Annotated in this window: 64 protein-coding genes and 1 pseudogene; 45 read left to right on the forward strand and 20 right to left on the reverse strand. The window is 40.5% G+C overall.

What is annotated here, in order from left to right; all coding sequences use genetic code 11:
- A partial coding sequence (locus tag PVK62_RS13525; protein ID WP_274449413.1) for a competence protein CoiA family protein occupies positions 1-902 on the reverse strand: 902 nt, incomplete at its 3' end.
- A 211-nt stretch (positions 903-1,113) separates the two neighbouring features.
- On the opposite strand from PVK62_RS13525, the gene PVK62_RS13530 reads away from it, so the two are divergent.
- Entirely contained in the window at positions 1,114-1,743 is a 630-nt protein-coding gene (locus PVK62_RS13530; RefSeq protein ID WP_274449414.1) for a recombinase family protein, read from the forward strand.
- A 48-nt stretch (positions 1,744-1,791) separates the two neighbouring features.
- Here the strand turns inward: PVK62_RS13530 and PVK62_RS13535 are convergent, their stop codons facing one another.
- From PVK62_RS13535 to PVK62_RS13560, 6 genes are all read right to left on the reverse strand, one after another.
- A complete protein-coding gene (locus tag PVK62_RS13535; protein ID WP_274449415.1) occupies positions 1,792-2,094 on the reverse strand; it encodes a hypothetical protein in 303 nt (100 codons plus the stop codon).
- A gap of 5 nt (positions 2,095-2,099) precedes the next feature.
- Positions 2,100-2,876: a ParA family protein gene (locus PVK62_RS13540; RefSeq protein WP_274449416.1), complete on the reverse strand. Its 777-nt coding sequence runs from the start codon at positions 2,874-2,876 to the stop codon at positions 2,100-2,102.
- A 135-nt stretch (positions 2,877-3,011) separates the two neighbouring features.
- Positions 3,012-3,761, reverse strand: coding sequence for a nuclease-related domain-containing protein (locus PVK62_RS13545; protein ID WP_274449417.1), 750 nt, complete (start codon positions 3,759-3,761; stop codon positions 3,012-3,014).
- A gap of 23 nt (positions 3,762-3,784) precedes the next feature.
- Positions 3,785-4,114, reverse strand: a complete 330-nt coding sequence (locus PVK62_RS13550) for a hypothetical protein (RefSeq protein ID WP_274449418.1) — start codon at positions 4,112-4,114, stop codon at positions 3,785-3,787.
- 55 nt (positions 4,115-4,169) lie between these two features.
- Positions 4,170-4,781: a DUF2913 family protein gene (locus PVK62_RS13555; protein WP_274449419.1), complete on the reverse strand. Its 612-nt coding sequence runs from the start codon at positions 4,779-4,781 to the stop codon at positions 4,170-4,172.
- A 777-nt stretch (positions 4,782-5,558) separates the two neighbouring features.
- On the reverse strand, positions 5,559-6,488 hold the full coding sequence (locus tag PVK62_RS13560; protein WP_274449420.1) for a replication initiation protein: 930 nt from the start codon (positions 6,486-6,488) through the stop codon (positions 5,559-5,561).
- A gap of 709 nt (positions 6,489-7,197) precedes the next feature.
- Between PVK62_RS13560 and PVK62_RS13565 the strand changes: the two genes are divergently transcribed.
- From PVK62_RS13565 to PVK62_RS13720, 32 genes are all read left to right on the forward strand, one after another.
- On the forward strand, positions 7,198-7,365 hold the full coding sequence (locus tag PVK62_RS13565; RefSeq protein WP_274449421.1) for a TraY domain-containing protein: 168 nt from the start codon (positions 7,198-7,200) through the stop codon (positions 7,363-7,365).
- Between the two features lie 283 nt (positions 7,366-7,648).
- The gene (locus PVK62_RS13570; protein WP_274449458.1) at positions 7,649-7,852 is read left to right on the forward strand and encodes a hypothetical protein; all 204 of its coding nucleotides are present in this window, start codon (positions 7,649-7,651) and stop codon (positions 7,850-7,852) included.
- Between the two features lie 292 nt (positions 7,853-8,144).
- Positions 8,145-8,729 carry a hypothetical protein gene (locus tag PVK62_RS13575; RefSeq protein ID WP_274449422.1) on the forward strand — a complete coding sequence of 195 codons (585 nt, stop codon included), beginning with the start codon at positions 8,145-8,147 and terminating at the stop codon, positions 8,727-8,729.
- A gap of 9 nt (positions 8,730-8,738) precedes the next feature.
- On the forward strand, positions 8,739-8,876 hold the full coding sequence (locus tag PVK62_RS13580; protein ID WP_274449423.1) for a hypothetical protein: 138 nt from the start codon (positions 8,739-8,741) through the stop codon (positions 8,874-8,876).
- A gap of 32 nt (positions 8,877-8,908) precedes the next feature.
- A complete protein-coding gene (locus tag PVK62_RS13585; protein WP_274449424.1) occupies positions 8,909-9,259 on the forward strand; it encodes a hypothetical protein in 351 nt (116 codons plus the stop codon).
- Positions 9,256-9,567 carry a hypothetical protein gene (locus tag PVK62_RS13590; protein ID WP_274449425.1) on the forward strand — a complete coding sequence of 104 codons (312 nt, stop codon included), beginning with the start codon at positions 9,256-9,258 and terminating at the stop codon, positions 9,565-9,567. Before PVK62_RS13585 ends, PVK62_RS13590 begins: the two co-directional genes overlap by 4 nt.
- 12 nt (positions 9,568-9,579) lie before the next feature.
- Entirely contained in the window at positions 9,580-12,081 is a 2,502-nt protein-coding gene (locus tag PVK62_RS13595) for a VirB4 family type IV secretion system protein (RefSeq protein WP_274449426.1), read from the forward strand.
- A gap of 1 nt (position 12,082) precedes the next feature.
- Positions 12,083-12,322, forward strand: coding sequence for a hypothetical protein (locus PVK62_RS13600; RefSeq protein WP_274420487.1), 240 nt, complete (start codon positions 12,083-12,085; stop codon positions 12,320-12,322).
- Positions 12,323-12,331: 9 nt separating this feature from the next.
- Positions 12,332-13,132, forward strand: coding sequence for a hypothetical protein (locus PVK62_RS13605; protein WP_274420488.1), 801 nt, complete (start codon positions 12,332-12,334; stop codon positions 13,130-13,132).
- Positions 13,129-14,040, forward strand: a complete 912-nt coding sequence (locus PVK62_RS13610) for a type IV secretion system protein (protein WP_274420489.1) — start codon at positions 13,129-13,131, stop codon at positions 14,038-14,040. Before PVK62_RS13605 ends, PVK62_RS13610 begins: the two co-directional genes overlap by 4 nt.
- 9 nt (positions 14,041-14,049) lie before the next feature.
- Positions 14,050-14,433, forward strand: coding sequence for a hypothetical protein (locus PVK62_RS13615; RefSeq protein WP_274449427.1), 384 nt, complete (start codon positions 14,050-14,052; stop codon positions 14,431-14,433).
- 9 nt (positions 14,434-14,442) lie between these two features.
- A complete protein-coding gene (locus PVK62_RS13620; RefSeq protein ID WP_274449428.1) occupies positions 14,443-15,171 on the forward strand; it encodes a VirB8/TrbF family protein in 729 nt (242 codons plus the stop codon).
- Positions 15,172-15,176: 5 nt separating this feature from the next.
- Positions 15,177-16,028, forward strand: a complete 852-nt coding sequence (locus PVK62_RS13625) for a TrbG/VirB9 family P-type conjugative transfer protein (RefSeq protein WP_274449429.1) — start codon at positions 15,177-15,179, stop codon at positions 16,026-16,028.
- Entirely contained in the window at positions 16,028-17,350 is a 1,323-nt protein-coding gene (locus PVK62_RS13630) for a TrbI/VirB10 family protein (protein WP_274449430.1), read from the forward strand. Before PVK62_RS13625 ends, PVK62_RS13630 begins: the two co-directional genes overlap by 1 nt.
- Positions 17,347-17,709, forward strand: coding sequence for a hypothetical protein (locus PVK62_RS13635; RefSeq protein ID WP_274449431.1), 363 nt, complete (start codon positions 17,347-17,349; stop codon positions 17,707-17,709). Before PVK62_RS13630 ends, PVK62_RS13635 begins: the two co-directional genes overlap by 4 nt.
- The gene (locus tag PVK62_RS13640) at positions 17,709-18,476 is read left to right on the forward strand and encodes a hypothetical protein (RefSeq protein ID WP_274449432.1); all 768 of its coding nucleotides are present in this window, start codon (positions 17,709-17,711) and stop codon (positions 18,474-18,476) included. Before PVK62_RS13635 ends, PVK62_RS13640 begins: the two co-directional genes overlap by 1 nt.
- A gap of 2 nt (positions 18,477-18,478) precedes the next feature.
- Positions 18,479-19,930, forward strand: coding sequence for a hypothetical protein (locus PVK62_RS13645; RefSeq protein WP_274449433.1), 1,452 nt, complete (start codon positions 18,479-18,481; stop codon positions 19,928-19,930).
- Positions 19,931-19,934: 4 nt separating this feature from the next.
- Positions 19,935-21,044 (forward strand): hypothetical protein, encoded by a 1,110-nt coding sequence (locus PVK62_RS13650; protein WP_274449434.1) that lies wholly within the window; start codon positions 19,935-19,937, stop codon positions 21,042-21,044.
- A complete protein-coding gene (locus tag PVK62_RS13655) occupies positions 21,044-21,721 on the forward strand; it encodes a hypothetical protein (RefSeq protein WP_274449435.1) in 678 nt (225 codons plus the stop codon). Before PVK62_RS13650 ends, PVK62_RS13655 begins: the two co-directional genes overlap by 1 nt.
- 111 nt (positions 21,722-21,832) lie before the next feature.
- Positions 21,833-23,383, forward strand: coding sequence for a GspE/PulE family protein (locus PVK62_RS13660; RefSeq protein ID WP_274449436.1), 1,551 nt, complete (start codon positions 21,833-21,835; stop codon positions 23,381-23,383).
- Entirely contained in the window at positions 23,380-24,417 is a 1,038-nt protein-coding gene (locus tag PVK62_RS13665; protein WP_274420501.1) for a hypothetical protein, read from the forward strand. Before PVK62_RS13660 ends, PVK62_RS13665 begins: the two co-directional genes overlap by 4 nt.
- A 26-nt stretch (positions 24,418-24,443) precedes the next feature.
- Complete coding sequence (locus PVK62_RS13670; RefSeq protein ID WP_274449437.1) at positions 24,444-24,935, forward strand: hypothetical protein; 492 nt, start codon at positions 24,444-24,446, stop codon at positions 24,933-24,935.
- A 2-nt stretch (positions 24,936-24,937) separates the two neighbouring features.
- Positions 24,938-25,408, forward strand: a complete 471-nt coding sequence (locus PVK62_RS13675; protein WP_274449438.1) for a hypothetical protein — start codon at positions 24,938-24,940, stop codon at positions 25,406-25,408.
- Between the two features lie 7 nt (positions 25,409-25,415).
- On the forward strand, positions 25,416-26,387 hold the full coding sequence (locus tag PVK62_RS13680) for a type II secretion system protein (RefSeq protein ID WP_274449439.1): 972 nt from the start codon (positions 25,416-25,418) through the stop codon (positions 26,385-26,387).
- Positions 26,388-26,401: 14 nt separating this feature from the next.
- Positions 26,402-26,818, forward strand: coding sequence for a hypothetical protein (locus PVK62_RS13685; protein ID WP_274449440.1), 417 nt, complete (start codon positions 26,402-26,404; stop codon positions 26,816-26,818).
- Between the two features lie 172 nt (positions 26,819-26,990).
- Positions 26,991-28,001 (forward strand): S1 family peptidase, encoded by a 1,011-nt coding sequence (locus PVK62_RS13690; protein WP_274449441.1) that lies wholly within the window; start codon positions 26,991-26,993, stop codon positions 27,999-28,001.
- 483 nt (positions 28,002-28,484) lie between these two features.
- Positions 28,485-28,667: a hypothetical protein gene (locus tag PVK62_RS13695; protein ID WP_274449442.1), complete on the forward strand. Its 183-nt coding sequence runs from the start codon at positions 28,485-28,487 to the stop codon at positions 28,665-28,667.
- A 74-nt stretch (positions 28,668-28,741) separates the two neighbouring features.
- Positions 28,742-29,410: a hypothetical protein gene (locus PVK62_RS13700; RefSeq protein ID WP_274449443.1), complete on the forward strand. Its 669-nt coding sequence runs from the start codon at positions 28,742-28,744 to the stop codon at positions 29,408-29,410.
- 58 nt (positions 29,411-29,468) lie between these two features.
- A complete protein-coding gene (locus tag PVK62_RS13705) occupies positions 29,469-29,996 on the forward strand; it encodes a lytic transglycosylase domain-containing protein (protein WP_274449444.1) in 528 nt (175 codons plus the stop codon).
- The gene (locus PVK62_RS13710; protein ID WP_274449445.1) at positions 29,993-30,466 is read left to right on the forward strand and encodes a hypothetical protein; all 474 of its coding nucleotides are present in this window, start codon (positions 29,993-29,995) and stop codon (positions 30,464-30,466) included. Before PVK62_RS13705 ends, PVK62_RS13710 begins: the two co-directional genes overlap by 4 nt.
- Before the next feature lie 13 nt (positions 30,467-30,479).
- A complete protein-coding gene (locus tag PVK62_RS13715; RefSeq protein WP_274449446.1) occupies positions 30,480-31,502 on the forward strand; it encodes a CpaF family protein in 1,023 nt (340 codons plus the stop codon).
- Entirely contained in the window at positions 31,489-31,887 is a 399-nt protein-coding gene (locus PVK62_RS13720; RefSeq protein WP_274449447.1) for a hypothetical protein, read from the forward strand. The genes PVK62_RS13715 and PVK62_RS13720 overlap by 14 nt, the downstream gene beginning before the upstream one ends.
- Here PVK62_RS13720 and PVK62_RS13725 read toward each other — a convergent pair.
- On the reverse strand, positions 31,842-32,822 hold the full coding sequence (locus tag PVK62_RS13725) for a hypothetical protein (protein ID WP_274449448.1): 981 nt from the start codon (positions 32,820-32,822) through the stop codon (positions 31,842-31,844). The two genes, PVK62_RS13720 and PVK62_RS13725, sit on opposite strands and share 46 nt — an antisense overlap.
- 131 nt (positions 32,823-32,953) lie before the next feature.
- Here PVK62_RS13725 and PVK62_RS13730 point away from each other — a divergent pair, with 131 nt between their 5' ends.
- From PVK62_RS13730 to PVK62_RS13745, 4 genes are read left to right on the forward strand one after another with little or no spacing between them, the layout of a single operon-like run.
- Positions 32,954-33,304, forward strand: a complete 351-nt coding sequence (locus tag PVK62_RS13730) for a hypothetical protein (protein ID WP_274449449.1) — start codon at positions 32,954-32,956, stop codon at positions 33,302-33,304.
- Between the two features lie 27 nt (positions 33,305-33,331).
- Positions 33,332-33,739, forward strand: a complete 408-nt coding sequence (locus PVK62_RS13735; RefSeq protein WP_274449450.1) for a hypothetical protein — start codon at positions 33,332-33,334, stop codon at positions 33,737-33,739.
- Positions 33,736-34,143: a hypothetical protein gene (locus PVK62_RS13740; RefSeq protein WP_274449451.1), complete on the forward strand. Its 408-nt coding sequence runs from the start codon at positions 33,736-33,738 to the stop codon at positions 34,141-34,143. The genes PVK62_RS13735 and PVK62_RS13740 overlap by 4 nt, the downstream gene beginning before the upstream one ends.
- Complete coding sequence (locus tag PVK62_RS13745; protein WP_274449452.1) at positions 34,118-34,468, forward strand: hypothetical protein; 351 nt, start codon at positions 34,118-34,120, stop codon at positions 34,466-34,468. Before PVK62_RS13740 ends, PVK62_RS13745 begins: the two co-directional genes overlap by 26 nt.
- Here the strand turns inward: PVK62_RS13745 and PVK62_RS13750 are convergent.
- The gene (locus PVK62_RS13750; protein ID WP_274449453.1) at positions 34,444-34,872 is read right to left on the reverse strand and encodes a hypothetical protein; all 429 of its coding nucleotides are present in this window, start codon (positions 34,870-34,872) and stop codon (positions 34,444-34,446) included. The two genes, PVK62_RS13745 and PVK62_RS13750, sit on opposite strands and share 25 nt — an antisense overlap.
- A 118-nt stretch (positions 34,873-34,990) precedes the next feature.
- Between PVK62_RS13750 and PVK62_RS13755 the strand changes: the two genes are divergently transcribed.
- The 7 genes from PVK62_RS13755 to topB all read left to right on the forward strand — a co-directional run bounded on the left by PVK62_RS13755 (position 34,991) and on the right by topB (position 42,923).
- The gene (locus PVK62_RS13755; RefSeq protein WP_274449454.1) at positions 34,991-35,689 is read left to right on the forward strand and encodes a hypothetical protein; all 699 of its coding nucleotides are present in this window, start codon (positions 34,991-34,993) and stop codon (positions 35,687-35,689) included.
- Positions 35,690-35,725: 36 nt separating this feature from the next.
- Complete coding sequence (locus PVK62_RS13760) at positions 35,726-36,133, forward strand: H-NS family histone-like protein (protein ID WP_274449455.1); 408 nt, start codon at positions 35,726-35,728, stop codon at positions 36,131-36,133.
- A 15-nt stretch (positions 36,134-36,148) separates the two neighbouring features.
- Entirely contained in the window at positions 36,149-36,382 is a 234-nt protein-coding gene (locus PVK62_RS13765) for a hypothetical protein (protein ID WP_274449456.1), read from the forward strand.
- A gap of 948 nt (positions 36,383-37,330) precedes the next feature.
- Positions 37,331-39,331 (forward strand): TraM recognition domain-containing protein, encoded by a 2,001-nt coding sequence (locus PVK62_RS13770; RefSeq protein WP_274420521.1) that lies wholly within the window; start codon positions 37,331-37,333, stop codon positions 39,329-39,331.
- Positions 39,328-39,861, forward strand: a complete 534-nt coding sequence (locus tag PVK62_RS13775; RefSeq protein WP_274420522.1) for a hypothetical protein — start codon at positions 39,328-39,330, stop codon at positions 39,859-39,861. Before PVK62_RS13770 ends, PVK62_RS13775 begins: the two co-directional genes overlap by 4 nt.
- 3 nt (positions 39,862-39,864) lie before the next feature.
- Positions 39,865-40,602 (forward strand): MobC family replication-relaxation protein, encoded by a 738-nt coding sequence (gene mobC / locus PVK62_RS13780; protein ID WP_274420523.1) that lies wholly within the window; start codon positions 39,865-39,867, stop codon positions 40,600-40,602.
- Positions 40,603-40,679: 77 nt separating this feature from the next.
- Positions 40,680-42,923, forward strand: a complete 2,244-nt coding sequence (gene topB, locus PVK62_RS13785; RefSeq protein WP_274420524.1) for a DNA topoisomerase III — start codon at positions 40,680-40,682, stop codon at positions 42,921-42,923.
- Between the two features lie 408 nt (positions 42,924-43,331).
- Here the strand turns inward: topB and PVK62_RS13790 are convergent, their stop codons facing one another.
- The 3 genes from PVK62_RS13790 to PVK62_RS13800 all read right to left on the reverse strand — a co-directional run bounded on the left by PVK62_RS13790 (position 43,332) and on the right by PVK62_RS13800 (position 45,080).
- A complete protein-coding gene (locus tag PVK62_RS13790) occupies positions 43,332-43,484 on the reverse strand; it encodes a hypothetical protein (protein WP_186809493.1) in 153 nt (50 codons plus the stop codon).
- 75 nt (positions 43,485-43,559) lie between these two features.
- The gene (locus PVK62_RS13795) at positions 43,560-43,973 is read right to left on the reverse strand and encodes an antirestriction protein (RefSeq protein WP_274420525.1); all 414 of its coding nucleotides are present in this window, start codon (positions 43,971-43,973) and stop codon (positions 43,560-43,562) included.
- A gap of 210 nt (positions 43,974-44,183) precedes the next feature.
- On the reverse strand, positions 44,184-45,080 hold the full coding sequence (locus PVK62_RS13800; RefSeq protein WP_274420526.1) for an ArdC family protein: 897 nt from the start codon (positions 45,078-45,080) through the stop codon (positions 44,184-44,186).
- A gap of 1,000 nt (positions 45,081-46,080) precedes the next feature.
- Between PVK62_RS13800 and PVK62_RS13805 the strand changes: the two genes are divergently transcribed.
- Positions 46,081-46,764 (forward strand): hypothetical protein, encoded by a 684-nt coding sequence (locus PVK62_RS13805; protein WP_274420527.1) that lies wholly within the window; start codon positions 46,081-46,083, stop codon positions 46,762-46,764.
- Between the two features lie 155 nt (positions 46,765-46,919).
- On the opposite strand, the gene PVK62_RS13810 is transcribed toward PVK62_RS13805, so the two are convergent.
- From PVK62_RS13810 to PVK62_RS13835, 8 genes and pseudogenes are all read right to left on the reverse strand, one after another.
- A complete protein-coding gene (locus PVK62_RS13810) occupies positions 46,920-47,702 on the reverse strand; it encodes a DUF5677 domain-containing protein (RefSeq protein ID WP_274420528.1) in 783 nt (260 codons plus the stop codon).
- 362 nt (positions 47,703-48,064) lie between these two features.
- Positions 48,065-49,729: a methyl-accepting chemotaxis protein gene (locus PVK62_RS13815; RefSeq protein WP_274449457.1), complete on the reverse strand. Its 1,665-nt coding sequence runs from the start codon at positions 49,727-49,729 to the stop codon at positions 48,065-48,067.
- A 135-nt stretch (positions 49,730-49,864) separates the two neighbouring features.
- Positions 49,865-52,836, reverse strand: a pseudogene (locus tag PVK62_RS13820) (Tn3 family transposase).
- 244 nt (positions 52,837-53,080) lie between these two features.
- Complete coding sequence (locus PVK62_RS13825) at positions 53,081-53,476, reverse strand: ISAs1 family transposase (protein WP_274420529.1); 396 nt, start codon at positions 53,474-53,476, stop codon at positions 53,081-53,083.
- Between the two features lie 119 nt (positions 53,477-53,595).
- Positions 53,596-54,210 carry a transposase gene (locus PVK62_RS17695; protein ID WP_443111733.1) on the reverse strand — a complete coding sequence of 205 codons (615 nt, stop codon included), beginning with the start codon at positions 54,208-54,210 and terminating at the stop codon, positions 53,596-53,598.
- On the reverse strand, positions 54,194-54,598 hold the full coding sequence (locus PVK62_RS17700; protein ID WP_443111734.1) for a transposase: 405 nt from the start codon (positions 54,596-54,598) through the stop codon (positions 54,194-54,196). Before PVK62_RS17700 ends, PVK62_RS17695 begins: the two co-directional genes overlap by 17 nt.
- A gap of 32 nt (positions 54,599-54,630) precedes the next feature.
- Entirely contained in the window at positions 54,631-54,747 is a 117-nt protein-coding gene (locus PVK62_RS17705) for a hypothetical protein (protein WP_443111735.1), read from the reverse strand.
- Between the two features lie 326 nt (positions 54,748-55,073).
- Positions 55,074-55,262, reverse strand: a complete 189-nt coding sequence (locus tag PVK62_RS13835) for a hypothetical protein (RefSeq protein ID WP_274420530.1) — start codon at positions 55,260-55,262, stop codon at positions 55,074-55,076.
- Positions 55,263-55,644 lie beyond the last annotated feature (382 nt).

The following is a 55,644-nucleotide window of genomic DNA, read 5'->3' on the forward strand; positions in this document are numbered from 1 at the left end:
TAATAGTGTTGTAAACACGGTGCACAAATAAGATCGTCGATATAGCCCACTCTACCTTTATGGCAACGGACACATAATCCATCTAAAGATCTCAATATTATGCTTGCTTTTTTATTTGGTATCGTCGTTTTCCTTGATGCTTTATACGATTTAGACCGCTTTTCGATTATGGAAATAGCACTAACTGGTGGTAATGTGTTAGATTTTTCAATCATATCCTTCAACTTAGCTTTCAAGTCTTTCTTTCGTGAAGAATAACGAACATGAGTCAACCAGCGACGAGTACCAAATTTAAACACATAATCCATAACCAACTCTTTGAACGAATTATTATCTTGATTAATAAAGTCATCATAAATACATTTCAGGGATTCTAGGTCAATATCGATTAAGGATAAGTGTTCTTCTTCCTTAGGAAGGAAACTTGGACTTGGGCGGCCGTTATAACTAAAATGAATACCTACCGGATAACCGCTAATATGACAAATAATATCGAGTTCGTTCAATGGTGCTGAAGGTTCGACTTCAAATTTTTCTATAAGTAACTTATGTGACTGTGTTACATAGCCAGTTACCGTATTTTCTCGGTCAAACTTGTCACTTTCTTTAAATTCAATAACCCATTCAGGAAACAACATCTCAAACGATTCTAACTCACGAATACTTTGCTTTATAACCAGCCTTGCTACCACACAAAATGAATATTCACATTCAATTTTTTCGACTGGGTCATCTTTAGCTTTTTTATCATGGGCAAAATGATGTACCTTTTTTTCAGGATCACCTTTCTTTGCGATTAATGCTTGTTTACAGCTCGGGCATATACAGTCACAAGCACGACCACGTACTACTTCGCTAACGTCATAGAACTTATCTTGCTTTAATCCAAAAGGAATTAACATATTAACCTCGGTACATGCTCAATAATATACGGTAATTAATACCGCTAAACCCAACTGTAATGCAAGATGAAAAAACACTTGTTTAGAAAATAGGTGACATTAGGGTCTACCCTAATGTCACAGGGTTAATTTTAGCCCTAAAATCATTTTGTCATCACCTTTTTGTCATGTAATATTAGATCATTACTTTAATGACACCTAGGCTCAATTCATGTACATATTTGGCTATCTAAGAGCATCAACCAAAGAGCAAGATGCAAAAAGAGCACAAGACAGCTTAAAGTCTTTTGCTGAAGATAAAGGTGCTCGTATTGCTGGTTGGTATATTGAGAACGTTTCAGGCGCATCACTACAAAGACCTGAGTTAATGCGATTACTTAAAGATGCAGAAAAAGGCGACGCTATACTTATTGAGCAAGTTGATCGCCTTTCTCGTCTTAATGATGAAGATTGGGAAACACTCAAAGCATTAATCAATAAAAAACAATTAAAAGTGATCAGCTTAGATTTGCCAACCAGCCACACAGTACTAATGAAACATCATAATGATGATTTTACATCAGCCATGTTCAGAGCCATCAATAATATGATGTTAGACATGCTGGCCGCTATTGCACGAAAAGATTACCAAGATAGACGAAGACGTCAGGTTCAAGGTATTGAAAGAGCCAAGATCGAAGGTTTTTACAGAGGCCGAAGACCAGATCTAGATATGCATGAAAAAATAATCCAACTTCGTGTACATAATCAGTTAAGTGTCAATGCAACAGCGAAGTTGGTAGGAGTATCGGCAAGAACTGTGATACGAATAGTTAAATATCATAACGAGAATTTGATATAACTTATTAATAAATATTAAAACTTAATTGTGTATTACACATGTAATACACTAATTCATTAAGTTAATTTGTTCAATTATTTTATTCTCATCTATATCATCTTTAATTGCATAAAGAGCCCTAAATAATTTAGCTGGAGATACCTTTCTTGGAGTATCTTTTTGTAAATCAGCTACCCAATCAGCTATATCTTTTTTATCTGAAATAGACAATCTGAGAGATAAAGGAGGTACTTTATATGTTGTATTAATCTTATCCGAAACGGTAGTTATTTTTTTCTTTGTATCGTTAAATACTTTATCAGCTCGATGACTTAAAGCTGACGACGCTCCTTTTTTTACCAACTTATTCATATGTATTACCTATGTAGTACATTAATTATTTCTTGTGTTAATCGTTTATAGTCATTAACAACCGTAGAACCTGATTTATAAAAACGAACAGGATTAGATAGAGCATTAGCTTGGCTAATATGCTCTGATCTGCGAACAGATGAACTCAACACATTTTCAGCTACATGTTTTAGTTCGGCATCAAGGAAACCATTAATAAGCCCATTTCTAGAATCTACTTCATTCCTAAATATTTTATAATTAGAATCACCTTCTTTTATCTCATCAAGCGCATCTAATAAAGGAGATACCCCATCAATCGAAAAGGCTCCGCTATCTACAGGGATTAATACCAAATCGGAGCACTGTATAGCATTTAAGGTAGTCAAAGATAAATTAGGAGGAGTATCCAATATAACAAAATCAAATAATGTATTTATTTCAGCTAAATGCCTAGATAAAATCCTCTCTCTATTAATTTTTGTTAATGAAGTTTCAATAACCCTAGAAAGCTGAATATCAGCAGGGATTAAATATAAATTTTCAATTTCTTTTTCTCCAGCTAATGCTGGTCGAATCGTATCTTTAATATTCGCAATTTTAGGCTTATCAAATAAATATGCAGAAGATAATTCAAAATCAAACTCCCCAACACCACAAGAAAGAGCTTTTGATGTATTCCCTTGAGGATCTAAATCGATAATTAAGGTTCTTTTTTTTCTAGCTAATTCAGCAGCTACATTAATCACAGTAGTAGTTTTACCTACACCACCTTTTTGATTTGCAACACTAATAATTCTCATACAATCACCTGTAGTACTTATGTACTACATATAATAGCAAGAATAAGACCACAAATAAAGCTGTATTACACATGTAGTACAGCTTTATTTTAGTAACTGATTTGAGGTATGTCAGGAAAATGGAAACTATCGATGTTAATTTTTAGTTCTAGAAAACTCATGCTCATTCGATTTTAATAAATGCCGTATGTTGTTAAAATCATCAGTCGAAAAGCTTATATTGATATTCTGATCTTGTTCACGTAACCAATTTTCAAACATGTTACGTTTAAGTATCTCTGTTTGAGGTTTCTTTTCACCTGTTTGTTTATATATCTTAGCCGTTGGATGCGTAAACACGACAACTGATAATAAGGGCCACTTATCTATATATTTTGATTCTAAAAGTTCTTTTAAAAGTGATGTCGTTCGTAATGATTGAAGAGAAGCATTTTTATAAAATTTTTTACCATTCTGTGAGCTTATTTGATACCACTCTTTATCACTGTTACAGTATACTTCTCCAGCGTAATGTTTTACCTCTACGACAATAAGCCCAACTTTAGGCATGAGAACAAGAAAATCAACCTCGAAATTACGACCTTTAAATATCATATTTTCAGTAGTTATATATCCGTTAATAAGATTTCCCTTTAGTTCTTTCAGTTTGGCTCTCATCAGTTTTTCACCATAATCACCTGCTTCTTTTCTCTTATATGCTGAATAATTAAATGAATTTAAATCAGAAATATCTGGTATGTTCCAATTATCATGGTTTGATTCTCGATATGAACTTTTCTTATTTCTCGTCAAAAATACTGAAATAACGGCAACAATACAGGCGCCTATAGGTCCGACAAGAACAAAACCAACAATTGTAGCAAATACTATTTTCTTAGCTCTCAAGATTAAATCCTAAATTATTTCATTCATCGTATTTTCTGAATGGATGCAGACCAACTAAATGTTTTATCCGTCTCTTTCAAAATCTTAGGGTTATCTATTCTCGCTTTTTTAGCCAAAATGAGTCGCTTACATCTTTCTCTATTGAGTTTGAAAATATTTTGTAAGGCTTGCTCTTTATACTCTTCACCATTACTTTCACACACACTGGCGATAGTAGAAAAATCACTTTGCTTTAACGAATAGATACTGCTGTGTATTTTTGATGTGGCTTTGTCTCGTGTTTCACCATTGTTCATCATTAACTGAATAAGCTCATTATCTTCTCGGGTTAATTCACGATGGGTTTCATTCATTTTTCATTTTCCAATAATCTTTCTATTTTATTATTACATCACGGATAAAATAACATTACTGAGCGGCGGCAGGGGATGAAGTCGCCGTAACTTTATGCAAAAGTAAGGTGGCGCATCTGTCTTCGATAGAGGTCGATACATGCTCTGCAATAAACATTCCTTCCTCGTGGCCATTAATTAATTCCACCAATCGACTTGGCTCATCCATAATAATATAATTTGGTAAGGGCTCAATCAATTCATTATCACTATTAAAACAATGCTCTATCGCCTTTTCACTCGAATAGATAACCCCTTTCTCTCGCGTAATATCAGGATCATCCAATGTGGACTCAAACCCATGATCTTCATAAAGATATGTCAATAAAGCAAAAAGACGATCTGCATCCGTAAATTTATCGGCGTACTGATGATTCATGGCATGAAGTGACCATAATTGAGCTTCAGTCTCTCCATTTTTACGAGCGATAAGCAGTAACGATTTAATGTCTTTTTTTATCATTTCGTTACGTGGTAACTTAATTTGTTTTTTAAAATATTGAATGAGTAACTCATTACGTTTTTCTTTAGGTAGAAATCGACCTGTTACATTAAGGCGGCTGTAAATTAATAATAATGCACTGCTTACAAATTCAGAAAATTGTTGATGGTACTTTAGTTGACTCATGAATATCACTCATGGCTGACGAGACAAGTAGAATACTAAAAAAAGTATGTTTTTTACGGCAAAAAATCATTATTTGATGAATGACTCTCATTTTAAGCGATGTTTTAACGTGTTAAAACTCGTTTAAAATACAAAGCGATGCACAAAAAGAGACCTATAAGGGTCATGACTCGATGATGATCTAGATTAGTAGTCCAGAGTCACCCACAACCACAAGATTGCTTGTAAGCTCATCGGTGGATAAATAACACTTAATTAAAGGTAACCTCAGCCCCTTTCCTGCAAGAATGCTCTTAAGTGTGTTGTTTTGTCAGAGTGCGCTTAATCTTCCTGTCGGATGACAAAAGAAATGTTCAGCGCAGCCAGTAGGGTGATGAATTATTCATGTGTGATGGCATTGAACTGGCTGGGGGCCCGTTAATTTTCTTTTGAAATCTTTTTGTGTATGAAGTGTAAATTGAAAATTAATGGGAGGTACTTAATGTTCTAGTCTTTTATCAACAAAGGATAACTGTTGGAAATAAATAATCTTTTTGAAATATATAAGTAAAGAATATTAGCAAGGATAACAGGGACAATCCTTCGAGTTGATAAAGGGGTCATTCCGACATCTGTGTATAACTAAGTAGTACAACAGAAAAAGAGACCACGTAAAGGGGATAGGAAAGCAAAATAAACATCAAAACAGGGCTAGTTTATCTTATAAAACAACAAAATAAATGAGCAGGCGTGAGTTATCCTACCCAATTAAGAGCATGATCCTATCGCTATTTATCATTAAATAGGTATGGGAGAGAGGGGAGTGATCTGACGAACCGCTAACCCCATACGAGATAACAGGTTATTGGCCATCTTTGTGATGTTCTTTTGCTCTAAGCTAATCTCCCAGCCTTTATCTTTGATGCGCTGCACCAATTTACGGGAAATGTAACTCATGCGCTCAAGAGGCGGCATGTCTGAGAGTTTTATCTTATAGCTTGAGGTGACTTGCGTATGCCTATGCTCCCACACTCGTAAAATATTGTTTTGGCAAAAGGTTTTTAGCGCAAAATCTGCATCATACTGCTCTTGACGTTTCGCCGCTTCAATTTGACGACGTTGGATCTCTATCGATCTCAAACGAGCCAGCTCATCATTATTAATGCCAAGCAATTCATAAAAGAGGGGAGTAGCACATAAGGTTCTTGGTAAATGGCCACCATGCAGAACGTCTTGAACCGATTGGCCGCTATACTCAGGCTCATACAACAAACCCATCACCACCAACTCTTTCATAATAATCGAAATCGTTGAGCTCGATACCTTGATCTCTTTGCCGATCTCAATGCACAAACGAGTGACGTTAATGCAGCCCGTTACTGCATCGGAATGATACGAGATCCAGCGCATCGCATTTTCAAGATTCTGCTTATGATCGACTCTAAAGGACAAGTTACGCTTGCGCATACCCGCTTCGATTAAACGATAAACCAAACAAGGCCACTGCGCATTGAGCCACACACCGTGTTTTTCAACAGTATTAAACAGTTTACGGTTTAACGTGGGTATGGATTTGATTTTACGATGCTCACGCGCAATCAGCTCACGAGCACCATTACTATCAGGCTCACCTAATGCTTCATCAGGATACCAAACAGGGGCAATCGCCCATTTCTTTGAGTGCGTGGTCGAGTTTTGTAACGAAGTGGCTAGGTTAGCTTCTGACATCAGACACACCTTCTAAACACACTCGAACACTCGTCAATATATGAAGAGGGGAGGGGATGCGTCTAAAATTGGGTCTGAGTTTCACAGGCAATATGCCCGCTGGTATTAAATTGGTCATTGTATGATTCCGAAAGATTTTAGGGATGCTTGGTTGCGACGCCAAACATTGAGTAGTTAATGTAGAGGAAAAGATCCAAAAGATCAACCCCTTGAATTTTAGGCACAAAAAAAGCCGTCTACTTTCGGGAAGACGGCTTATTTGCGAATGCTTTTTGGTCAGATTCGCGGTCCGACACACTCTAATTCTTTAGCAAAAATACACCATATATCACACGAGGCATTACATGGTGAGCAGAGCGCTATATGTTGCACTCTCACTTCAAGAACTATGAATAATTATAAAGAGATGCGCTAAAAACATCAAGTAATCACTGATATTTTTTTAAAAATATTTACCATAATATACATAATACGTATTGTTATCAACAGCTTAAGAGTTGCCTATTGCGCTCACTATAATCAGTGATAACTAATCACGGATTATATTCCTATACAACAAATCTATCACGCACTTTTTTTCTAATCTGCTTACACGCGCACATCAAAAAATAACCAAAACAAAATTAATTACTATATATCAATAACTTACACAAGTGCGCAGCATGTATATTATGGTAAATAGCTTTATTCATCGCTAAAAAGGCAATTCATGACAAAAAAAACAGCCACAAAAGCCGTCGGCCTTTGGTTTGAGCTCGATAAAGAGACCAATCGTCTACTCACTCTTCAAGCAGAAAAACACGGCAGAAGTAAGCGAGCAGAAGCCCTTGAAATAGTCAAAAACAATGTTCACAAAAAGAATACTAACAGAATTTAGTGTTCTTTTTTGAATAAAGATCCAACTTTTGGATCTACCGCTCTTTAAGAATTTGGGAACCTGTCCGCTGCTGTGCAGTTAAACATGCTATCGGTAAGCCACTTTTATGAGGAGTGTAAGACTTATTAGATCACTGAAAATGCGTTGAAAACAGCAGTAAGTCTATGGAAGTGCCTGCCGTGTGAATATCCACGTTCAGAGCGCCATAGCATTTTATTAGGCAAGCTCACTTGCATAAGCGAGCTTACCTAATCATCACGGATAAAAAGGAATGGTTGTGAGAATGACCCAAAATGAAATACGCGAAGCCGCACTTAATATTTCTCTCATGCGTGAAGGCAATAAACCACGTACTGAACGTATCGATCGTGAAGCAAAACAACGCATCGATGACAAATGGTATCAATGGCAATTACGACAAATACATGAGGATGGATTGATGTTATCACCTCCGCCTTCTCTTGGGTTTACTCAACGATGCAAATAGCATCACAAGCTCACTCTGCGATAACTACTTGGTTTTAGTGTGTGACAAACACTAAAGAAAACCCGTCTGTTGATGGTCAAACCATTCGTGAAGCCAACACGTAACAATACACACTCTTTTAATCTATTAGGGGGTATAAGTCTTGTAAGTACGTACAAACAGCAACATCCCTCAACGTGCAGTCTATTGGCAGTAGGCTAAAAAACAGCAAGCATCCCGAACAACTATATACAGTACCCAAGTATTTATCGCTGAGTGAGTTTCTTCTCTTATCACATAAGGTAATAACACCATGCAATACGCCTTGTTCTTAATCGGTGAAAAAGAGCAGCACAGACCATTATTGGATGCCGCTGAACTTCACGCCCTTAACGCGACGCTTTCAAACATCACAGAAAACGATAAAAATGAGTCTCAATTTGTGCAAAAACTGGTTTATGGCCGTTACAAGCCTCAACCAGATTTTCATTTTCCACGCAGTGAAGTAAAGCGTCATATCAATAGTGCTATTGGTTTTTGTTTGGCTCACATCTCAAATACTCACGTCACTTATTTAAGTATTGATGACATTAAAATAATCGACGTCAATTTAACCACCAGTTGTGGGCATTGCCCAACACCCCACAAATCCAATGACATTCCTTTTGCTGCCTTAATTTCTTGTCCTTCTGATTTTGAACTGAACAAGCGAGGGGCGGCAAAAACCGTGTTTTTGCGTTGTCATAATGTGGATATACAAACCGACCTACTTAATCGTATGGGGCTGTTTGCCCTTATCTGTGAAGATCGCAGTTATTCATCGCCTGTCACTAAGGACAACTGGACATCACGTATCAATTACCGTCGTGCCACCAAAAAGGCACAAGAATTAAGATAAGGATAGAAAATGTCAAAGCAAATACCTATCGCCGAAGTGAAAAAATTACCAATCACTCGTTCATTTAAAATTACAGATGTTCCAGAGATCCGATTGGTGCGATCTACATCGGCAAGGTTTGAGAATGCTTCAAATATTGTTGAGTAGCCAATTGTAAGCACTCAAAGACGTGACAATTTATGACACCATCAAACCCAAAACTCAAGAACACCACTGTCCTTGATAAACATTCACTCATTATCGGCCTACCCGTTGAAATTCTGGCCATCACCGCGCTCTTTAGTGTTTTTGGTGTTGGTTTGCTTATTTCATTGGGTGGGCTTTTTTGGGGCTTAATTCTAGGCTCGCTCTGGATAACCCTACTATTTATGCCCATGCGGGCATTGCACAAACACGATCCACAAGCATGGAAAGTCTGGATTAATACACTGCAACACGCCTCACTTTCCCCACAAACCATCATTAAAAAAGACATCCGTATCATGCAAAAACACCGCGTGACGCCCTTTACTCTTTGGAGAAAAAAATGAAAACAACCCGTTCTATCCTTCCCCTGATTTTGTTATTCCCAACCCTTGCTCATGCTCGCGTCTCTATTGGCTCAGGCGGGGGCGGCCCATTCAGTAAAGTCGCCGATTTCTTCCAAGAAATCGTTGATTTCCTTGGGGGCACAGGCACTTTGTTCGTGGTCTTTGTTGCCATTTGTGCGGGTATTGGCCTTTGGGTCTTCATCCCAAAACAAGCGGGAACGGCCCTTGGTTGGATTTTTCGAGGCTGTATTGGTGCCATTGCGTTATTTAGCATGGGCACCGTCATTACTTGGCTACAAAGCTTCTAGGAAAAGACTCTCATGGCAGCATTAAATCAATTTATACACACGTTTGCGGCCATGAACTCCGTGGCCATTACCGATACTGGCAGCGTGATTGGGGTGCTTGAGCTTTCAGGCGTTGAACCTGCAATGTTAAGCAATGAAGACAAATCACTCATGACTCGCTTACTTCGCGGTCTTATTCAACGCTTACCGGTTCATGCCACCTTAACGCAATATTATTTTCATCAAAACAACGCTCATGTATCGCTATTACCAAGAAACAACCCACGAGCACAATTGGTCTCCACGCGCCGTGCTCACTTCTTAAGTCACACGCGAGACATGAACCGCTCTAATTTATATTGGGCAATCGAAATCGCCCCATCAAGCGCCCTAAATTCAAAAAAGGGATTGATTGCCTCCTTTTTTCAAGCACTGGTTGATAAGAACCAACGCCAATTATTACGACTGGCTTTATCGCATCGTGAATGCAGTTTAATTGAAGAGCGTGAGTTTCTTGCTCAATGTGATGCACTCAACGACACATTAGATAAGCTGGTGTTGGGCTTGAGCTTTCGCTCTCTGACTAATACTCGATTGAATGACGGCTCGTTGTTCTTTTTACAAAAATCCTTAGTGCAACTTTCGCCACGTTATTTACAAGAAAGCGCGGGAGCCCCTCGCTCTGATTGGGATAAATATCTGGCTACCGTTGAAGTAACCACCGTAATTGTAGAAGGGGTTCATTATCTTAAAATTGGGGCCTCGCAGCCTGTGTATGCTCGCATTGCGAGCGTACAAGGGGTTGGAATGGAAACCGTACCAGAAAGCGCATGGGCCAGTGAATTAGCCCCTGTATTAGAGAAGGGAAACTATCTTTTGTTTACCCGCTTTACCCCGTTTACCACTCGTGAAAAACACGCCATGGTATCGGCTCGTGAAGGTGAGCTCTATCGTTCACAAGTCGCCATTTCCGATTTAGTGTTAGGCACCGCCTCGGCGGGCGCGATTAAAGAAAAAATGAACGCCAACCCACGATTAAAAGAGACCTTGTCAGAGCTTGATACCATCGCGCACGATTCAGATAAATACGGCCTATTCAATTCATCCGTGGTTATTTTTGATACCAGTGTGGCTTTGGTTCGTGAGCGCGTTAAGCGATTAAATTCCGTGCTTGAGAACGCTGAATTTCACTTACTGTGGGAAAGTATCGGACTTGTTGGAGCCTATACACAATTGTTGCTCGGCGCCACATCAAAGGGGCTGCGCACCAGTACCATCAATACCACCCAAGCTGCTGCACTGTCTCTCTTTTATCGCTCAAATGAAGGCTTACCGCTGTGGGATTTTGGTCGAAAAAAAGAAGAAGCGCTTTACATTCTCGAAGGGGATGACGGGGTTCCGTTTCACTATACCCCGTTTGTCGGTGATAAATGTTTGGTCATTGGGGTTGGTCCAACGCGAAGCGGTAAAACCTTCTTAAAAAACTGCATCGCTACCCATTTTTCAAAACTCGGCGGCATGTATTGCGCCATGGACATAGACCAAGGCTCTGAGCCTGTGGCTCGGTTCTTCAAAGAAGATGGTGCCATTTTTCGATTAAGCGATACCCAAACCACCGAAGGATTTAATCCCTTCATGATGGCCACGGGCCCTGAAGATGACGCTTTTCGTCGTCACATGATGGGCCTTATTCGTTTGATGCTACAAGAGAATGATGCGGTTGAGTTGCAAACCTTAACCTCGGATGAGCAAGCGCAGCTTGACCACGCCATCTTAACCACCATGTCACAAGAAACGCCTGAATTGAAAAACTTCTCAGCCATGCTCGGACAATGCAGTCCATCAGTGCATAAGAAACTCGCGTATTTCAAGCGAGGCGGGTTATATGGCAACTTATTTGATAACGATGTAGATGCGATTGGGGTATTAGATAAGCCGTTTTCTGTCTACAACACTGAAGGGGTCAAAGATTACCCAAAGCTCGCCACCTTAGTGAATACTGAATTATTTTTTAGGGCGGTTCGCTTATTTGAAAACCCACTCCATCGTGAGCGAGCGAAGTTTCTTGAAGTGGATGAGTGTCAATATGTTCTGTCACAAAAAGGGGCGGCTGAATTTTTGATTAAAAAAGCCAGAACGTGGTTTAAGCACGGGGGCGGAATGGGCTTTTGGACTCAATCCCCTAAACACTATTCAGCACTTGAGGAATGGTCAACGCTGCGAAGCGCCGCAACCACCTTCATTTTCATGAGCGACAAGGAAATGGAAGAGCAAGAATATAAAGACGCCTTTCCGTTTTTGACTAGCCATGAATGCGACATCATCTTGAACCTCATCCCACGAAAACAAGCGTTCATCAAACAAATGGACATTGGTGTGGCCAAAATCGTCAATCTTCATGTAGAGCCTGAGCAATACGTTATTGCTACTTCAAGACCTCATGAAGCCGCTCTTGCACAACGTATCTACGGTGAAGAAAGTGACATTGATGTAGCTATCGATCGCATTGTGAATGAACTCGGATTAAGGAAATAACATGATAAAAAAAACACTGTGCATGATATTACTTATCACCACACTCCCGACTCATTCCGTCGTTTTAACGCCGATGGCAATATCTATATTAGTAACACTTTCTGACTATCAAAAAGCTTTGTATTTGCAATGTGCCAGTAAGACAGAAATGACCGCTGAAGAAATCATCACCTGTGAAAAGCTAAAAAAGGAAGTGTCATTACTCCAAATAAAACTCAGTCCTTTACCTAGATCGGATTAAGGAAATAGCATGAACTTTTATACGACAAAGAAAAAAGTCCTGGTATTAATAATAAGCGGCTGCTTATCCTTTAAGGCCGTTGGCTCTGGCTTTCCCGTGGTTGATATTGCGGGATTAGTTCAAGCGGTAACTCAATACAGTCAACTCATTCAAGAATACGAGCAAATTCTTAAGCAAACAGGACTTAACACTGACCAACTGCTTACGGCCATTGACCAATACACCCAAACCTTAAGGGAGTATCAAGTTCTGCTCAATCAAGTGGAATCACTAAAAAATAAACTTGATAGAAAAGATTACATGGCCATCAGTCGAGACATGAACCGCTTGTATGAAAACCATTTGTTAGATACGGAGGTTCCTCAGACATTGGAATTATCTCGCCGTCAGGCGGATTTTGGTACTCGTGATGACATGAATACCTTAGCAACGGATGCACTCAGTTACGTTCCGCAAGATTTAAGCTATTCGTATAACTTAGCCAATAACGCGAATAATGAATCCAAAGAGCGAGAATATTATCGGGAGCTAAATAAACAAAGTCGTGCCGACATCGACCATCTGGATGAGCAACGATTGAGCTTAGGCTCTCAAAGTGAGTTAGCGACCTTGCAATTGATTGTTGAGCAAAACCAAATATTGATTGACCAAATCGCGATAAGCAATGAAATGAAACTGGCTTCCATGAGCTCCAGCAATATGGCCAATCAATCCGCTCAAATTGAATTACGCTCAAAGCTCAAACGCCTAGAGCGAATGAAAAGAGCCAAAGAGCAAGGCATTATCATTGATGAAAGGCCATTGCGATGAGTGCAAGTAATACGTTTAGAGACGTATTTTCACAGTCGATCACTCGATTTGTAGACATGCTGATTAATAACGGGGATATTTCTTGGTTTGCTACCGCAATTTTAGTGGTGTTGTTTGTCATTCTTTATTTTACCGAAGTCGCAAAATACATGTTAATCGGCATCGATAAAGAAAGTATCATCCAATCCACGCTCATGGTTTTTGCAACCTTGCTTATCATCGCAAGCTACCAACTCTTGTTTGATAATTTGCATGTTCTTTTTGATGAAATTGGACTCTCTATTCAAGAAGCGGCGACGGGAAAACGAGATCCCTTTTATCTTTTTAATTGGGTTACGTATTCACTCACCACCATGTATAACGAAGACGTTTCCTTTTGGAGTATGCCCGTTGGAGACGTCATTTATGCGGGACTCTGGTATCTTGTGGCCATTGCTTTGCAATTGGTCATGTTCCTTATTAGCTCATGGGCGGTTTGGACATTATCGTTAGCAAAAATACTCGGTGTTCTGTTCATTCCATTACTTATTCACCCCTCGACTCGCAACCTATTTGATGGTTGGTTCAAGTTTACCCTTGGCAGTTTGATGTTATTAATTGTATTAAGAGCAACAGGTGCCATTTCAGCCTTAGCCATTCAAGCCCAATTCCAATCCATCGGATTAATGGTGTGTGGTGACGCATTGAACTTCTCATCTTGTAATGGCGTTGATAGATTGCAAAACACCACCATGATGGGGGCTGATTTCATTGATTTAATCGTCACAGGTCTCATGGCTATTTTATTAATTGGATCGTCAATTGGACTCACCGCTGCACTGGTGGGTGGTATAGAATCACCAAGTCGAGCCGCCTCTTCTGGTGCGTCTAAAGCCGCATCAGTGATTGGTAAAAACTTTTTAAAATAAGGAAACAACATGCTTAATAACATCAACAAAAAAGAGCTTTTGACCACGGTCTTACAACTAATCGGGCTCGCGGTGACTATTCTCATCATCATGATGATTGGCCAGCTCTCTCAATTAACTCAAAGTCACTCGGATATGTATTTGCACACTCACGATGGTTGGAAAAACGCAGCCCCTGAAAATGCGGCGCTGATTGTTGCATATCGTGAGGAATGCATTGATAAAAACAAAGCCTCTAAGCAACCGCTTGTTGATAAAGAAGCCGAAGTAAATTGTGCCAAGAAAATGGGCGTCTACCCGCTGTATCGTCAACTGCAAGAGCACCCAACATTAAACGCGCAATGGCCATTGAAACTCTTTATTAATGACATCACCGTCACCAATGCTATCTAGGAGTATGTTATGCCATCCAGTATCGTCATTGATACGCCATCGGGGGCTGAAGCCCTCGATAATGAGCTAAAGCAACGCGCCGCCCTTCGCGCTGAACGCAATCGATGGTTCGCCATCTGTTTATCCTTAGTGGTCGTGGTCTTTTTCTCCCTTGCCTTTGCGTGGTTTGCCTTTTTAAAGGCAAACAACAACAAAGAAATTGTTTATGTCAAACTCGCCCCCAACGGCTCATGGTCCGTTGTGGATTACCAGCCCCAAGATGCACAGCTCTACTTTAAAACCACCATCGACAGCCTCCTTTCTCGCTACACCAGCCTACGTTATCAAGTCAATCCAAGCACCATCGCCACCGATTGGGGCGACGCCAGTCTCCTTATGGGGGCGGATTTGCGTGATGACTTTGTTTCCCCTCGCGGATTTAATGCCAAAGAGAAAGCGGCCAAGATAGTCACCAGTCGAGATAAAGTTACGATTGAGTTTCGTAACATCGAGCACTACGACCAAATCAATGCCACCAGCGCCGATGGCATTGAGAACAACGTGATACGCAGCAACGTGTATTTCACTCGCACGTCTAAAACTATGGGCCGAACCACGCCCCCTGAAAAATTGGTATTAAGTCTTCAATGGCAACTCATGGATAAAGTTGAGTTAGCCGAGCAAAGCATGGATTTTTTACGTATCAACCCGATAGGTATTCAAGTCCTCTCTCAACAACTCAACATCGAGCGTGAGTAACCCTTATGAAAACACTGGTCTTCGTCGCCCTGCTTGGGGTAACGAGCGTTAGCGTGCAAGCCGCTACCTGTAAACAATTACGATTCTCTGAAAACGACATTATCACGGTACGCTCTGCCATCGGCATGGGCACCCGTATTCAACTCCCCGCCAATTTAATTTCTGAGCCTGCAACCTCCAACAACCATTTATGGGATGTAGAGGGCATTGTTGGCACCAATCAGATTGTGCTTAAACCCAACTCAAGCCTAAAGGAAGGCGAAAACACCATGATTTACGTCTTCACCGACGATGGACGTGTGATTGACATTAACGCCTCCAGAGTGGCAGTAAAAGCAAATCAGCCTTGTGTAGTACTCGACCCAAGCCCTGCCTTTTTCAGTAAAGACACAAAAATGGCCATTCGTGGGTTTGCACAACAACCGCAGCTTGGTGTGAACGCCCGCTCTGAAAGTGACATTGCTCGTATCGACCAATTAGAAAAGCAGTTGGACATTGCAAAGCAAACCAACGAGCTAGAGCGTAAACAAGCCATCATCAGCGCGTTAAAAAAATACCGTTATCGTATTTATACCCGCTATCAATGGGATGAAGGCAAAGAGTTTGTCGGACGCAACACCATTTCGGATGTGTACGACGATGGCCAATTTACCTACATTCGCCTTGCTAATCCAAACCGTGGCATTTTAAGCGTTGAAACCATGATAGGTGGAAAGAACGCCATAGCCCCAACGGATTACGTCGATGAATACGCCATGTATAAAGTCACGGGCATTTACCCACAATTCACGCTGCGCGTGGATGAGGTCACTCTCAAGATTAATCGCATGGATAACCAAACCAAAGGGAATCTGTGATGAGTGAAGAAAAAGAACTGGTACGAACTCAAGAGCTTGAGAATGAGCCGATTGAAACCCAAGCCGATTATAAAAAAATGGGCATTACCCTCGGGGCCGTGGTGTTTGGGGTGTTATTTACTTTGTTTGGGCTCAACTTTGCGGCGGATAAAAGCCGCAAAAATAATGAAGTGAATGAGCCCGCGCCCAGCAAGCAAACAACCACGGTGACATCCGCGTCTTCCTTTGAAGATGAAGTGTTTAAAACCGTAGGCAACAAACGCAATCCCGCGCAAGAATCTACCGATATAGTGGGTTCAGCCTCTATTCCAAATTATCGACAACAAGAAGGGGGCAATTCACTGACCTCCATGCTTGGTCCTGATTTAGTCGAGCAAGAAAAAGGAAAACATGACGCACTAGAAATGAAGCGGGCCTTACTCTCTAGTCGCTCCGCATGGGGATTGAAAAGCCCCGTCATTGAAAGCTCAGTGGCGACAGGAAGCACGCGAAGGCCGATACCCAACGCTTCACCGCCATCGGATGATAGGTTATCAAGTGACGACCAGCGTCTTATGATAGCCAATCGATTAAAAGAAGCCGAAGCCCTAAAACAACGAATACTTCAAGGAGACACCAGCTCACTGGACAACAGTCAAAACCTAACGACTCAACTCAATACCCTTGAGGCGAGTTTTTCACCGCCACCAACCAACATCGTTGGGTTTACCAAAGAAAATACCTACAACGCCTCAACAGAGGGCTTGCTCAAACTCCCGATAGGCACACTCATTCCCGCCATCACCGCCATGAAAACCAACAGCGATTACTCAGGCTCGTTCAAAGCCACCGTATCTCAAGATGTGTTTGATTTAAGTGGGGAATACGTTCTGGTGCCACGCGGCGCTCAGGTGATTTTAAAATCCGTCTCTATCAGCAATGTCAACGAGCCCATCAGCAGTCGCATGGGCATTACGGTGCCATGGATAGTATTGCCTAACGGCAACAAGATTGATTTAAGTAAATCCTCTGGCATGGACAGAGAAGGCATTAACGCTCTTGGGGACATGGTTGATAGGCATTTAATGGCGCAATTCTTTGGGGTTGCGGCTTACGCGCTTGTGGCCACAGAAACCAGTCGTGCTGGCACCAGTAGCGACAGCGATTCCAGTTACGCTGGGGATGTGGGTGAAGGACTTCGCTCTCAAGCTGCTCCCCTTGCTCAAAAATACTTATCCCTTACCCCAACCATTACCCTACGGGCAGGGCAAAGTATGAACATCATGATTGAGGATGAGATATTTCTCTCACCTTGGCGCAATATTTACGAGGATTATTTATGAAAAAATCAACGCCCTATCTGTTTGGGCTACTACTCATGGCAAGCGTTAATGTCAACGCCACGCCCTATCTTACCGAAGTAGACCCACTTCAAGTCTCCGTCAGAACCGTATGGCCACCAGAGCTGACAACGGTTGAAGATGCGGTGACATGGTTGATTGAACCACTAGGGTATGAACTAACAACTCAGTACCCCGCCCCAAGTAGCGCAAAAGACATACTTGGAGCCCCTATTCCAACAGGCGCTAAATTGCACCGAACCATGCCCGTGTTAGACGCCATTCAAATTCTGATAGGCACCGACAACACCATTCTATTAGACAAAAAGCATCGCTTACTCAGCGCCGCACGAGGTCATTAATGAAGACTCTACGCTCTCTCTTATCGTTTATTACTGTACCGCTCTTACTCAGTGCGTGTGCTTCCGATCCTTATGAAGGTCGCGGTGAATATTTTGCACTGACTCAGCGACACATTATTGAGCTGGATTTATCTGTAATAAAACCAAGCCAAACGGCGCAAACCCAACAAAGTGCCAAACAGCTTGCCTTGATACAAAGCCAAGTCAGTGAAAAAGACGCCTCTCCAAGCAACGATAAAATGTATCGATTCACCCTTAAAGAAGGGGAAACCTACCGCTCGGCCATTCGTCGCTGGTCAAAAAAAGCGGGCTATAGCAACGTAGTTTGGTCAATGGATGAGTTAGGCATGAGCGCCATCAATGGCACCAATCCTGAGCTTGTGGATTATCACGGCACCTTAAAGAAAGCCATGAGCTTACTTGCTGCCAAACTTAACACCCCTATTCGACTGACTGTATCAGAAAAAGACAAGGTGCTTGGTGTGTATGACTTTGATGAAGAGCCAAAACTCACTCACATCAAAGGCAACTCATTAAAAGACGTAGTGCGTAACATCGTGATTAATTACGGCCTCAAATGGTCGGACGATGCCAACGATTCTCGCAGTTGGTTAGCGCTCAATGATTACACCTTTGGGGCCAACTATTACTTATTAACCAGAGAAAACGACGTCAATAGCGCCCTGCAAGTGGTGTTGTCGAGTTACCCCGTTCGCTCTGAAATTTTAGAATCCACTAACCAAGTCTTTATCTTGGAGGAAAATTAATCATGCTTAATTTACGTCGCGGGTGCTTGTCACTGGTTATCGCCTCAATGCTACTGATCGGTTGCAGCTCTCAAGAGTTCAAAGACAACCAGAAAAAGAACAATGAGATCCAACAAGAAATAGCCACTCGCTCAACCACAATTAAAAACAAAAAAGTCGATTACATTACCTTACCCCCCGTCACTCAGCGCACCATCGTAGAAAAAGTGGATACGGCATGGCTAGACACCGTGGTTACGGTGAACGTAGCCGACATGCCCCTCTCGATTGTGATTGAAGAGATCATGAATGGCGTCGGTTTACCTATCTGGTTTTCCGAAGAAGTCGAACCAAATAAAGTCGTTTCTTTGAATTTTTCATCGACGCGATTAGACGTACTTAACCTACTTTCTCGTGAAACCGGTTATGGCATTTCAGCCAAAGACAAACGTCTTGAAATTACTAAATACGTGACCGAAACCTTCTCGTTAAATATTCCAGCGGGCACCTACTCTGCTCAAATTGGCTCGCAAGGGGAAGCGTCGGGTGAAGACTCCGCTCGCATTGAAGGTCAGTTTCTTAACATCGAATACAGCGAAGTTCAAATCGTTGAAGAGATAGCCGATGGCATTGTGAAGTTGCTAGGGGGTGACGATAAGGCCAAGACCGCCGTATCAACCGCAACCTCTCTTTCTAATATCACGGTTCGAGCCACACCCGACCAAATGATGGAAGTGCGAAACCTGATTGATAACGCTCAAGCCTCATTATCAAAGCAAGTCATGCTGGATATTCGTGTTCTTGAGTTTAAATCCAACTTAGGCACTGAGCGCGGGATTGACTGGAACATTGTCCGTGATACAGGGGATGGCTTACTGCAATTTTTTGTACCAGGAACCACAACGGTTTCTCAAGGGTTAGGCTCAGGACTGGCCTTTACGGGCACGGGCAAATGGTCAGGAACGGAAAGTTTGATCAAGGTATTGGAGAAACAAGGCTCGGTATCAACAGAAACCCCAATCACGGCCATGATCTTAAATAACCAACCCGCAAAAATCACTCAACAGCGCGTCGAGCCGTACATTTCAGAAGCCTCTTCTGAATCGAGCGAGGGCGTCGTGTCTGCCAGTGTTAAGCGTGACAAAGAAGTGGAAGGCGTCGATATGATGGTGGTTGCGAATGTGCAACGTAACCATGTGTGGTTACGTATCTCAGGGCAATTACAAAAAATCGTTCAACGTGAAGACAAGAAAGTCGAAGACATTGGCCTTCAATTTTTGACGGTGCAAAAGTCTGAGATCACCTTTGCCAACAAACTGCGTTATGGCCAAACCTATGTGATTGCCTCCATCAAACAAACCAGCCGTCTTGCGGAAAGCTCAAAAAGCTTTTGGACGCCGCTATTTGGAGGTACAGGCTCTCAAACCGATACGATCGAAACCTTGGTGTTATTGACCCCAAGAAAAGTGGAGTAAGACGATGGAATTGGCAACCCTTGCCCTTCTTTCTTTAAATGAGCTAAAGAAACATCAACGATTGCACCCAGCCCCTTTTGAAAAAATCGTCATTTCTAACCAACGTCTCACCCGCTATTACGGCCAAAATAATGCCGTGTGCTATGGCGAATGGGTACGTGACGTTCTAGATAAACCACCGCAGTTGTCAATTTATCTGGAGCAGAAAGAAATGAACGCATGGTATGGCTGTGCAATGGATGAAGACGGGGTACTGATAGAAAGAATAGGCTCATTTGCCTTGTTGTGTGATGTGCTTGCGTATGATTTACATCAAGCGAATACGATATACATTACCCATGAGCTGCCATCCCAACCTGACGGGATCAAAGATAAGGACGTCAGAGCCGTCACGTTACCTAGCAATGATGAGGAAGCGCTCGCCCCTTATCGACTCACTAAACATCAATCTAAAAAGCCATTATTGTTGGCCTGTTTGGGACTTGCAGGGGCATTACTTGGGGTTGGAACCTATGTCATGGCCCCTGATAGTCCCGCCCCACAACGCGTGGCGGTGCCACTCAGTGAAGAAATGCGCTATCAAGCGCAATACCACACCAGCGTATTGCCTAATGTCGCCATTATCGATGCCAGAAATGCCCTTCTAAGCACCACGTTATTTCCACACGGCGTGAATGCCAACACGGTGTCATTTCAGAATGGTCAACTCTCTTTGCCTATCACCATGGAGCCCAGCGCCAACTTAAATGAGTGGCAACAATGGTTAGATAACCACGCGGCGTTTTTGGCCCACTATGAGGCGCAAACCTTAACATTGACCCCAACAATGCACACAGGCGAGCTGCCACGGTATGACATGAGCGTTCAGCATGACGTAGTACAACGGCTTCATTCAATGGGCATAGGCGTCTTGCAAAACACGCAAGATAAACGCGTTGGGGCCTTGTTGATTAATCAATATCAACTCAGTGCCACCGTACCGCTTGGCTCACTCAATATCTTAAGTGAAATACTTAATCATCCAATGATCTCTCTTGATGCGATCTCTTTGACGCTCAATGACACCATGATGGTGACAGGCACCATTGGCATTACCTTACAAGGCATTAAATAATGACACTGAAAAAGAAAGTGCTGTACGCCCTAATGGGCTTTTCCCTCTTAGGCATGATAGGCAATACCCTTTCATCTAGTTTAAATGAGCGCTCAAAAAAAGAAACCAAAGCGCGATTAGCAGAGCAACGTCAAGCATGGGAGTTTCAAAATACAGAAACACTGACACCTGTGATTGAACACCAATCACCAGCATCGCCACAACCAATAACGGCAACAACAACGCCGAATACGTCGTTGCCCTTATCCCAAGAAGCACAACGGGCCTTGGACTCACTTCAACAAACCTATCTTAGCGAAGTGAACACCAAAGCAATGAAGGCGGCGAAAGAAGAATGGGAAGCCGAACAATCGCTACTAAACACCAAAAAACCCAAAGAAAACACAGTGATTGTTCCAGTAGAGCCGATTTATACCCCATCGTCATACAAGGCCGTCTCTCCCATCGAGCAAGTGATTGTGAAAAGTATCTTTTTTAATGACAGTCGTGTGGTTGCATGGGTGGAATTTGAAGGGCAACTCATCCCAATCAAAGAGCAAAGTGTGTTTTTAGATACGGTGGTTGACTCCATTACCAAAAACTCAGTGGTGTTTAATGAAGGCGGTCGATTAGTGACTCGCTACATGAGCGCCTCAAAAAAAGCGGTGCAAAAAAATGAAAACATCAGTGAAGAGTAATTGGCTCACACTCTCGCGCTTATGGGCCAGTAAGCGCACAGAGAAACCCACGCCATCCACAACCACGGTTCTAAAGATCGTTGTTCCTCTCAATGAGAAAAGGAGCTCAGTATGAATACGGAATTGGTGCTCAGTGATGAGCTAAAATCCATTTATTTTAAATACCAAAGCGCTATCTTGACTCAAGATGGCCAAATTTATACTTCTGATTTTACCACCAACGCCATTGATGAGATCAAAGCCGTCGTTAAGAACTATCCTTTACTGCTACCAGAGCAATTAGGGCAACGACTTAACGTGGTGCTGTGTGAGCAAAACTACCTCTCCTCTTTACTTGAAGAAAATAAAGGGGAGCTGCAACCGCTGCACTTGGATGATGATAAGCAATCGGAAGTGGCCCTTCGATTCAGTGCGCTTTTACAAACCGCCGTTGATAAAGACTCTTCGGATGTGCATATCGAGCTTTATAAAGCCGAAACGCGCTTATTAGCGCGTGTTGATGGCCGAATGGTGCACATAGAGAAAACCATTCCTGATCACGATTATGGCTTATCACTGTTCAGTTATTTATTTACCGACAAAGCCGTTGATACCGACGACGATTTTTATCCAAACAAGATAAATAATGGTCGTGTCATTATCACGCTGAAATGTGGCGAGGTTCGACGAGACACCATTTGGCGAGCCGCTTACATTCCAGCCAAAGACAAAGGCGGTCAAGTCACACTTCGATGGCTAAATAAATCAGAGCATATCCCGTTATTAACCCAGCTTGGCTGGGAGCGTGGCCACGTGCAAGCCATGCGTGATTTTGCAAACAGTCCATCAGGCATTTGTATCTTAACAGGGCAAGTGGGCTCAGGGAAAACCACGGTGATTGCAGCCACCTTATCGGAATTAAAAGGAAAAGGTCGCTCAATGAATACCTTAGAAGATCCCGTTGAATTTGACCTAGGTATCATACAAACCTCGGTCATCAACCAAGGGGACGAAGACGGCTTCTTTGTCTATTCAAAAGCGCTGCTTCGCCATGATGTGGATATTGAATCGCACGGGGAAATTCGTGACAACAAAGGGGCCATGAGTGTGTGTCGTAAAGGGGAAACAGGCCAGATCATGTTCGCCACGATGCACACCTCAAGCGCCATCGGGGTATCGCATACCTTCATTGAACAAATGCACGTACCAAAATCCATTATCTCAGCGCCTAATCTCATGAAGCTCTGGGTATATCAAACTCTGGTGCGAGTATTGTGTCCTCATTGCAAACTGACTCATGATGAACTCTCTGAGCATTATGATGAAGAAACCTTAGCCAAACTGAACCACTGGCACAGCGAGCTTGAGGGCAAACTTGACGGTATTCGATACAAGAACCCAAAAGGCTGTAAACACTGTACCGAAGGGGAAAAAGGCCGAACGTCTTTAGTTGAAATGATCGTGTTAGATAATGAAGACAGGCTATTTATTTCCAATCAAGATTATTTAGGCTGGGAAATCGCCCTTAAAGCCAAAGGGTTTAAGTCAGTACAAGATCATGCCTTATTAAAAATCAAACGGGGCGACATCGACATACTGACGGCTGCGGGGCAAGTGAACAACTTGATCGCACAATCAAGCGCTAACGTCTATGACTCTCTCTTTGATGAGGAGGAAGAATGATGGATTTTGCGGCGTGGCGACAAGCTCGTCAGTTCAATCCACAGAAACAAGCGCAGCTCTTGCATAAAATACAGCGCTTATCTCTGGCGGGAATGCTTCAAAAAGACATTGTTGGCCAAGTCATGAAATACGGCACCGCAATGGAGAAAAAAGTGGCTCAGGATGTGGCGAGCTCCCTTGCCAATGGACGAGGATTTGCAGACGGTATTCGCCCTTGGCTAATAAGTATTGCTTACCAAAGTCTGAAAGCTGGGGAGCACATCGGTGATTTCCAACAGGGATTAAACGATGCACTGGCGGCGATTGAGACACAAAACACCTCAACCACCGTATTAATCAAAGCATTAACGACTCCCATCATTGGCATCATCGCGTTGTTCGGCACCTCAGCACTGGCAGCCAACTACGTTTATCCCATGCTCAGTAAACAACTGCCCCGCCCCCAATGGGGGGCGCTGTCCTCGTTTTCTGAATCCTTTGGGTTGTTTTTTGGTCACTATGGCGTCTATCTGCTTTTGCTCTTTGCGCTTATCTGTATAGGGATTGTTATCGCACTCCCTTTATGGGTGGGTGAGCATCGAAAGAAAGTCGATAACGCGTTTGTGTTTCGTCAATATCGACTGATACACACCGCCCACTTTTTAAATTCCATCAGCAACCAAACCCTTTCAGGGATTGGGATAAAAGAATCGCTCTCCAATTATATCTCTACGACCCCGCCGTATGTGGCATGGCATATCCATAAAATGCTGACCCAAATTCGACAAGGGAAAAACAACGTAGGGGATATTTTTGATGTGCAACTGCTCAACCAAGAGGAGCAAGAAACCCTAACACTGCTTGGGGGCATTGATACGTTAGATCCTTTGAAAAAAAGTGCAGAAATGCATCAAGAACTTCTTGTTCAAGAAGTAGCTCTCATTCAAGCCATCGGAAAAAACACCTTAAAACTACTGGGCGCCTTTGTTTTTGGCCTCACCGCAGGGGGCATTATTTCCCTCATATTCAATATAGCAACGCATCAAATGATGTAACCCTTTCATTAAAAGAGAATAAACACATGAAAAAGAACCAAACCAAACTTGCTCAACGTGGCGCCATGTCTGTGGACGTTATGCTGGTCTCAGGCTTCATCATCCTTGCACTTATCTACATCATTTCTAAAGGGCCATCCATTGCTTATGCATGGAATAAGATCATGTTCACCTCTGATGTATCAAGCATCATCAGTGCAACCCGTGATTGGAAAAAATCCCGTCCAAACTTTGATGGTGTTAGTATTCAAAAAATCTGTGACATTACCGATCTAAGTGATTCGATTTGTGGCACTTCAGGGGATGGTAAATCGACTAATGCCTTTGGTGGCGACTGGCGTGTTTCTGTGAACGCTTCAAAAGGGTTGTTTGATATTACCGCGACGTTACCCAACGATACCGACCGTATCGATGATATTGCTGACACCATGGCATCAAGTACGCGAAGCGGCTGTATTGAAGCGGCAGGCTGTGCCACCATCAAAACCAGTGCGAACTCCGTCACCATGACGTTCTAGCTATGGTCAGTCAACACGGTTTATTAAGTGTTGATATGCTGCGTACCCTTCTGTTCTTATCCATCATGGCGATAGCTTCTAGCTCTTTGTTTTCTTTATTGTCCAACAAAACGGATGCGAAAGAGATAGAGCGCCACATTGATAACATCACTGCGCTTGCCCAAGCGCATTACAGCAAAGGGGTCATGACTACTCAATGTTTGGCCCAGCCAAGCATTGATATTAATCAACTGGATATAGACGCCTATGATTATTTAGGTCTGTATGACGTCAGTTATGACAGCGTATCACCCGCAAGACCTCACTCTGTGACGGTGCGTTTTACCTTCACCTTCCCAAATAAAGCCCATGCGATTTCGCGCTACTTAACCCCTAGCCATCACGATGGCATGAGCTTTTATTACCAACGCCCACTGGATTATCAATTGGTGGATTTTCAGCACCTTGATAGAGCCACAGGCTGCATTAAATAAGGACATCATGACACGAGCTCATACCCCAAAACGGCGAGCCCAAGGCGGGTTTGTGGCGATGGTTGGTTTGCTTATTACCTTGAGTTTTCTTTCCTATGCGTTTGTTTTGTACTCTGAAAAAGCACAAAAAGAGCGCATCAAAAGCGACACTCAATCGTTTTACAACCGACTGCTGTTTTTAAAACAACAAATTCACGCCTTTAATGCCGACCAATACCAAAATGGACGGCACATTAATTCGGCGGAATTATTTCCAGCGACATTACAAAACTTAGAAGGCGTTTACGTTCCACCCTGTTTACCCGCTGACAATGCTCAAGGCTTCTGTTTTTTGATTGACCAAACCCCGTGGGGAAAAATCAACTATGAAAGAGAGCCGCTGGTAACACCAACAGGCACCAACACATGGCGAGCAGTCATGCGTTTTACGCTACCAGACCAAAGCGATCCCGCGTTTACCACTGAATTGTCGATGAGCATTTCCATGCTCACGCAAATACCAACCAACGAGTATGACCCTGCGTTAAACCAAATGACGATATACGTAAACAGGCCAGACATGGCCTTTGCGTATGACGGATTGGTGAAACGCAGCGGGGATGATTCAACGTTACTTGGTGATTGGGATGTGGGCGGTAACTTTGCGATAACCAACGTCAAAGACATAACAATAAGAAACAGTGATGGAACTCAACGTTTAGTCAGTCGTGGATTATCAGAAATAGTCACCAGAAACCATGGAGGTTGGATTGATAAACCCGCCTGTCCTAACGGAACCAGTCCAGCCATCACATTAGGATTAGGCGCAATCAAAATAACTAGCGATTACGATCTAACAGGAAGCCAGAAGCCCTATTTACTTTCTCAAACAGCCAGTCAATGGCAAGTCGGGCTAGAAATTAGAGTAGTTAGAAAAAGTACAGGGCAACCATTAATTCATAATGACGGTGTCATCAACGCCTTTGTTCAATGTAAATAAAAGAAGGAAATACCATGAAAAAAACCTCAATAGCACTAGTAATCCTTATGGGATTAAGTGCCTCTGTTAATGCAAATAAAATGACTTATGAAGACGCGGTTCAATCAGGGCAAACGTATCGTGAGTCCATCGAAAGGGATAATATTGAAACCCCAACCGATGGATTAGGGGATAAAGAACTGTTGGGGGGAAATGCTTCTAACAAAATGGGTAAATGGGTCAAATTAGGCTCATCAACCATGCTAAATGCAGGTCAATACGCCTCGGTTCTTGCACCAAGTGCAGCAGGACAATCTTGTTTAAAAGGTGAGAAAGGATTCATTGCTGGTATTGAAAAAGAGTGTATTCGATGGAATAGCGGGGGTTCATTCTGCTATGAAGAGAAAATATCATTAAGTATGGATACTGGCTTTAAAGCTGAATGCCGTTAATAATTAATGGTTATTAAGGAGGGGTAAAAACCTCCTTTTAAAGCATATACCTTTTCGATCATAGCTTCAGTTTTCTTATGCTAAAAGATCATATTTAATCACACAGAAAAACAGATACTTACCCCATATTCAATAGTATAATTAGTCCTATAAAATCAACGAGATTAAAATAATGAAAACAACAACTCTTACACTACTCATGGCTGGGTTATCATTCAATGCATTGGCTGTTGAAAATGGTACATCAGTTAGTTGGAACAACTACGATGACATCGTCAAAGCTTATAATAATGATAAAAGCTCTGAATGCTCAGGTACTGTTGTTGCTGGTAAATTTGTTCTCACCGCTGCCCATTGTGTGGCAGATAGCGTAACTACAATGAGCAACGTTCAATTATCTCCTAACCATAACGTTAATATATCTTCATTTACCGCACACACTAATTACATTCCCGATACCGACGATTACACTGGATATGATGTAGCGGTGATCACTCTGACACAAAGTGCCAACACAAAAAATATTCATTTTTTTGCTGATTTGACTAAAGACACAGTAAAAGTAAATGACCCACTATTTCTATTTGGTTTTGGTCGCACAAACCTAAATTTAAATTACGCTAGTTTCACCATGGTAAATTTAAATAAAAACCCTGCTGATCGTCTTGATGGAAAGCAGATAAATGCAAGCAAAAGTACAGGAGGTGACTCTGGTGGGCCTTGGTTAAACAATAAACAAGAGATAGTGTCAGTACATAAAGCAAGTTCATCCTTTACTGACGGTAGAACTGAGACTTACTCTACCAACCTTTTTTATCTTAATGATTTCATATTAAAAGAAATCAACGGTTGGCATTACCCAACTCTTGCAAATACTTCTAATCGAACAGCCACTATTACCGTTCAATCTCTGCATCAAAACAACGTAGCAGATAATGCAACAACATCAGGGGACGCTCAAATTATCGGGGGAACGTGTCTTGACCAAGTAATCAACCCTTATGAAAAATGTACTTACATCATAGAAAGCCAAGGTGGGATCGGTACGCTTCATCTATCAGATAACGAATCAATTGCTATCAATAAACCAACACCTGAATCAGGCGGCGGTGACAGTGGCGGTAGTCTTGGGTTCTTATCGTTAATCGGTTTACTTGGTCTGGGATTAATCAGAAAAAAGTAATGTTTTGAATTTTAAATGTAAACACTCAAAAATCAGTTTTCTATCCATATTTGCCACCCATAAGAAACACGGGGTTGTCTCATTAGATAAATTAGCATCGTGGAATAGAGTAATTAAAAGAAGCAATGATTCAGGCTTTAAGTGTAAGGAAGAATCAACCATGATGGACGTACATAAAAAATACAAAACAAGATCATAACTATCATAAATCGAACCACAAAAAAGCAGACCAACAGGTTTGCTTTTTTATTGCATTAACATCTCACTTTTAAGAAAAGTTCACATAATAAACACACGCAACCGTTCGCTTTTTTCTACCTACTAATAATGAATATATTAATCATTTGTTTATAACCAAATAGTCTAACCAGACTTATAAATACAAATGACAATTCTAACATTAAGCATATACTCCGACTTCACATAATACGAGCGAATCATGCTCTCTAGGCTTGTAAATCAGCCTATTTCATAGAATAAACAATGAATACTGTTAAGTCACAGCAACACATCACCATGTATTTGATTGCTCAAAAACATGAAGCTTACGGCTACACCTCTTTAGAAACACTGGCTCAATGGGATCGAAAATTACCAAAGAAAAATCAGTCAGCATTTACCTGCAAAAAAGTAACCACGCTCAATAATACAAAATATAACCCGTAATATTTTTATCCAAAGCAAGCCTATCGGTTTGCTTTTTTCATGCCTGTCATTTACCACATAGAGACATCTTTATTATGACTACATTTTACTTCTTCGTTGAGTTGGTTAGTGCTCCTATTGTAATGATAGGCGTTAGTTTTCTTAGCTACCTAATCCAAACCACACCATCAACCATTCGCAACCTTAATCATCGTTATCAAAAAACAGGAGGAATTGGCGTTCTATTGTTAGGAATGTGTTTTATCACCCAGCCTGAGTCAAATTACTTATTGTATGGTGCTGTGATTGGTTTTCTGATTTTTCATTATTTCTGTGGGTTTACCGTTCAATCTATATATGTTCACTCATTGGCCATCGTTCCATCACCTTGGAATAAACAGAAAGTTCAGGTTCATCTTGCTACGCTATCCCAGCCACTGGATAAAGAAGTGTATCAGGATTTATTTATTCTTCTTGATGAGCTGCAAGCCGCTGGTATCACTACGGTTGTATTGACTTCGCCGCTATTTACTAAGCAAAAAAGAATAAGAAGTACGTTATTTTTTCAGTACAAGTTAAAGCAAAAAAGCATTGAGCTAGAAAGTAAAACCATTCCGTTCTATACAAAACCATGGTCATGCTGCTTGTTGGCGTTTCAAAAATACCTATTACGAACACCAAGCCTTCAATCATTGCCATTAACTCGCTGGCACCAATACACACTGCGTTTACCTTCACGCTCAAATTCACGATTATCAGAATGATAATTGGGGTGTTTGAGTGCAACAAAGCGAAGCGACGTTAGCCCAAAGGACTTACCCCATGAAAATCAATATAACGGTATTTGCCTACTGGCTAATGCTATGCACTCTTTCGCCCGTATCTTTTGCTGCACCTGAAAATACCACATCCACTGGTGCGCGAAATTACAATGGCTGGACATCGAGCTACAACCGAAAACAAACCGTTCCTAAATGCACTCGTCATTGTGATGCTATTGCAAGAAGCAGTCGGTATTACGGCGTACCTAGCGCCTTAGTTCTGGCCATTATCAGGCAAGAAAGCAACTTCAATCACAGAGCCGTTAGCCCCAAAGGGGCAAAAGGCTTAATGCAGTTAATGGACATGAACTCCACTCACATTGACCCATTCAATCCTGAGCAAAATATTCATACTGGCACGGCGTTGTTAGCTCGACTGTTAAAACAATACGATTCCATTGAATTGGCCCTTGCAGCGTATAACGCGGGCGAAGGCAACGTAAGAAAATACGGGGGCGTTCCCCCATTTAAAGAAACACAGAACTACATCAAAAAAGTCATGCTCTATTATCGAGGATACCAATCATGAAACCTTACTTACTGCTGCCCCCTCTGCTTTTGTCCTTGCTCTATACGCCGCCTTTACTCGCCGCCTCCGAAGCCGATTGCGCTATTTGGATGTGTTTACCGACTGGATTTGGTGAAGGCTGCGGGGACGCAAAGAAAGCCTTTAAGAAAAGAACCAAACGGCATCAACCCTCTATGCCGCCATTTCCATCTTGCGAAGTTAGGCCCGCTGGAGATACGTCAGTCATTAGAGATAAATACACCTCAAAAGATGGCGTTGCCGCTTATGTTCCCACAAGAACGATATGCATCCGTCAAGGTAAGAATACCTGTATGGAAACCAAAACCATTGATGAGCACATGGTAAAAGACAAACGATGCGCTCGAACTTCAAAAGATGGGCCATATTACCCAACAGGTTGCACCCAAACCTTTAGATACACCGAAGTCTATTTGAATGGTCACTTGTTTGGCCAAACTCAATACTACTAATTAAGAGGCCAACATGAGTGACACCATAGCAACGCTCTTTGGTGATGTTCCTATTGCCAAACAATACGAATGGCAATGGGTAGAGAAACACTTTGAACCACTCAAACAATGGTTTTTATGTGACGGTGTCACTGAAATCTTTGTTGATAGGTTCAATTCAATCTCCATCGAGCGCAACGGCAAGATTGAAAAAACCGACACCACCTTTGTATCAGAGCAAACTCTTAAAAATTTAATCACTCAAATTGCCTTATGCTTAAATCAAACCTTAACCGATGAGTCCCCTATCATGGACGCCCGTCTTCCTGATTGCTCCCGTTTGTGTTGTACGCTGCCAAGCGTCACACCACAAGGCGCGACAATCACGTTACGTGTCGCCCCAAGGGATTCTATAAACATTGATGAATTAGTGGCGTATGGCGCCCTTAGCGAAGAAATGAAGGTCTATTTACAAGGACACATCCAGCAAGGCAGTAACATGATGGTGTCAGGCAATACTGGCTCAGGAAAAACCACCTTGCTTCGCGCCTTAGCGCGATTCATCCCCCTCAACGAGCGCGTCATTACCTGTGAAGATACTCAAGAGCTGTACTTAGATTGGTTGCCCTATCGCGTATCACTGGAAGCCCCGAATCGAAAAGACAGTGAAATTGAAATGAAGAACCTCATTGAAACGTCACTTCGTATGAGACCCGATAGAATTTGGGTGGGGGAAATCAGAAAGGCAGCGGCGGCCGACGCCTTTCTTCAAGCAATTAATACGGGGCACTCTGGATGTGTAACCACCATTCACGCCAATAACACAATTGATGCGGTATCACGTTTGCAGTATCTCATTGCAAGCCAAGGCTTGATTAGTTTTGATTTGGCTGGAAAACAAATCATGGGCTCAGTCAATCTACTGATACACGCCAGTCGTCATGCCGACTACGGCAGACGAATAACGGAAATCACCGAAATCAAAGATGGGAAATGCATTCCCGTTTTTAGATTTAATACTGAAACAATGGAGCATGAAAATCATGATAAAAAATAGCAACCAACCTAAACATCTATTTAGCATCAGTTCTACAGATACGATTTTACAAGATAACTATAACAATGATGTCATGAAAAATTTGTACAGCCACCTAACTAATATAAGCAAAATTAGCATGACTAGCTATCGCGCCAGCCGTGCAATAACAGAGCTCATTATTCATTACAATCATGGTAAGATATTTATGCTAACAATATTAGAAGGAGAACTACGAACTCCGCCGTTATCATCCGATGACATTCGTTTAGCGCATAAAGAAATATCATTACCCGATGCTACAGACATCATCATTTTTGTTACTCGCCTTGCTCACTACGCCAACTTATCACCATTACTTCAGGCTGTTCCTGATTCCGCTGAAGTGTTGGTTTTTAACTCATAATAAATAGCCAACTGCCGTAAATTTGATATTTCAAGATTAATGGTAATCCGCCCATTAGAGTCCTCTCTTTCTGACATGCTAGGATTAAGTAAAAACAATCGAAAATATCTAACATTTTTTGTATTCAAAATCTCATTAATATAATGCTTAAATCGCCCTTTATTCATAATATCTTTACTAACATACAAATGAACGTTTTTATCATCAATTTTATCAAAAAAGTAAAATAAGAAACCGCTTCCATAACGCTGTTTCAAGTACCCTCCACCAAAAACAACACCATTATATTGATTAGATACTCCATTATTAATACGAGTTATATATTTATAAAAAGGAACCTTACCATGATTAGTCACATGAAGTTTTAACGATATATACTCATCATAAGATAACTTTTCTTTAGCTTCTTGCCATGTGTCAATAAGGCGTTGAAGTTGGTTTGTTCGGGTATAATGTCGCCATCGAGAGTTTCCTTTACTATTATTTTGTCCATCATTACGAGCTACCGACTCAGTGGAAGAAACAACTGTAGTTTCGGTATCTGTTTCAATTTTCTCACTATCCTCAATCAAAGGATCAAAATAATTGACATAATCCTTCAATTTTAATCTTGCTCTTTTTTCATTGAAGTCTTCATCAGACTCATCATAAGATTGAGCTTGCTCAACCTCGGCAGTGAATTGAACCCACTCACAGCAAGACTTATGCTCATGGGGAGAGCGATAATGTGCCGCGATGAACTTTATGCCATCTTCAGCCATAACATGATAATTAACACCACTAATAAGAACACCACAATTACGGTCACTACATGAAAAAGTAAATCGTTTTCTCTCTTCTTTTTTTCTAAAAAAATATTCAACTCTCGCTTCATCAATTGAAATACTACGTTTAAGTTCTTTACAATAAGCAAATAAAACTTTCGTTTTTTTCATAGGTTAACGCCTCCAGTAAGGCTTTCAATTAAGCCGCTTTAATCTCATCAATACCATAATCGTATTTATTCACCATTTTTCATATACATAAATTCAAAATAACAATTAATTTAATACGAAGGAGCTACGCGATGTTTAATCCTATCTTCAACCCTAAAGTAACACCCGAACATGAAAACGCTTTACACGTTCTTATTGAATGCATCTTAGAAAACATCATACCTAACGAAATTAATATTTACGCTTATCGAATAGGTACAGGATGCTTCCACGTTATGAAGTTGGATAACCAACTCGAAATTACCATCACCGATGGCCACGTCGATATTCCAGATAAAGAAAACTGTTTGGATTCTTTACGAATTGGCCACATCCAAATTGGAGTTCTCGATTGCATAGATGTGACCTACACCATTGCTCATATTATTGAGCAGATTAAAGCTAAAAATAATCGGCTCATTTATTCTTATCAAACCCAATAATTCTCATAAAAAAGGACATATGCCTCCATGAGTACATCAAATGAACCACTAAACTATGAGTACGCTTACATCGAAATAAGAAATCTTTTGGCTTACACATTTAATGTTATTGCAAGTGAAGTCGGTGATGGATTAACACCCATTGATATTGGAGTAAAAGAAGACGAAGCACTTAAAAAAAGACGACAGCTGGCTGAGGATATTGTTTGTACTCAAACCCATTCTTTACATAAATCCCCTCACCCAATCACCCTAGATCTGCATGACGAACTAATAGAAAAATTCATGTATTACCTTACTTTCATTACCTGTGATGCAGCTCCTAGTGGAGTGTTCGCAGATAGCCACCCTAAACTCGACACGCTTAGGTATCCAAATGCAGATAATGACTTAGATGAAACACTCAAATCAGAAAGCGAGAGCGATAACGCATGAAACTTAACGTTGATTTTTCCGAGCTTGAAAAAGCAGTGCAACAAATGACAAACACCACAATCAAAGGACAAATGACTATGGAACCTAAAAAATACGAGTACACAGAAGAAGAGTTGAAGACATTAAACTCTTTAGAAAAAGCGGCTTCATCAACAGCACTTTCCCACGAAACCCAAACTCAAGATTGGGAGAAGTGGATGCACGATGATGACCACAGTCCAAAATTTGAATTAAATTATAATGGAAGCCCTATTTTCATGGATATGCTCACATTACTTCAATGCTTGAAAATAGCAGAGCATACTCACCATCTCCCCAAAATAAACAGTGAATGGTGGTTACAAATCATTAAACAATACCCAATAGAAGTGAACTTAGATGAACGTATTCAAACTCAAAATTAATCACATCCGAACTGGATTATTTCATTTACTAAAAGCGGCAAAACTCCTACCGAATAATATTATCTTACCCCATCAATTGGATTTTGCTTTCAGCGTTGCAAAACGCTTAGATGAGCATAGGGAATTAATTGAAGAGATAGAAAAGCACACCGGTTATTTCAGCTCTGAAAATGGACGATGGTCAAAAAATCACGCAATAACCCAAGATGACTACCTTATCAAATTGTTTACCTTGCGCTACAACGTAGAGCCATCAGAAGAGCACTTCGATAAATTGGGGTTATATGTGCGGGAACGACCTCATGTACTAAAAGCGCAAGAGTAAGAATGGATCACTCCCTTAAACGAAGTAATACCATGAGTAACTAACTGCTGATATTGATACTTCATCAAACTAATGCCTTCTTCTTCATAAATATCTTGAACACCTTCAATCTTTAATTTCAATGACAAAAAAGAAGTACTGTCAGACAACGTATTCTCCAAACCATCCATACGTAAACAGCATTGAGTCAACATTGAGAGATACACTTCATCTTCTCGATGAAGGTTTGTTTTAATAAAAAAACCACCAAGAACATGCAATTGCTCTCCGTCCTCTTTCACTAAACACACCAGATAAATATGGCGATACATTGAAGCATTGTCCGTTAATGCATTCATTGTGTATGACATTTTACTGCCGTTGAAAACACAAGAAAACGGAACATAAGCACGTTCATTTACCATTTTTATTCTCAATAAAATCATCCTATTTCACTGTACGTGATGCTCATTGAGTTCAACAAATGGAAACGACATGAACGTGAAGTGACTCGAAAATCAAAACATATCAAGGAGTAACCTAATGACAAATGCACTCACTAATGACGCTGACATTCTTGATGAGCAAGAATTGGAAGCACTAGAGCAACACTATAAAGAAAGAGAGCAAGAGCATGAGAAAGAGCGCCACAATGTTAAAGCTCGACTCTCTGGCCACACGTTTTTAAAACGCTGCCACCTACCCATGTATTGGTTAGCAAGACTAAGAGAAATGCATGTTGGTGATACGTTTATCATGGCTTCACTGCGTCATCATTATGATGAAATGGACTTTGAAGGTGTCGCTGAAATTTACGCTCAAAAAGAATCGAAAGGCGTTTATAAACTGCATTCTAATTGGACATTACTTTCCAAACCATCAAGACCTCATCGCTTTTCTGAACTCACTTTTAAAATAGAAAAAGGCGGAATAATTGCTTTCACAGGAAAGCATTCACCTGAGAACCAACACAGTTTTGTTTTAACCTCAAGATACATCCAATGGTTACTCAAACACGTCACCGCTGAAGATAATCAACCTTATTTCGATCTTGGTCTTCCCCCGTTTTTAAGTGGCGTCAATGTGGATAAAAACAGTCGAACCACAAGGCGTTTTTATCCAAAAGGTAAACACAATGAAAAAGGTATTCACTACCTTTTTCATGACGAACAAATGCCAAAAAGCATGATGGAATGTATCGTCGATTATGGCATCGCTTCTGGTGCCATCAATTTTTCTTAATTTGAAACTAATCTATAAAATCCAAAAGGAACACTTATGAATCCATTATTAAAAACACTATTAAACACTCGTACTCTTCGTAAAACACTGAATGAAGCAACACCTGAGCAAATAGAAACCTTACTTGCCAATGTCATTTTAGTAAGCGACGAAATCAAAGAAATACACCGAAAAAAAGCCGAAGAAGACGCCATAAAATTGCAAGAGCTTGAGCTATTCAAACAACAAATCATTGATAAAGGCATTGATTTTGAGGCGCTGTCTAAAATCATGACAGGCAAACCAAAAGCCAAAAAGAAAACAGCCACAGCACAAACTGAACTCATTTATCATTATGAAAAAGACGGTGAGAAAAAACAGTGGAATGGTAAAGGTGATATGCCAAATATCATCAAACAAGCCATTCATAATGGCAGTAAGTTAACCGATTTTTTAGCACGTTAATGTAAGGGCTACATCATGAAATCAGAGCAAGATAACGCACTCACAATCAATGATATTAATAACGAACTTCACTCAATTACACCAGAGCAAATGGAAGGTGCATTAGGAAAATTTGAAGCCATCATGGAACGACTCATCACTGGATGTGATGAAAATTCTGAGCAAGGGTTGCAAGAAAAAGAACGACTGCAACGATTTGAAAAAGACATTCTTAACAGCAACTTTAATTCAAAAACCAAAGCACATTAACAGAAAATAAGCACACGAAAAAATGAAATGAACGATCATTCATTTTGATGTTCGCTTTTGCTTTTCTATCGCTCTTTCTGTCTTTTTATCTCGCTCTTCATCGCTCTACCTCCCGCTTTTCTCTCTCGTCTCTTTTGCTTTTTTGCTCTGCTCTTTTCACAAAGAAACCAGACATTAGCGAATAACAAACAGATGACTTCATACATAAAATGAAAGCCACATTTCAATCCTTAAGGATTGTTAAATGGCTTGAATGCTTGAGTGAAAATTACGAGCCTAAGCGAAGGAAGGTGAACTGCTTTTCAAACTTAACGACGACGCGCCGTGCGCCAAAGGAGTTCTAGTTTGCCCTGCTTAAAAAAGGATTCAATCGCTGAAAGCGTCCCCCATCGTGGGGGGAGGAGCGAAGCGAAATTGCTAATTCTTTTTTCAGTGCGCAGCATCTAACGCCGCGTTGAGCCCCGCGAAACCAAGTTAGACGGGGGAGCCGAAATAAACGTGTAGCCCCAGCGTAAAGCACGAGCCTCCCCAGAGGCGTTTTATTTTGGGGGCTTGCCCCGCACAACCGTTGAGTAACACGAGACCAAGCCCGTTTTGGTAGTTGATTAGGCTATTTTTGAGCAAGTTAGGAACGACACGGCCAAAAAGAGCGTAAATCACCTTCAAAAGGGGCTTGGTCTCGCGTAGCGATACGGTTTTGCGCGCTCTTGACTTGCTCCCTGTCGGACGTTCAGGACAGAGGGGAGATTTCTGTTGACCTTGACCTTAAAAGACTGAAAAAACACGTTTTTTCTGTATCTCTAGCTCGCTTGCGAGTGCTCCTTCTTGCTTTTCTCTTTCTCCACTCTCGATGTTAACCCTCGGTGTCAGCTCTCGGTGTGACAGAAACACCGAGGATAAACACCGAATGCAGACACCGACAAGAACATTTATAGGAAAGAATTTACTATGCTTGAACACATCGAATTTATGCTGTTTAAAATCGCCATACTCACAGGCTCGGCGCTCTATTCATTCACCGATACGTGGGGCTGGTTTCTCTCTTTTATCGCTGGGGTTGGCTTACCAACCCTCTACTTTGATAAACCCAAAACGGACAAAGACGAAAGTATTTTTCGTCGAGCGATTATCGCTACTTCTGTTTTGTTTTTTATCTTTGGAACGATCTCAAACATAACGATCCCAACGTTATTAGTTTGGATCCAACGATCACAACTGACTCAGATTGTGAGTATCGAATATTCATGGCAAGCGTATTTATTATGGCCAAGTTTATTCCTTGGTTTGTTTCTTCATGTTTTCGTTCGCCGTCAACTTTCACCGTTAAAAAACAAACTGAAAACCGACTTAACCAAGAAGTCATCGCTGGTTCGAGAAGAGAGAACCGACGTCAGAAACATCCGTCAGTTTTTACCTGATACCGTGGAATACGATCCCCTTGATTTCATCGATATTAATAAGGGAATGTTTGTCGGATTAGATCGCCATCAACAACCGCAATACATCCCAATGGGTGACTGGCAAAAACAACACGCCGATATTTTAGGAACGACGGGCGCAGGTAAAGGCGTTGCATCAGGAATGCTGCTTTATCAAAGCATCATGGCTGACGAAGGTGTCTTTGTTTTAGATCCAAAAAACGACGAATGGGCGCCACACTTATTTAAGTATGCGTGTGAGCAAGCGGGCAAACCGTTCTACTTAATCGATCTGAACCTTAAAGAATATCAACTCGATCTCTTTGCGGGTATCAACAAAGATCAAATCGAAGAATTACTCGTCGCGGGATTAAGTTTGGCTGAAAAAGGGGACATCGCCGACTTCTATCGTATCGATGACAGAAAGGCAGCTCGTGAAGCGCCGTTCTTAGCCAGTGACGATGAAATAAGATCCATTGAAGCGCTATTTAATAGTGAGCATGTTCAATCTCTCGCTGAAAAAGTAAAAGCCTTTTATGGAAAAATGGAAGAGCTAGCGTTGATTAAATCAATCAATGCCATTGGCGGATTAAACCTCAAAGATATTTTTGATAATGGCGGCTGCTGCTACATCATCGGCTCACTGCGTAACAGTAAAATAATCATCGCCCAGCGCATGATCTTAATTCGACTGTTTCAACTTGCCGAAGAGCGTGATCGCGTAAAAACAAAACCAAGGCCCATCGCCATTTTCTTAGATGAATTAAAATACCATTTATCCAAAGCGGCACTTGAAGGATTAGGCGCCGCTCGTGATAAAGGCGTTCACATCATCATGGCACACCAATCCGTTGCCGATTTAAAAGACTGCCCCGCCGACTTAAACGGTGAAGCCGTTGTGGGTGCCGTGGTTGAAAACACCAAATTCAAATTGGTGTACAAACTTCAAGATCCAGAGACCGCCGAATGGGTATCTAAAATGTCAGGCACTATTTTAGTTGATGATGAAACCAAACAAATTGAAAACAGTCGCGTCTTAACCGAAAACATCACCAATGAGCGCAGCGTTCGATTAGCAGAAAGAGCCTTGGTTGATACCAATATGCTGCAAAGTTTACCGCCCTTTGTGAGCTACATCTTCACCCCAAACGAGCCCCCAAGACCATCACTCATTTCACCAATCAAAGTGAAAAAAGAAACCTTAGTTTTTCACAATATGAATAGTGAAGAGGTTCCATCATTAACGCCTTTGGATGATCTGAATGATGACAATTTTGACATCAGTACCACCGAAGAGGCGAGCCAGCATGACTCTGATACAGAGCCATCAGAAGAAGACTCTTCGGTGGCACCATCCGATCCTTTTGCAAGTGAAGAGGACGACGATGAAAGCAATTATGATTTTGGCGTATCTGACTCAGAAGAGCAGGAAGAGCCAGCAGAAAGTGAAGAAACACCCACTATCGAAGAGTGCGAGAAAACAGTGGATGACTTATTTAATCAATTAACACAAAAGGAAAAACAAGAATGAAATTCCACAATAAAAAACTGGCTCTGCTATGGCAACACGATTTACTGACACCAAGCACAAAAAGAAAGCCCATTGATGGCCAGTTTATTTTCAGTAGTATCTTTTCTGTCTACGCGTTTTCCACTCGAAACGATCAAACCATATCAACCCTGTTCGCAAAAAAGGTGATTGAAAAAATAGGAAATGATCTGCGAGCGTTTCGACTCTCAATCAAAAAACAATCCTCAGTGTTCAATGATGGGATTGACCCAATTGAATTACGAGTGTTTACGCCTAACAACGACTATGAGTTCACGATCCATCAAGACAAACTCAGTCCAGAAAATACCATGCTCGTGAAAATATTCATGGCCATGGACGTTTTTATTATTGATCTAAACAAAGCCTTATTTAATGGCGAGCTCAACAGCCAACAAAAACAAGCTTATCAAATAGGCGTACTCAATCAACTGGCTCACTTATTAGAAACCGTGAATACCACCTGTATTGATTTTCATAAATTAAGAAAAAGCCAATCAAATAAAGGATGATGGATGATCATTTCTGACCCTAAAAAAAGAGCCGAACGTTACTCAGAAAAACAAACGCTGGTCTTGAATTATTTAAAACAAGAAACCTACAGCGACATTCCCAACCTTATGTTGTTACTAAATTATAAAAAACGACAACCATTAGACCTTCTCTTAAAAAAAATGAAGTCCATCGGGCTTATCGAAAAATTTGAATACGGGTTTAGAGACATAAAAGTCAAAATATGGGGGATCACCATCGATGGCATGATACAAACCGCGGACGCTAAAGATACCGATGACTTTCAGCACTTTGAACCTTCAAAAATAAAAACATGGACAATGATCCATCACTTGATGAATCAAGAAGTTCGGATTTATTTAGAACGCAATGGCTGGTCACATTGGCAAAACGCCGACCGTTACACCTTTAGAAAAAAATATCCTGTTCCTCACCGACCTGACGCATTGATCATCGCCCCCAACGGCCACACCATTGCGATAGAAACAGAGCGAACACTAAAAACCAAACCGCGATACCAAGAAATATTGAAAAGCCATCTACTGGCCAAGAAAAATAAATATTGGTCCAAAGTCATCTACGTGGTTCCTGACAGTAAAACCAAAATTGCCCTCACCAATCGCTTTAACAACATCACTTACGTCAACATGAATGGATCACGTATCACTCTGACGGACGATCACCGAAAAACATTCCACATATTCACATTAGAAGAAATGAAGACACTCGTTATTCATTGAGTTTCATTCTTCCTCAACAAATACCGCCCTTACTTTCTAAAAAAGTTTAAGGGCTTTTTATTTTATAGGAGCGTCACATGCGCGTATTTATTGCAGAAAAACCAAGTTTAGCCGAAGCCATTGTTATTGGTCTTGGCGGAAAGCCTAACGCCTCAGAAAAAAAAGCCGGTTACTACCAACATGGCAATGACAAGATCACATGGTGTTATGGCCATATGCTCGAATTATTCGATCCAGAAGACTATGATCCAAAATTCAAAAAATGGTCGCTGGATGATTTACCCATTAAAGCCACCTTTCCACCAAAACTGAAAGTCATTCAAAAAAGCCAAGTGCAATTCAATGTCATTTCAAAACTCATCAAAGAAGCCGACACCTTAGTTCATGCGGGCGATCCCGACGATGAAGGTTGTTTACTGGTTGATGAAATTCTAACGCACGTGAATAACACCAAACCTGTTGAACGTTTATTGATTGCCGACTTAAATGAAAATCCCGTGAAAGAAGCCCTCGCCTCTATGCGCCCAAACAGTGAGTTTCAACATCAAACTCAAAGCGCGTTAGCTCGCTCTATTGGCGATCAATTGTTTGGCTACAACCTAACACGTGCTTACACCCTTAAAGCGCGTGAGAAAGGCTGTGAGAACGTGCTTAATGTGGGTAGAGTACAAAGCGCCGTCTATGGGTTAATCAATCAGCGAACCCTTGCTAACTTAAACCACACAGAGTCATTTTATTATCTTCTCAACGGTCATTTTTCTATTGCTGGAAAAACAGTGAATGCCAGGTTAATTCCCAATGCCGACACCAGTGAATTGGATGAAAAAAATCGTTTAATTTCTGAGTTGGACGCTGCGCTCATCAAAGAAGTGTGTGATCAAAAACCAGCTCGTATTCTTTCTATTGAAAATAGAAAAGAAAACAAAGCGGCACCATTGCCTTTCAACTTATCCAAGCTTCAACAAACCTGTGCTAAAAAATGGGGATACAAAGCCACTGAAACGTTAGACATCGTTCAAAAGCTGTATGAAACGCATAAGCTATTAACCTACCCGCGCTCAGATTGTCGTTACTTATCTGACGAGCATTTGAATAAAGCCTCTGACATTCTCGCGGCTATTGCCGGCACAAGCTCAACCTTGGTAAAAAACATTGATGGGGCAAACCTTGGAGCGAAACACAAAGCGTTCAACAGTAAAAACATCACCGCCCATCATGCGATTATTCCAACAGAAAAAAATGGCAGCAGTTGCACTCTGACGGAAAAAGAAAGCAACGTGTATCACTTGGTGGCCACAAGTTTCATTGCTCTATTCTACCCTGATTCTGTGCGTGACAAAGTAAAAGCCATGATTGGCTGCGGTGAGCAAGAATTTGCGGCAACCCAATCCACCATTGATAAGCAAGGCTGGGAAGTGCTTTATCAAGGTGAATACAACGATGAGCCCAATGATAACGCCTTTGATTTGGCATTGTTAAAGCAAGGGGATGAAGGCCACTGTGAGCTTGTCACCATCGATAAGAAAAAAACTCAGCCTCTAAAATACTTCACAGAATCAACGCTATTAGCAGCTATGAGCCGTGCTGCAAAATACGTCTCCAGTCCTGAGCTAAGAAAAGCGTTAGAAGAAAAGGACAAAGACAATAAATCAGAGTCGGGGTCAATTGGCACCGAAGCCACCCGCGCTTCTATTTTGGCAAAAATAGAAAGCAACACCCACTTAGTGAGTGTTGTCAGTGAAAAAGGTTACAAAGAAAAAGTCTATAAAACGACCACGGCAGGTCAAGAGTTCTGTGCGTTATTGCCAGATGAAATTATCACTCCTGATACCTCGGCACTTTGGGCCGATTACCAAGCCAGCATCAAAAAAGGCGAACTCGATACAAAAACGTTCGTTAGCTACATCGATTGTTATCTTGAAACTCAAGTTCAATTTGTAAAAGAGAACGGCGTGGCCATCACGGTAGCGGATAAAATCACCTGTCCAACCTGTCAAAAAGGCAGCATCACTAAGCGTAAAGGAAAGAATGGAATATTCCATGCGTGTAATCGCTACCCTGATTGTAAAACCGCGTTTCAAGATAAAAAGGGTAAGCCTGATTTTGATCCAAAACCTAAGAAAAAAGAGGGGCCATCCAATGCTGAAAAGTTTGGTGTGATCAGTGCTAGTGAATTTTGTAAGCAATGTGGAAAGCCGCTTGCAAGAAAGCCCGCGAAGAAAGAAGGATCGTTCTGGTGGGGATGTACTGGTTTTCCGACCTGTAAGGTTCGTTTCTTTGACAAAGACGGCAAACCAGACAGAGATAAAGGGGAATTATAATTAGAGAAAAAGAAGTGACACGTCTTTAAATCTTCACTACTATCAAAGGGTATGTATAACTCCATACAAAAACCTTTGTATTATTTTATTTATACCCCTATATAAATAAATTGTTTCAAATAGCAAATTAGCCATGCCCTAACGGGTGTGGCTTTTTTTGTGCCCAAAAATCACAACCCGCTACCGTGATACGCTTTCCATAAAGAAAGCAAATAAGTAAAAAGAACACAACAACATGACATAAACTAAACACTCATCTTACTGCAACCTATTATTGGTTGTTGTTTAGCGATAATTATCGTATTCAGTGAGTCTCATCTCGGATTTTGAGCCTCACTTTTTTTCACTTCAAATTTGGCAAATAAAAAACCCACAAGATACAATCCTGTGGGTCAATTTAGTGATATTTCACAATGGATACTCAGCAGATAAACCACAACAATGACAATCAAAACTCGCCATGCCAGTGTCGTAATTGTTGCAGATCTCACCGTCATGCGTATCACAATGAGAGCAATAAACATCCTGTTGGATCTCTTCTGAAATAGATAATATCGTCATTCTGTGTTTCTCCTAAAAATAAACAGAAACACCCCATAGGAATGCTTCCTATGGCCGTAAAATTGGTGGTTTACGTTAATCGATAAATTCCAGAATATAATCTGATTCTTTATGCTCTAACGCATGATCTCGTAATTGGTGATAAAGCGCGTACAAACGTTCGTTTTCTTGTTCATCACCCCGATCATGAGCCAATGCATTAAAATGACCTAGCGCCATTAACGTAATACATATCCCATAAGCTTCTGAGCTCAACGTCACATCGGTATAATTGAACGAATTAATCGCTCGAACCGACGGTTCAATCTCAGGGTACATGAATTTTCCGCCATTACTCAGTGATACAAATTGCCAATAAGCCCCTTGATAATCCTCTGAGAACCTTTCAGCTAATGAAAACAGCACCGATTCAAAACTCAAAAAGTGTTTTGTGATTGATGGTAAAAACGCGAAACGCTCCTTAACAGGAACAATTGATTGAGTGAGCATAATGTCACCTTTTATGATTGGTGGATTGATAAACTGAGTTATCAATCATAGTCTGAGGGCTAGTATGCCACTCAAATTATGAGTGACGCCTCGTCCAAAGACTGCAACACGCGCTGTGCTGCCCTTCTATTATATTCAACCCACAAAATTTAGGCAATAAAAAACCCATAAGATACAATCTTATGGGTCAGTTTAGTGATAGTGACATCATCATGCGGCTTTATCAGTATTATGATGGTCAACTAGATCTCGTAAAAATTGATGCGCTTTACTTGCTTGACTGGCTGCTTTGAAAATATAACGTTTGTCATCTTTCAATGCCGTCAACCAATTAGCGATATAAGATTCGTGTTGAACCTCACCTACAATTCCCAAATCAGCCATGAGAAAAACACTTCCCAATTCGGCGATTAACTCTTCAAACGCATAGTCTTTAGAGCCAAACACATTATTGTTTTTACGCTCTAATCGAGTTTTATGTCCCGTCCAATGCGTCAGCTCATGAAGCGTGGTCGCATAAAGATCTTCTGTTGAAGAAAAACGGCTCATATCAGGAATGACTATCTCATCCGTAGATAGTCGATAGAAAGCGCGTTGACCGTTATAAACGATACTCGCCCCTGTTGCATTAAGGAAGTGCTCTACATGCTCTAGCGAACAAATCGTGCTTGGTTCAGAAGCCGTCACAACGTGACTTCTCATTGAATCAGGCAAACCATCGATTTGGTCAAGATTAAAAACAGTATACGTTTTTAACATGGCATAGCGTTCTACTTCATCAGAGCCCTTTTCTTTTTTTTCAATCATATTGTAAAAAAAGATATGAGTGCCTTTTTCCCCTTTGCGAACTTGCCCGCCCTTTTCCTTTGCTTGCTTGAAGGTCATCCAAGAAGAAGAGGAAAAGCCCTGCATCGTCGCGCTCATCCATAACAACATGATGTTCATGCCGTTATACAATGCGCCCGTACTTGCATTAGACGGTATTCCTGATTGCTCTGTTTTATTCCAAGGGCAAACCCAAGGTTTTACTCCAGACTCAAGTGCTTCAATAATTTGATTGGTGATTTGTTGGTAAAAATCAGGTTTAGATTTGGTGTGCGTCTTCATAAGGACGTTTCCTTTCGTTAAATTGGTAAAAATGAGGTAAACCAATTCAACGGGCATCTGCCAATTGAATTGGCAAATGTGAAACGCGCTCTAAGCGCTAATGATGTCGTTGCAGAAATGCATACACATTTCTTAATTACAGTTGGTGTGGGCCGCTATAAAAGCGTAACTAGCAAAAGCTAGGGGTGTAAGAGACTTGAATCAAAACAACCAGAAAGTTAGGGACGCGAACGCCCCTAACTATCGGTTACTCCTTCACTTCGTAGGCAAACTTAACCGATAATTCAAACATTGAAAACAGAGACGCATCTAAAGAACAAAGATCATTCCTAGACACACACACTGCAATCAACATCAGCATAAAAAAGCCGCCAAAGACGACCATCATATTTTTTTTCGGCAAAATTTGCCTCCTTGGTTAAAAGAGGCTACCATTGAATTGTTCAGAAACATGGATAGACCTCGTTGATTAATATTAACGGGGTTTTTCTATATCTGAGCCCAACAAAATGGATAAATCCAAGCGTTTGACACAGATACGTCTCAAACACCCACCAGTATCATATCAACATTCAATCTAATAAGCGATTATCTAAATTGCTCTTTATGCACTCGCTCATTTCGCAGCAGACAAATCATACTCAAAGATAACGATGTACTTTTTTACATATCCACATGAGGCGGTAAGAGACTTAAACCAACTCTCGTGAGCTGATTGTGGGTATGTGAAAAAATAGAGCTCACAGTTCTGCTTGTTGGGAAGGGTAATAATATGTAGTGATTAGCTATACAAGCGGCAATTACTACACATATAAGACCACATAATATGGAAAGTTTTACTGGCAAGGGGGGCTTACCCCGCCCTGTTTGTTAATTAATAGATATAATGACCAAATGCAATATACATATTGACTGTATGTATATTAGTTTAAATATGAATTATGGTGCAACAATCAAGATTGTAAGGTATAATCGACTCATATAAATAAAGGGGTTAATTATGGAATTTTCAATTGATTTTTATAAGCATTATATAAATGTGTATGAGAAGAACATTACCACGTTTGAACACATTTTAACTGATAGTGATTTGACTGATAGGTTGTATTATGAAAAAACTTATTATGACATATTATCTAAGCTATATATGTCTGAAAATGATGATATGTATGATTCTGCGCAGAATTTTATCTCTGAAATGAATAAAGACATACCAGACGATAAATGTAAGGACTTTCCATATCTACTTGGTCTGTTAAATGGATATTACAAAATTTTCTTGATTAAAATCAAATCAGCTGAAAAAGATATTTATATTAATGAAACCATTGAATTTTTACATGGTTACGCTATTGAACTGAATGATTTATATGATGAATTAGCAACGAGCAAAGAAGATTTTGATGTTATTCCGTATTCTTTAAGTACGAAAATTCACGATGAAATGGACATTCTTTATCAATCAATAAATCCAATTGCTGATAATTTGAAATATTATTTTCTGACTTCTCGACATGGCGGTGCACGCCTAAACGCAGGAAGGAAAAAAGAAGAGCCAACACGTCAAATGAGGATCCCTGAATCTTTATACATTTTGATTAACGATCTTAAAATTGCCTATAAAGATTTAACTGATGAAGATAAAGAAACTTGTCGTTCTTCACTTAAAGACATTATTAAATAGCTCAATCAACAAATAGATGACATTAGGGTGCATGCCACAAGCACCCATGTTCTAACGCCTCAGAATCAAAAAAATTTGCTGCCACGGGTAGAAGAAGTTAGTTTATCCCATTTTATATCATAGTGAGTTAATTAATTACAAAGTAGTAACTAAAACTAATCTTGAAAAAGGTTAAACTCAGATAACTGATAAACAAAATCCAGTTCAAAGTCATCAATTTTAGGGTAATTCAATTTCTTCAGAATACCTACATAACCCTCGATGAAGTAAGCTAAAACACTGCACATAAATAAATAGTTAATATAATTACGTTCAATCTCTTTTGAAGGGTGAGATCTATGCGCTACATTAACTTGCAAGAGTGAATCAAAACCAGTGTGCGTATGTGAAGACCAATACGAGTACATATTGCAAACGAAAGCAGGGATCCCAAGTTCTTGCCCTAACTTAAACCAAGGGCTAGGCTTCCAATCATTTTTCTTTGGTCGCTTAAAATTAACACTATCCAAACGTGCGGATAGTTCATCCATTTTCTTTTGCTCACTTATAATTTTCGCTTCAAGCTCAGGAGTTCTACTCTTAATTTCGTTTTTGGCTCTATTTTTATAGCCAAGCAACATATACCAATCAAGCTTATCTTTATCTAAATCACCATCAAAGTAGTGATAGGCAATTGCCACCAAGTTCTCATATGAGGTACGCAATAGCACTATAACACTTGACGTATCGTAATAAGTAAACCCACCGTCAACATGGTTCAAGTTCAACTCAGTGGTAGCCAACATTTCTGTTGTGTTCAAGTGCTTCAAAAATTTAATCGCAGCAACATTCATGAAATAATAACTTTCATCCGTTTCATTTATGTACTTGAAGCTAGATTCAAAAACATTAGTCGCAGTTCGGTACAGCAACGCATATTCATTACGTCCAAAATTCATAAAAAACACCAATTATTTTATATAGATAGCAACATACACTATTCCTATACTTACTATTTATCAAATCAAACCATAACTCGAAATGGAGCGAAAGCGAATCAGCCAACTCAAAAATAGACATAACATATAATAAAGTTTAATGATTATTCTGGATGAATTAGTTAATATCAGTTGAGATCTCCTTACTAAAAAAAAGGGGATTTTGTCATATAAAGATAAGAAGAGAGCTGCCTTAATGTCACATGAAAATGAAGTTATGACTCATTTTAGCGAAATTTGAATTAAAACGTGAGCATGAGCAAAGAAAAAAAGGCCACTTCAAATTTAGCGGCCTTTACGTTGTTCTATATTTATTTTAAATATTACAATGTGAATCGATCCACAATATCTACAAGTGCATTCGCTTTCTTATTAAGTAAAACTCCACCAGCTCTATTATCCTCAGCTAATTCTGCTGACTCAGAGCTTTGATCTGAAATCGAAACGATGCGCTCTGAGATCTCTTGACCAACAAGGCTCTGCTCTTGTGTCGCTGTCGCTATTAACAAATTCATTTCAGTTATTGTATTCACCGAAACTAATATTTCATTCAGCGCTTCTGAAGCCGCTTCTGCTTTATTCACTGTCAATAAACTAAAGTTTTTACTTGCCGCCATCACCTGTACCGCAGAGTCTGAGCCAGATTTCAACGCTTCAATACGTTGATGAATTTGAGCTGTACTGTCTTGAGTGCTGCTTGCTAATTTACGGACTTCATCTGCAACCACAGCAAAACCTCTGCCTTGCTCTCCAGCCCTTGCTGCTTCAATGGCAGCATTTAATGCAAGTAGATTAGTTTGCTCTGCAATTCCTTGGATAACAGATAATGAGCTCGCTATATTTTGAACATCCTCTTCTAATTTAGAGATAACATTGCTTGCTTCATCTAATTCCGACGCTAATGTTTTCACTGACTCCGAGGCTTCATTAACCGTTCTCATCGCTACCTGAGCGTTATTATCTGCATCTTGAGCAGAGCTAGCTGCTTGCTCTGCATTCAATGAAATTTCATGAGAGGATGCGGTTAACTCCGTCATTGCTGTTGCTATCTGATCCGTTTCTGAACGTTGATTCATGACAACAGTATTAACCTTCTCTGAACGTTCTGACATACTTATCGTTTCTGCCATAACATCTTGACTAACCACTGACACATTACTGATGATGTTATGAAGTGAGCCTACAAATAGATTAAAGTTTTTACTTAATTGATTAAATTCTGGGACAGTAAAATCGGGCATTCTTGCCGTTAAATCTGCATCTCCAGAGGCAAATGAACGAATAGATTTATCAAACAATCGAATAGGAGAGATAATGCTTCGATTTATAACAAAGCCAAACACCGCAACAACTACTACAACTATCAAAGTAAAGAGTATAATAGTCCTCATACTTTGATATAATTTTTCATCACTTAGTATTTTCATATCGTTCAGCACTGCATCAATATCATCAGTATAAAAACCAGTACCTACGATTAAGTCAAATTGAGGCACATATATACTATAACTCAGCTTTTCTAGCTGAATCTTTGTATTTGGTTTTATTGCAAAATACGAGGTGTATCCTAAACCATTTTTTGCAGCAGAAATCATATCTTGAATATAATAGCTCCCTTTCACATCTTTTTTATCCCAAATATTCTCACCAACACGATTATGATGTATGGGATGAAAAGTCCTTATACCATTAGATTTCAGTCCGAACAAATAGCCATTATCATTGAATTTTACAGATGCTAGTAATTCATATATATCAGATTCATTACTTTCTTTTTTAAAAAGGAATGTAAGCTCTGACGAGATTATATCCATATACGATTTAAGTTCTGTTCGCTTCATTTTCATCATTTGCGAACGAGTCATATCCATTTGAGCTTGGTTAAGTGCTTTCGTTTCTTTATAAGTTATTGCCATGATTAACACGGATGTTAAAACAATTGGAAAGATTGCAAGCAAGTACAATCTTACTTTGATTGATAGATTCATTTAAAAATATCCATTGGGAAGTTAATAGTAATCAGTAAGCAAAATTCACGCCAATAATTTACATTTAGTTTAAAAAACTAACTATCTGTTAAAGGGGTCAGTTTGGATATCGAAAATTATTGTACGTTAAGGCTATTATTTGTACTTTCCGATTTTAGCTGGCCTCAATCGACGATACTTACCTGAAGCCGGTATTCGGTTACTTTTCCAGATATAATCACCTGTCAAATTTATATGTTCCCAGCCTAATGGAGACAAATGAGATAGCAATTGTTCATTGATTTTCATCCCCTTGCGTTTTAGGGATTCAACGGCTCTTTCCATATACACGGTATTCCACAATGAGATTGCTGCTGTTAGAAATGTCAATCCACTGGCTCGATAACTTTGATTTTCCGGTTTTCGGTCTCTTATTTCTCCCAATCGATGCATGAATACTGCGCGCGCTAGTGCGTTGCGTGCTTCTCCTTTATTTAATCCTACATGTACCCTCCGACGTAATTTTGGATCGCAGAACCAGTCAAGCATAAATAATGTCCTCTCAATACGACCTATTTCCCTCAGAGCCTTCGCAAGCCCATTCTGTTTAGGATAGCTGGCTAATTTTTTTATCATTAACGACGCAGTTACTGTGCCCTGTTTTATTGAAGTTGCTAGACGCAAAATCTCATTCCAATGAATTTCAATTTCTTTTAGGTTCAAGCTTGTTGAGGATATCAATGAATGTAACGCCGGATATTGACTCGCTTTTCCTTTGATAAACAGTTTCTTGTCATGAAGATCTCTTATGCGTGGACAAAATGCAAACCCCAGCAGATGCATCAGCCCAAAAATATGATCAGTAAAGCCCGCTGTATCAGTGTAATGCTCTCTAATTTCTAAGTCGCTTTCGTGGTACAACAACCCGTCGAGTACATGGGTTGAATCTCTAACCCTGCTGATAATACAAGTATAAAATGGACTGTATTGATCGGATATATGTGTATAAAACTGAAGTCCGGGATCCTGCCCATATTTAGGGTTTATCTGCCCAGTATAACGACCTGCATTACCAGTTTTGAAATTCTGCCCATCAGATGATGATGTAGTTCCATCTCCCCAAAATGCCGCTAATGACCTCTTCCCTTGTGCATTTACTAGCTCAGCTAAAGCAGCTGCGTAAGTTTCATCGCGTATATACCACGCCTGAATATCTTCGAGTGACGATTTAGTGCTTCCTGGACAAGCTTCTGCCATTTTTGTTATGCCAAGATTGATCCCATCAGCAAGAATAGTGGTTAGAAGAAGACGGGGGTCAGGACGGGTAGTTTCATTTTTTATATGTGTGAAATGGCGAGTAAAAGCAGTCCAACTATTCACCTCATCTAGTATTTCCGTAATTTTAGGACGTGGCAACATTTTGTGTATCAGATCTGCCAGAGGGGATACTTGAGCCGGAACGCAGTTATCTAACGGTGTGATTTTCACGCCTTTATCAGAAATATCTACATCAGGTAACTCACCACGTGTGGCCATGGCATTGACATGTTCAAGTTTTGACTGAAGCAGGGCCATGCGACTGGTAATATATTCATGAAAATCCACAGGTACAGGCAGTGGTAACGAGGGGGACTAATTTATCAAAGTCTTTTTTAGGAATAAGATAATCATCAAAATTTTTATAACGTCGTGAACCTTTTACCCAGATATCTCCGGAACGTAATGTCCCCTTCAGTTCACAGAGCGCACAAAACTCATAATACTGCCGGTCAATACCCGAAGGAGTTACTACCATTTTTTTCCAACTTTCAGGTACAAAGTCTAGTGGTGCTGTTGTAGGAACTTTACGTAACTGCTTATGGTACATGTCTTTGATCACACCCAGCGCATCAGCCAGAGGTTGCGCAGTAGGTGTCGCTATTAATTGCAAACAAGACAACATCCGAGGTGCATATTTTCGTAATGCACTGTATTTTTCAGTGATGATATGAAGATGGTCAAAGTTATTCTTTTTTGCTAGATGTCGTGTTTCCTCTAAACTTGCGACAAATTCAGATCATGGGAGAATGTTTTCAATTGCATTCCACGGGTCATCACCTGAATTACGAGCTTCAGAAAGTGCTTGCCCGATATCAATATATTGCTTTAATTTTGATTGGATCTGTTTTCCCGTCTGCTGAAGACGTTCGGCTTGTGTTTTTTTTGCTTTACTGAAGATACTGTTCAACATTCGCTCATGCAGCTCAATAACTTCATCAATCAATGTAGCTCTTGCTTCTTCTATCACACACACCAAAAACCGCATAGCGCCGACTCGCTGAAAATCGAGTCAAATCTCGACTGCTCATTTTTCTACCTTCCCGTGCGAGTTTAAGTAACCGGTTCTGGTGAATGCTACGGTCTATACCTTCCGGTAATGTTAGATCTTCAATACTGCTCAGTCGATCGAGATGTTGGAGTACGTTCTTTCCATTGATTTTACCCGGAGGCTGCAAAAGCCATGTAAGCCTTGATGGGCGGTTATCTTCAGATTCCAATAGACGATCAAAGGCATCTCTATGGGCGGAAGTTAACGGGGAATTCAGAGTTTGAAAAACGATTTTATCACCGCGAGCCATAGCTTCAGCACAAGTGCGTTCCACTACATCTAAGGACGGAATAATTACACTATTCTTTCGGAGATGATCTAATAACTCTTCCGCTAAGAGAATTCCTTTGTCTGTGCGCGTTGCCATTGGCGTCAGGTGTTTCACACTCTCATTCTGTATCTTACTTGTGAACGTTTTTAGACCAAGGTAGCGGTATAGTTCAATTAAATGCTCACGCCGAGTCACATCTCTACCAGAAACGTAAGTTAACCAAAGATCTGACGCTAATTTTAACCTATCACCAATATGTTTGAGTAATTCGTCAGAAGGCTTGTTTTTTTTATCTGGAACAAAACCGAGATTTTTCATATAGCAAAGAAGCACAGCAAAACCAAACCTGTTAGCGGGTTTACGATGAACATTAATAAGAGTTAAATCATGATCACTTAAATACGCGATTCGAGTTAGCATTAAATCATCGCCAGATAATGCCAATAGTGATTCTCTTTCAGATAACGAAAGGATCTGCCTTCTAGCCATATGACACCCTCTTGTAGATTTCTAATAACGATATTTTAACAAAAGTAATTACCGCATAAGGGTATCCCTTAATGTCACATGACAATGAAGTTATGACTCATTTTAGCTACATTTGAATTAAAATGTGATCACGAACAAGAAAAAAGTCGCCAATTTAGGTAATGCCAGTCAGTTAAGCGAACGTCTATAAAACTAAGGGCTCCAACAGGGCTCACGCATGAGTTATTAAAATGTTAAATTATAGCTAAATGCCAAATAATACCATCTCTCTAAAGTCTGTATTAAGTGCACATTTCAACTGCCGTTTCTTTAACGTTCCTTTTAAATCCACCAATTTTATGAAGTTCATACACATCTGGCGGATCCTAGATAAATTCTCTGCCGCATGCTGATACATTATCTTGCTATCGTCTTCTTTCATTACGCTATCCAACCACCAATGCATACTTTCTACACCCCAATGGCCTCGGCATAATTTACCAAACTCTTCTGCTGATAATTTCTTAGATGATATGAAATATCTAATACCTAAAGAGCCTGCATTACTTTTGTTATGTTTATTATAAGTCACTGCTATACATAAACTTTCTAGACCGTCCCAATCAACAGAGAAGTCTCCAAATGCTTCTGTAAATGGCATTTCGTTAGATAAAGGGGTTGTAGTCCAATGGAACGATTATGTACGTTAAGGGGTTAACTGTCTGATATATCAAAACATTTTAGACAGTAAAAATAAGGGCTAAAACCGTGTAATGCCAGTCAGTTAAGCTGGCTGGCATTTTTTCTATTTATTGCATATTTCTTGGGTTTCAGTTTCACCCAACGAGGATAACTTCTATCTTCTCTTCGAGGTGGTAGGATAAACATGGATATCTGTTGTAGTAATACTTCATAGTGTTTAGGTACTTTCCCTGGACTCCTTAAAGGCAAAGCTGCAAAGTATTGAGTCACAGCAATGACACTACTCGTAAAGCTTAATTGATTTGGCCAGACGCTATCTAATTTACTCGCAGCCTTTGTCATAACCTGCCTTATAAGGTTGTAAGCTAGCAAAATGCCCCACAGTTCCTGCCTGACCATATCAGGCCGCTTACTTCGTAATGTATATTCGTTATCAAGCAAGGTTTGCTTCATTTCACGATAGCCTAATTCAATTTCCCAACGATAGCGATAGAGCTCTGCGATGTCTTCACCAGGGAAGCGCAACCCATCGCGCATTGATGTAAGCACCTGATACTTCTTCCCTTTAATCATTTTCGATACTAACCTTGCTTCGATTACCTCAGGGAGGTCACTGAACTTCTTTCTGGCCTGAGGAGTTGTTTTGATAGCAACGATAGCGTCACTCTGGCTGTATTTATGATACGATTTCATATTGGAAGTCTTTTCTCACAGGGAGCATCCAATGCCTTTCTTGGCCTACTTTGTTCCAGCAGTTAAGTAGCCCTAGGGAGTAATATCCTTTGTCAAAAATAGTAAGCGAATGATCTGGAGTTTGTTCAATTAGCTCTTCTTCAAGCCGCATTTCGCTGGTTCGATAATCAGAGAATGCACTATCGATTAGCTGATGACTCGTAAGCTCCATCAAGCAAACCATGCGTATTTTAGGGTAAATATTCTCAGATGAATTATTACGTTGTGCTTTAAATTCTTGATGGTTTTCAGAAGTATCTTGCGCTCGCCAAAAAACACCATCGACAAATAAAAGATTTAGTCCACACCAAGTTTCGAAGTTAGAAGATTGATAGCTATGCGCTGCCATCTTCTTAAATACTTACTTTACGCCTTCTTCGCCTAGTCTCTGTCTCGCTTGAACAATAGCACTTGTACAACAAAGCGTTGTTTGTCTGGAAGGACAATATCGAGTTGATTAGCGATATCCCAAACAGATTGCTGTCGGAAAAGGCTCATACCTACAACGGACCAAAGTACAGCTTCCAAAGGTAATCACCTCCTTCTAACTGTTGCTACACCGGCTTGTTCGAAGCCTTGCTGAATCAACTCAGGGCTAAGAATCTCAGAATATCTATCAAAGTGATGAAAGGTATTACATGATCGAAAAGTACTCGCAAGTTGGTTTTCTAAAGACATAAAAAATCCTATATTAGTTTCCTAATATCGGATTTTGAAGCATTTTGAGGATCGGTCAAATGATCTCAAAAATTTCTTAACTGATCGGCATTATGCCTATTGGCGACCTTTACAATACTTAATTACAGATAACAGCAAAATCATGGTTATTCATCAAAACCTTCTGAAGAACCACCATAAATATCAGCTAATGATTTCCTTTTTTTATCAAAAACAGTCATCACTTTCATATTTTGAATTACTTTTTCATGCTCAATAGCTGACTGTAAAAAAATAGGTTCAGAAAGAGCTTTTTGTCGAAGTTCATTAACTCTAGCTATTGTGTCTATAAGCATAAACACCTCCCAATAATGTAAAATCAACTCTACCAACAGTGTGTTAAATTAATGCTCAAATCATTACATCTTTTTTTGGATTATTGGGTTGCTGTGTAATCGCAAAATCCATTTTACTTTTTAATTCCTCCCTTTGTTCTTTCTGTAATTTCCTCTTACGGAGGATTTTTATTATTTTCATTCTTAACCAACCAATATCACTATGTTGATAACAATCATAATTGAATAATAAAATAAAAACTGTGATACACGATAATTACTCTATAACCTATCTTTTAAACTATGTCGCTTTTATATAGTGACATTAGGGTCTGCCTTAATGTCACATGACAATGAAGTTATGACTCATTTTAGCGATATTTGAATTAAAACGTGATTCAAG

Source organism: Aliivibrio sp. S3MY1 (genome assembly GCF_028765575.1).
GTDB lineage: Bacteria > Pseudomonadota > Gammaproteobacteria > Enterobacterales > Vibrionaceae > Aliivibrio.

What these genes read in the sequence shown, in the direction of transcription:
- PVK62_RS13530 (WP_274449414.1), top strand. Translation starts at nt 1,114, where the DNA reads ATGTACATATTTGGCTATCTAAGAGCATCAACCAAAGAGCAAGATGCA.
- PVK62_RS13535 (WP_274449415.1), bottom strand. Translation starts at nt 2,094, where the DNA reads ATGAATAAGTTGGTAAAAAAAGGAGCGTCGTCAGCTTTAAGTCATCGA.
- PVK62_RS13540 (WP_274449416.1), bottom strand. Translation starts at nt 2,876, where the DNA reads ATGAGAATTATTAGTGTTGCAAATCAAAAAGGTGGTGTAGGTAAAACT.
- PVK62_RS13550 (WP_274449418.1), bottom strand. Translation starts at nt 4,114, where the DNA reads ATGAATGAAACCCATCGTGAATTAACCCGAGAAGATAATGAGCTTATT.
- PVK62_RS13555 (WP_274449419.1), bottom strand. Translation starts at nt 4,781, where the DNA reads ATGAGTCAACTAAAGTACCATCAACAATTTTCTGAATTTGTAAGCAGT.
- PVK62_RS13560 (WP_274449420.1), bottom strand. Translation starts at nt 6,488, where the DNA reads ATGTCAGAAGCTAACCTAGCCACTTCGTTACAAAACTCGACCACGCAC.
- PVK62_RS13565 (WP_274449421.1), top strand. Translation starts at nt 7,198, where the DNA reads ATGACAAAAAAAACAGCCACAAAAGCCGTCGGCCTTTGGTTTGAGCTC.
- PVK62_RS13570 (WP_274449458.1), top strand. Translation starts at nt 7,649, where the DNA reads ATGACCCAAAATGAAATACGCGAAGCCGCACTTAATATTTCTCTCATG.
- PVK62_RS13575 (WP_274449422.1), top strand. Translation starts at nt 8,145, where the DNA reads ATGCAATACGCCTTGTTCTTAATCGGTGAAAAAGAGCAGCACAGACCA.
- PVK62_RS13580 (WP_274449423.1), top strand. Translation starts at nt 8,739, where the DNA reads ATGTCAAAGCAAATACCTATCGCCGAAGTGAAAAAATTACCAATCACT.
- PVK62_RS13585 (WP_274449424.1), top strand. Translation starts at nt 8,909, where the DNA reads ATGACACCATCAAACCCAAAACTCAAGAACACCACTGTCCTTGATAAA.
- PVK62_RS13590 (WP_274449425.1), top strand. Translation starts at nt 9,256, where the DNA reads ATGAAAACAACCCGTTCTATCCTTCCCCTGATTTTGTTATTCCCAACC.
- PVK62_RS13595 (WP_274449426.1), top strand. Translation starts at nt 9,580, where the DNA reads ATGGCAGCATTAAATCAATTTATACACACGTTTGCGGCCATGAACTCC.
- PVK62_RS13600 (WP_274420487.1), top strand. Translation starts at nt 12,083, where the DNA reads ATGATAAAAAAAACACTGTGCATGATATTACTTATCACCACACTCCCG.
- PVK62_RS13605 (WP_274420488.1), top strand. Translation starts at nt 12,332, where the DNA reads ATGAACTTTTATACGACAAAGAAAAAAGTCCTGGTATTAATAATAAGC.
- PVK62_RS13610 (WP_274420489.1), top strand. Translation starts at nt 13,129, where the DNA reads ATGAGTGCAAGTAATACGTTTAGAGACGTATTTTCACAGTCGATCACT.
- PVK62_RS13615 (WP_274449427.1), top strand. Translation starts at nt 14,050, where the DNA reads ATGCTTAATAACATCAACAAAAAAGAGCTTTTGACCACGGTCTTACAA.
- PVK62_RS13620 (WP_274449428.1), top strand. Translation starts at nt 14,443, where the DNA reads ATGCCATCCAGTATCGTCATTGATACGCCATCGGGGGCTGAAGCCCTC.
- PVK62_RS13625 (WP_274449429.1), top strand. Translation starts at nt 15,177, where the DNA reads ATGAAAACACTGGTCTTCGTCGCCCTGCTTGGGGTAACGAGCGTTAGC.
- PVK62_RS13630 (WP_274449430.1), top strand. Translation starts at nt 16,028, where the DNA reads ATGAGTGAAGAAAAAGAACTGGTACGAACTCAAGAGCTTGAGAATGAG.
- PVK62_RS13635 (WP_274449431.1), top strand. Translation starts at nt 17,347, where the DNA reads ATGAAAAAATCAACGCCCTATCTGTTTGGGCTACTACTCATGGCAAGC.
- PVK62_RS13640 (WP_274449432.1), top strand. Translation starts at nt 17,709, where the DNA reads ATGAAGACTCTACGCTCTCTCTTATCGTTTATTACTGTACCGCTCTTA.
- PVK62_RS13645 (WP_274449433.1), top strand. Translation starts at nt 18,479, where the DNA reads ATGCTTAATTTACGTCGCGGGTGCTTGTCACTGGTTATCGCCTCAATG.
- PVK62_RS13650 (WP_274449434.1), top strand. Translation starts at nt 19,935, where the DNA reads ATGGAATTGGCAACCCTTGCCCTTCTTTCTTTAAATGAGCTAAAGAAA.
- PVK62_RS13655 (WP_274449435.1), top strand. Translation starts at nt 21,044, where the DNA reads ATGACACTGAAAAAGAAAGTGCTGTACGCCCTAATGGGCTTTTCCCTC.
- PVK62_RS13660 (WP_274449436.1), top strand. Translation starts at nt 21,833, where the DNA reads ATGAATACGGAATTGGTGCTCAGTGATGAGCTAAAATCCATTTATTTT.
- PVK62_RS13665 (WP_274420501.1), top strand. Translation starts at nt 23,380, where the DNA reads ATGATGGATTTTGCGGCGTGGCGACAAGCTCGTCAGTTCAATCCACAG.
- PVK62_RS13670 (WP_274449437.1), top strand. Translation starts at nt 24,444, where the DNA reads ATGAAAAAGAACCAAACCAAACTTGCTCAACGTGGCGCCATGTCTGTG.
- PVK62_RS13675 (WP_274449438.1), top strand. Translation starts at nt 24,938, where the DNA reads ATGGTCAGTCAACACGGTTTATTAAGTGTTGATATGCTGCGTACCCTT.
- PVK62_RS13680 (WP_274449439.1), top strand. Translation starts at nt 25,416, where the DNA reads ATGACACGAGCTCATACCCCAAAACGGCGAGCCCAAGGCGGGTTTGTG.
- PVK62_RS13685 (WP_274449440.1), top strand. Translation starts at nt 26,402, where the DNA reads ATGAAAAAAACCTCAATAGCACTAGTAATCCTTATGGGATTAAGTGCC.
- PVK62_RS13690 (WP_274449441.1), top strand. Translation starts at nt 26,991, where the DNA reads ATGAAAACAACAACTCTTACACTACTCATGGCTGGGTTATCATTCAAT.
- PVK62_RS13695 (WP_274449442.1), top strand. Translation starts at nt 28,485, where the DNA reads ATGAATACTGTTAAGTCACAGCAACACATCACCATGTATTTGATTGCT.
- PVK62_RS13700 (WP_274449443.1), top strand. Translation starts at nt 28,742, where the DNA reads ATGACTACATTTTACTTCTTCGTTGAGTTGGTTAGTGCTCCTATTGTA.
- PVK62_RS13705 (WP_274449444.1), top strand. Translation starts at nt 29,469, where the DNA reads ATGAAAATCAATATAACGGTATTTGCCTACTGGCTAATGCTATGCACT.
- PVK62_RS13710 (WP_274449445.1), top strand. Translation starts at nt 29,993, where the DNA reads ATGAAACCTTACTTACTGCTGCCCCCTCTGCTTTTGTCCTTGCTCTAT.
- PVK62_RS13715 (WP_274449446.1), top strand. Translation starts at nt 30,480, where the DNA reads ATGAGTGACACCATAGCAACGCTCTTTGGTGATGTTCCTATTGCCAAA.
- PVK62_RS13720 (WP_274449447.1), top strand. Translation starts at nt 31,489, where the DNA reads ATGATAAAAAATAGCAACCAACCTAAACATCTATTTAGCATCAGTTCT.
- PVK62_RS13725 (WP_274449448.1), bottom strand. Translation starts at nt 32,822, where the DNA reads ATGAAAAAAACGAAAGTTTTATTTGCTTATTGTAAAGAACTTAAACGT.
- PVK62_RS13730 (WP_274449449.1), top strand. Translation starts at nt 32,954, where the DNA reads ATGTTTAATCCTATCTTCAACCCTAAAGTAACACCCGAACATGAAAAC.
- PVK62_RS13735 (WP_274449450.1), top strand. Translation starts at nt 33,332, where the DNA reads ATGAGTACATCAAATGAACCACTAAACTATGAGTACGCTTACATCGAA.
- PVK62_RS13740 (WP_274449451.1), top strand. Translation starts at nt 33,736, where the DNA reads ATGAAACTTAACGTTGATTTTTCCGAGCTTGAAAAAGCAGTGCAACAA.
- PVK62_RS13745 (WP_274449452.1), top strand. Translation starts at nt 34,118, where the DNA reads ATGAACGTATTCAAACTCAAAATTAATCACATCCGAACTGGATTATTT.
- PVK62_RS13750 (WP_274449453.1), bottom strand. Translation starts at nt 34,872, where the DNA reads ATGGTAAATGAACGTGCTTATGTTCCGTTTTCTTGTGTTTTCAACGGC.
- PVK62_RS13755 (WP_274449454.1), top strand. Translation starts at nt 34,991, where the DNA reads ATGACAAATGCACTCACTAATGACGCTGACATTCTTGATGAGCAAGAA.
- PVK62_RS13760 (WP_274449455.1), top strand. Translation starts at nt 35,726, where the DNA reads ATGAATCCATTATTAAAAACACTATTAAACACTCGTACTCTTCGTAAA.
- PVK62_RS13765 (WP_274449456.1), top strand. Translation starts at nt 36,149, where the DNA reads ATGAAATCAGAGCAAGATAACGCACTCACAATCAATGATATTAATAAC.
- PVK62_RS13770 (WP_274420521.1), top strand. Translation starts at nt 37,331, where the DNA reads ATGCTTGAACACATCGAATTTATGCTGTTTAAAATCGCCATACTCACA.
- PVK62_RS13775 (WP_274420522.1), top strand. Translation starts at nt 39,328, where the DNA reads ATGAAATTCCACAATAAAAAACTGGCTCTGCTATGGCAACACGATTTA.
- mobC (WP_274420523.1), top strand. Translation starts at nt 39,865, where the DNA reads ATGATCATTTCTGACCCTAAAAAAAGAGCCGAACGTTACTCAGAAAAA.
- topB (WP_274420524.1), top strand. Translation starts at nt 40,680, where the DNA reads ATGCGCGTATTTATTGCAGAAAAACCAAGTTTAGCCGAAGCCATTGTT.
- PVK62_RS13790 (WP_186809493.1), bottom strand. Translation starts at nt 43,484, where the DNA reads ATGACGATATTATCTATTTCAGAAGAGATCCAACAGGATGTTTATTGC.
- PVK62_RS13795 (WP_274420525.1), bottom strand. Translation starts at nt 43,973, where the DNA reads ATGCTCACTCAATCAATTGTTCCTGTTAAGGAGCGTTTCGCGTTTTTA.
- PVK62_RS13800 (WP_274420526.1), bottom strand. Translation starts at nt 45,080, where the DNA reads ATGAAGACGCACACCAAATCTAAACCTGATTTTTACCAACAAATCACC.
- PVK62_RS13805 (WP_274420527.1), top strand. Translation starts at nt 46,081, where the DNA reads ATGGAATTTTCAATTGATTTTTATAAGCATTATATAAATGTGTATGAG.
- PVK62_RS13810 (WP_274420528.1), bottom strand. Translation starts at nt 47,702, where the DNA reads ATGAATTTTGGACGTAATGAATATGCGTTGCTGTACCGAACTGCGACT.
- PVK62_RS13815 (WP_274449457.1), bottom strand. Translation starts at nt 49,729, where the DNA reads ATGAATCTATCAATCAAAGTAAGATTGTACTTGCTTGCAATCTTTCCA.
- PVK62_RS13825 (WP_274420529.1), bottom strand. Translation starts at nt 53,476, where the DNA reads ATGCCATTTACAGAAGCATTTGGAGACTTCTCTGTTGATTGGGACGGT.
- PVK62_RS17695 (WP_443111733.1), bottom strand. Translation starts at nt 54,210, where the DNA reads ATGAAATCGTATCATAAATACAGCCAGAGTGACGCTATCGTTGCTATC.
- PVK62_RS17700 (WP_443111734.1), bottom strand. Translation starts at nt 54,598, where the DNA reads ATGGCAGCGCATAGCTATCAATCTTCTAACTTCGAAACTTGGTGTGGA.
- PVK62_RS17705 (WP_443111735.1), bottom strand. Translation starts at nt 54,747, where the DNA reads ATGAGCCTTTTCCGACAGCAATCTGTTTGGGATATCGCTAATCAACTC.
- PVK62_RS13835 (WP_274420530.1), bottom strand. Translation starts at nt 55,262, where the DNA reads ATGCTTATAGACACAATAGCTAGAGTTAATGAACTTCGACAAAAAGCT.